This is a genomic window from Mesorhizobium sp. GW821-FHT04C10, from assembly GCF_059420305.1.
The window spans coordinates 850,632-907,236 of the sequence record NZ_JBWKTL010000001.1; the positions used below are offsets into that span (position 1 = coordinate 850,632).

At 58.3% G+C, this 56,605-nt stretch carries 52 protein-coding genes and 2 pseudogenes (2 of these 54 only partly in view); 27 read left to right on the top strand and 27 right to left on the bottom strand.

Going from position 1 to position 56,605, the window contains the following annotated elements:
- The 5 genes from AC07UC_RS03985 to AC07UC_RS04005 form a co-directional block, all read right to left on the bottom strand.
- Positions 1-865: the 5' portion of an SMP-30/gluconolactonase/LRE family protein gene (locus tag AC07UC_RS03985; protein WP_494904159.1), read on the bottom strand. Its footprint begins 17 nt before the window's first position; the window shows 865 of its 882 coding nt (coding positions 1-865); it begins with the start codon at positions 863-865; its stop codon lies beyond the left edge, outside the window.
- Positions 865-1,503 carry a 2-dehydro-3-deoxy-6-phosphogalactonate aldolase gene (locus AC07UC_RS03990; RefSeq protein WP_140770910.1) on the bottom strand — a complete coding sequence of 213 codons (639 nt, stop codon included), beginning with the start codon at positions 1,501-1,503 and terminating at the stop codon, positions 865-867. Before AC07UC_RS03990 ends, AC07UC_RS03985 begins: the two co-directional genes overlap by 1 nt.
- A complete protein-coding gene (locus AC07UC_RS03995) occupies positions 1,500-2,453 on the bottom strand; it encodes a 2-dehydro-3-deoxygalactonokinase (protein WP_494904161.1) in 954 nt (317 codons plus the stop codon). Before AC07UC_RS03995 ends, AC07UC_RS03990 begins: the two co-directional genes overlap by 4 nt.
- On the bottom strand, positions 2,450-3,217 hold the full coding sequence (locus tag AC07UC_RS04000) for an SDR family NAD(P)-dependent oxidoreductase (protein ID WP_494904163.1): 768 nt from the start codon (positions 3,215-3,217) through the stop codon (positions 2,450-2,452). Before AC07UC_RS04000 ends, AC07UC_RS03995 begins: the two co-directional genes overlap by 4 nt.
- A gap of 256 nt (positions 3,218-3,473) precedes the next feature.
- Complete coding sequence (locus AC07UC_RS04005; RefSeq protein ID WP_140770915.1) at positions 3,474-4,823, bottom strand: putative bifunctional diguanylate cyclase/phosphodiesterase; 1,350 nt, start codon at positions 4,821-4,823, stop codon at positions 3,474-3,476.
- Between the two features lie 2 nt (positions 4,824-4,825).
- On the opposite strand from AC07UC_RS04005, the gene AC07UC_RS04010 reads away from it, so the two are divergent.
- Complete coding sequence (locus AC07UC_RS04010; protein WP_140770917.1) at positions 4,826-5,050, top strand: hypothetical protein; 225 nt, start codon at positions 4,826-4,828, stop codon at positions 5,048-5,050.
- Here the strand turns inward: AC07UC_RS04010 and AC07UC_RS04015 are convergent.
- Complete coding sequence (locus AC07UC_RS04015) at positions 5,034-6,827, bottom strand: GtrA family protein (protein WP_494904166.1); 1,794 nt, start codon at positions 6,825-6,827, stop codon at positions 5,034-5,036. The genes AC07UC_RS04010 and AC07UC_RS04015 overlap by 17 nt on opposite strands.
- 164 nt (positions 6,828-6,991) lie before the next feature.
- On the opposite strand from AC07UC_RS04015, the gene AC07UC_RS04020 reads away from it, so the two are divergent.
- From AC07UC_RS04020 to gshB, 3 genes are all read left to right on the top strand, one after another.
- Entirely contained in the window at positions 6,992-7,996 is a 1,005-nt protein-coding gene (locus tag AC07UC_RS04020) for a glycosyltransferase (protein WP_494904168.1), read from the top strand.
- A 4-nt stretch (positions 7,997-8,000) separates the two neighbouring features.
- Entirely contained in the window at positions 8,001-8,375 is a 375-nt protein-coding gene (locus AC07UC_RS04025; RefSeq protein ID WP_494904170.1) for a GtrA family protein, read from the top strand.
- A 157-nt stretch (positions 8,376-8,532) separates the two neighbouring features.
- Positions 8,533-9,486: a glutathione synthase gene (gene gshB, locus AC07UC_RS04030; RefSeq protein ID WP_140770924.1), complete on the top strand. Its 954-nt coding sequence runs from the start codon at positions 8,533-8,535 to the stop codon at positions 9,484-9,486.
- Between the two features lie 90 nt (positions 9,487-9,576).
- Here the strand turns inward: gshB and AC07UC_RS04035 are convergent, their stop codons facing one another.
- Positions 9,577-10,650 carry a glycosyltransferase family 2 protein gene (locus tag AC07UC_RS04035; RefSeq protein ID WP_494904172.1) on the bottom strand — a complete coding sequence of 358 codons (1,074 nt, stop codon included), beginning with the start codon at positions 10,648-10,650 and terminating at the stop codon, positions 9,577-9,579.
- Between the two features lie 174 nt (positions 10,651-10,824).
- Between AC07UC_RS04035 and AC07UC_RS04040 the strand changes: the two genes are divergently transcribed.
- The 4 genes and pseudogenes from AC07UC_RS04040 (at position 10,825) to AC07UC_RS04055 (ending at position 15,034) form a co-directional block, all read left to right on the top strand.
- A complete protein-coding gene (locus AC07UC_RS04040) occupies positions 10,825-11,943 on the top strand; it encodes a glycosyltransferase (RefSeq protein WP_494904174.1) in 1,119 nt (372 codons plus the stop codon).
- A 195-nt stretch (positions 11,944-12,138) separates the two neighbouring features.
- Positions 12,139-12,240: pseudogene (locus AC07UC_RS04045) on the top strand (ATP-binding protein); the annotation flags it as partial.
- A gap of 87 nt (positions 12,241-12,327) precedes the next feature.
- Positions 12,328-14,133, top strand: coding sequence for a recombinase family protein (locus tag AC07UC_RS04050; RefSeq protein WP_494904176.1), 1,806 nt, complete (start codon positions 12,328-12,330; stop codon positions 14,131-14,133).
- A gap of 241 nt (positions 14,134-14,374) precedes the next feature.
- Complete coding sequence (locus AC07UC_RS04055; protein WP_494904178.1) at positions 14,375-15,034, top strand: hypothetical protein; 660 nt, start codon at positions 14,375-14,377, stop codon at positions 15,032-15,034.
- A 120-nt stretch (positions 15,035-15,154) separates the two neighbouring features.
- Here AC07UC_RS04055 and AC07UC_RS04060 read toward each other — a convergent pair whose 3' ends face one another.
- Together AC07UC_RS04060 and AC07UC_RS04065 are read right to left on the bottom strand one after the other, a co-directional pair.
- Positions 15,155-15,772, bottom strand: coding sequence for a hypothetical protein (locus AC07UC_RS04060; protein WP_494904180.1), 618 nt, complete (start codon positions 15,770-15,772; stop codon positions 15,155-15,157).
- Positions 15,773-16,244: 472 nt separating this feature from the next.
- The gene (locus AC07UC_RS04065; RefSeq protein ID WP_494904182.1) at positions 16,245-19,091 is read right to left on the bottom strand and encodes a plasmid replication protein, CyRepA1 family; all 2,847 of its coding nucleotides are present in this window, start codon (positions 19,089-19,091) and stop codon (positions 16,245-16,247) included.
- 372 nt (positions 19,092-19,463) lie between these two features.
- On the opposite strand from AC07UC_RS04065, the gene AC07UC_RS04070 reads away from it, so the two are divergent.
- Positions 19,464-19,835 carry a hypothetical protein gene (locus tag AC07UC_RS04070; RefSeq protein WP_494904184.1) on the top strand — a complete coding sequence of 124 codons (372 nt, stop codon included), beginning with the start codon at positions 19,464-19,466 and terminating at the stop codon, positions 19,833-19,835.
- Between the two features lie 60 nt (positions 19,836-19,895).
- Here AC07UC_RS04070 and AC07UC_RS04075 read toward each other — a convergent pair whose 3' ends face one another.
- Complete coding sequence (locus AC07UC_RS04075) at positions 19,896-20,225, bottom strand: helix-turn-helix domain-containing protein (RefSeq protein ID WP_494904186.1); 330 nt, start codon at positions 20,223-20,225, stop codon at positions 19,896-19,898.
- A 164-nt stretch (positions 20,226-20,389) separates the two neighbouring features.
- Between AC07UC_RS04075 and AC07UC_RS04080 the strand changes: the two genes are divergently transcribed.
- The 3 genes from AC07UC_RS04080 (at position 20,390) to AC07UC_RS04090 (ending at position 22,560) form a co-directional block, all read left to right on the top strand.
- Positions 20,390-20,716, top strand: coding sequence for a hypothetical protein (locus AC07UC_RS04080; protein ID WP_494904188.1), 327 nt, complete (start codon positions 20,390-20,392; stop codon positions 20,714-20,716).
- Between the two features lie 11 nt (positions 20,717-20,727).
- A complete protein-coding gene (locus AC07UC_RS04085; protein ID WP_494904190.1) occupies positions 20,728-21,270 on the top strand; it encodes a hypothetical protein in 543 nt (180 codons plus the stop codon).
- A gap of 123 nt (positions 21,271-21,393) precedes the next feature.
- A complete protein-coding gene (locus AC07UC_RS04090; protein ID WP_494904192.1) occupies positions 21,394-22,560 on the top strand; it encodes an SH3 domain-containing protein in 1,167 nt (388 codons plus the stop codon).
- Between the two features lie 31 nt (positions 22,561-22,591).
- Here AC07UC_RS04090 and AC07UC_RS04095 read toward each other — a convergent pair whose 3' ends face one another.
- On the bottom strand, positions 22,592-22,897 hold the full coding sequence (locus AC07UC_RS04095) for an ArsR/SmtB family transcription factor (RefSeq protein ID WP_494904194.1): 306 nt from the start codon (positions 22,895-22,897) through the stop codon (positions 22,592-22,594).
- Between the two features lie 411 nt (positions 22,898-23,308).
- Between AC07UC_RS04095 and AC07UC_RS04100 the strand changes: the two genes are divergently transcribed.
- Positions 23,309-25,378 (top strand): hypothetical protein, encoded by a 2,070-nt coding sequence (locus AC07UC_RS04100; protein WP_494904196.1) that lies wholly within the window; start codon positions 23,309-23,311, stop codon positions 25,376-25,378.
- 26 nt (positions 25,379-25,404) lie between these two features.
- On the opposite strand, the gene tsaD is transcribed toward AC07UC_RS04100, so the two are convergent.
- From tsaD to tsaE, 5 genes are read right to left on the bottom strand one after another with little or no spacing between them, the layout of a single operon-like run.
- A complete protein-coding gene (gene tsaD / locus AC07UC_RS04105) occupies positions 25,405-26,397 on the bottom strand; it encodes a tRNA (adenosine(37)-N6)-threonylcarbamoyltransferase complex transferase subunit TsaD (protein WP_494904198.1) in 993 nt (330 codons plus the stop codon).
- Positions 26,394-26,999, bottom strand: coding sequence for an L-threonylcarbamoyladenylate synthase (locus AC07UC_RS04110; protein ID WP_494904199.1), 606 nt, complete (start codon positions 26,997-26,999; stop codon positions 26,394-26,396). Before AC07UC_RS04110 ends, tsaD begins: the two co-directional genes overlap by 4 nt.
- A 19-nt stretch (positions 27,000-27,018) precedes the next feature.
- Positions 27,019-27,726, bottom strand: coding sequence for a Sua5/YciO/YrdC/YwlC family protein (locus tag AC07UC_RS04115; RefSeq protein WP_494904200.1), 708 nt, complete (start codon positions 27,724-27,726; stop codon positions 27,019-27,021).
- Positions 27,727-27,764: 38 nt separating this feature from the next.
- Complete coding sequence (gene tsaB / locus AC07UC_RS04120) at positions 27,765-28,409, bottom strand: tRNA (adenosine(37)-N6)-threonylcarbamoyltransferase complex dimerization subunit type 1 TsaB (protein WP_494904201.1); 645 nt, start codon at positions 28,407-28,409, stop codon at positions 27,765-27,767.
- A gap of 6 nt (positions 28,410-28,415) precedes the next feature.
- Positions 28,416-28,853, bottom strand: coding sequence for a tRNA (adenosine(37)-N6)-threonylcarbamoyltransferase complex ATPase subunit type 1 TsaE (tsaE, locus tag AC07UC_RS04125; RefSeq protein ID WP_494904203.1), 438 nt, complete (start codon positions 28,851-28,853; stop codon positions 28,416-28,418).
- A 300-nt stretch (positions 28,854-29,153) separates the two neighbouring features.
- Here tsaE and AC07UC_RS04130 point away from each other — a divergent pair, with 300 nt between their 5' ends.
- Positions 29,154-30,146 (top strand): hypothetical protein, encoded by a 993-nt coding sequence (locus AC07UC_RS04130; RefSeq protein WP_494904204.1) that lies wholly within the window; start codon positions 29,154-29,156, stop codon positions 30,144-30,146.
- A gap of 261 nt (positions 30,147-30,407) precedes the next feature.
- Positions 30,408-32,240, top strand: coding sequence for an MORN repeat-containing protein (locus AC07UC_RS04135; protein WP_494904205.1), 1,833 nt, complete (start codon positions 30,408-30,410; stop codon positions 32,238-32,240).
- 61 nt (positions 32,241-32,301) lie between these two features.
- Here AC07UC_RS04135 and AC07UC_RS04140 read toward each other — a convergent pair whose 3' ends face one another.
- Positions 32,302-32,937, bottom strand: coding sequence for a recombinase family protein (locus AC07UC_RS04140; protein WP_494904206.1), 636 nt, complete (start codon positions 32,935-32,937; stop codon positions 32,302-32,304).
- Positions 32,938-33,160: 223 nt separating this feature from the next.
- Between AC07UC_RS04140 and AC07UC_RS04145 the strand changes: the two genes are divergently transcribed.
- On the top strand, positions 33,161-33,640 hold the full coding sequence (locus AC07UC_RS04145; protein ID WP_494904207.1) for a hypothetical protein: 480 nt from the start codon (positions 33,161-33,163) through the stop codon (positions 33,638-33,640).
- A gap of 604 nt (positions 33,641-34,244) precedes the next feature.
- Here AC07UC_RS04145 and AC07UC_RS04150 read toward each other — a convergent pair.
- The 3 genes from AC07UC_RS04150 to AC07UC_RS04160 all read right to left on the bottom strand — a co-directional run bounded on the left by AC07UC_RS04150 (position 34,245) and on the right by AC07UC_RS04160 (position 35,857).
- Positions 34,245-34,817 (bottom strand): hypothetical protein, encoded by a 573-nt coding sequence (locus AC07UC_RS04150; RefSeq protein WP_494904209.1) that lies wholly within the window; start codon positions 34,815-34,817, stop codon positions 34,245-34,247.
- A complete protein-coding gene (locus AC07UC_RS04155; RefSeq protein ID WP_494904211.1) occupies positions 34,814-35,557 on the bottom strand; it encodes a hypothetical protein in 744 nt (247 codons plus the stop codon). Before AC07UC_RS04155 ends, AC07UC_RS04150 begins: the two co-directional genes overlap by 4 nt.
- 102 nt (positions 35,558-35,659) lie before the next feature.
- Positions 35,660-35,857, bottom strand: coding sequence for a hypothetical protein (locus tag AC07UC_RS04160; RefSeq protein ID WP_494904213.1), 198 nt, complete (start codon positions 35,855-35,857; stop codon positions 35,660-35,662).
- Between the two features lie 671 nt (positions 35,858-36,528).
- Between AC07UC_RS04160 and AC07UC_RS04165 the strand changes: the two genes are divergently transcribed.
- Positions 36,529-38,160, top strand: coding sequence for an AAA family ATPase (locus AC07UC_RS04165; protein WP_494904215.1), 1,632 nt, complete (start codon positions 36,529-36,531; stop codon positions 38,158-38,160).
- A gap of 166 nt (positions 38,161-38,326) precedes the next feature.
- On the opposite strand, the gene AC07UC_RS04170 is transcribed toward AC07UC_RS04165, so the two are convergent.
- Both AC07UC_RS04170 and AC07UC_RS04175 read right to left on the bottom strand, forming a co-directional pair.
- Positions 38,327-38,941, bottom strand: coding sequence for a class I SAM-dependent methyltransferase (locus AC07UC_RS04170; protein WP_494904217.1), 615 nt, complete (start codon positions 38,939-38,941; stop codon positions 38,327-38,329).
- A gap of 117 nt (positions 38,942-39,058) precedes the next feature.
- Positions 39,059-39,379, bottom strand: coding sequence for a YMGG-like glycine zipper-containing protein (locus AC07UC_RS04175; RefSeq protein ID WP_494904218.1), 321 nt, complete (start codon positions 39,377-39,379; stop codon positions 39,059-39,061).
- A 282-nt stretch (positions 39,380-39,661) separates the two neighbouring features.
- Here AC07UC_RS04175 and AC07UC_RS04180 point away from each other — a divergent pair, with 282 nt between their 5' ends.
- The 3 genes from AC07UC_RS04180 (at position 39,662) to AC07UC_RS04190 (ending at position 43,502) form a co-directional block, all read left to right on the top strand.
- Entirely contained in the window at positions 39,662-41,236 is a 1,575-nt protein-coding gene (locus AC07UC_RS04180) for a recombinase family protein (protein ID WP_494904219.1), read from the top strand.
- Positions 41,224-42,099, top strand: a complete 876-nt coding sequence (locus AC07UC_RS04185) for a plasmid partitioning protein RepB C-terminal domain-containing protein (protein ID WP_494904221.1) — start codon at positions 41,224-41,226, stop codon at positions 42,097-42,099. The genes AC07UC_RS04180 and AC07UC_RS04185 overlap by 13 nt, the downstream gene beginning before the upstream one ends.
- A 98-nt stretch (positions 42,100-42,197) precedes the next feature.
- A complete protein-coding gene (locus tag AC07UC_RS04190; RefSeq protein WP_494904223.1) occupies positions 42,198-43,502 on the top strand; it encodes a hypothetical protein in 1,305 nt (434 codons plus the stop codon).
- 368 nt (positions 43,503-43,870) lie between these two features.
- Here the strand turns inward: AC07UC_RS04190 and AC07UC_RS04195 are convergent, their stop codons facing one another.
- Both AC07UC_RS04195 and AC07UC_RS04200 read right to left on the bottom strand, forming a co-directional pair.
- A complete protein-coding gene (locus tag AC07UC_RS04195; RefSeq protein ID WP_494904225.1) occupies positions 43,871-44,230 on the bottom strand; it encodes a hypothetical protein in 360 nt (119 codons plus the stop codon).
- Complete coding sequence (locus AC07UC_RS04200; RefSeq protein WP_494904227.1) at positions 44,231-44,449, bottom strand: hypothetical protein; 219 nt, start codon at positions 44,447-44,449, stop codon at positions 44,231-44,233.
- A gap of 180 nt (positions 44,450-44,629) precedes the next feature.
- On the opposite strand from AC07UC_RS04200, the pseudogene AC07UC_RS04205 reads away from it, so the two are divergent.
- The 6 genes and pseudogenes from AC07UC_RS04205 to efeO (AC07UC_RS04230) all read left to right on the top strand — a co-directional run.
- Positions 44,630-46,072: pseudogene (locus tag AC07UC_RS04205) on the top strand (YifB family Mg chelatase-like AAA ATPase); the annotation flags it as partial.
- 338 nt (positions 46,073-46,410) lie between these two features.
- Positions 46,411-47,826, top strand: a complete 1,416-nt coding sequence (locus tag AC07UC_RS04210; protein WP_494904229.1) for an aldehyde dehydrogenase family protein — start codon at positions 46,411-46,413, stop codon at positions 47,824-47,826.
- 215 nt (positions 47,827-48,041) lie between these two features.
- A complete protein-coding gene (gene efeU / locus AC07UC_RS04215; RefSeq protein ID WP_494904231.1) occupies positions 48,042-48,887 on the top strand; it encodes an iron uptake transporter permease EfeU in 846 nt (281 codons plus the stop codon).
- Complete coding sequence (gene efeO / locus AC07UC_RS04220) at positions 48,884-50,059, top strand: iron uptake system protein EfeO (protein WP_494904233.1); 1,176 nt, start codon at positions 48,884-48,886, stop codon at positions 50,057-50,059. The genes efeU and efeO (AC07UC_RS04220) overlap by 4 nt, the downstream gene beginning before the upstream one ends.
- On the top strand, positions 50,056-51,354 hold the full coding sequence (gene efeB, locus AC07UC_RS04225; RefSeq protein ID WP_494904235.1) for an iron uptake transporter deferrochelatase/peroxidase subunit: 1,299 nt from the start codon (positions 50,056-50,058) through the stop codon (positions 51,352-51,354). Before efeO (AC07UC_RS04220) ends, efeB begins: the two co-directional genes overlap by 4 nt.
- 38 nt (positions 51,355-51,392) lie before the next feature.
- Entirely contained in the window at positions 51,393-52,208 is an 816-nt protein-coding gene (efeO, locus tag AC07UC_RS04230) for an iron uptake system protein EfeO (RefSeq protein WP_494904237.1), read from the top strand.
- Positions 52,209-52,298: 90 nt separating this feature from the next.
- Here the strand turns inward: efeO (AC07UC_RS04230) and AC07UC_RS04235 are convergent, their stop codons facing one another.
- Positions 52,299-52,952 carry an outer membrane protein gene (locus AC07UC_RS04235; protein WP_494904239.1) on the bottom strand — a complete coding sequence of 218 codons (654 nt, stop codon included), beginning with the start codon at positions 52,950-52,952 and terminating at the stop codon, positions 52,299-52,301.
- A gap of 185 nt (positions 52,953-53,137) precedes the next feature.
- Between AC07UC_RS04235 and AC07UC_RS04240 the strand changes: the two genes are divergently transcribed.
- Positions 53,138-53,653 carry a GNAT family N-acetyltransferase gene (locus AC07UC_RS04240; protein ID WP_494904240.1) on the top strand — a complete coding sequence of 172 codons (516 nt, stop codon included), beginning with the start codon at positions 53,138-53,140 and terminating at the stop codon, positions 53,651-53,653.
- 68 nt (positions 53,654-53,721) lie between these two features.
- Here AC07UC_RS04240 and AC07UC_RS04245 read toward each other — a convergent pair whose 3' ends face one another.
- Both AC07UC_RS04245 and AC07UC_RS04250 read right to left on the bottom strand, forming a co-directional pair.
- Positions 53,722-55,893 carry a malate synthase G gene (locus AC07UC_RS04245; RefSeq protein WP_494904241.1) on the bottom strand — a complete coding sequence of 724 codons (2,172 nt, stop codon included), beginning with the start codon at positions 55,891-55,893 and terminating at the stop codon, positions 53,722-53,724.
- A gap of 268 nt (positions 55,894-56,161) precedes the next feature.
- Positions 56,162-56,605 carry the final stretch of a hydantoinase/oxoprolinase family protein gene (locus AC07UC_RS04250; protein ID WP_140770944.1) on the bottom strand. It continues 1,599 nt past the right edge of the window, so 444 of the gene's 2,043 nt are visible here — the last part of the coding sequence; its start codon lies off the right edge, out of view — the gene reads right to left on this strand; its stop codon occupies positions 56,162-56,164.

Below are 56,605 nucleotides of genomic sequence, written 5' to 3' on the forward strand. Positions count from 1 at the left end.
GCGGCTCGAACCGGCCATTGACGGGAATGTCGAGCAGGAAAGTCATGCCGCCCTGCAGGTCGAGCAGGCGCTGCTTCTCACTCTTGCCCGACCAGGCCGACGTGACCGCCAGGCGATCGGCGTTCTTGCCGACGAAGGCCGGACAGGACGGCTGTGTCACCGGCATGGCGACCGTGCGGACGAGCTTTCCGTCGGGTCCATAGGCCTCGATGACACTCCCGGCCCATACGGCATTCCACAGGATGCCGTCGCGGTCGAGCACCGAACCGTCGATATAGCCCTTGGCGGAACGGTGATCGACGAAGATCTTCGGCTCGCCCACCGGCAGGCCGGTCGCCGGGTCGCAGGCGACACGCATCAGCAATCCGGTCGATGTGTCGGTATAATAGGCAAGCGCGCCGTCGGCGGAAAAGCAGATCGAATTGGAGACAGTGATATCCGAAAACAGGCGGCGCAGTTCGCCCTTGAAGAACCAGTAGATCGAGCCGGCGCCCTTTTCCTCGCCCTTGCCCATCGTGCCGGTCCACAGCGCGCCGCAGGGATGGACGCGCGAATCGTTGGAGCGGGTGACCGGATTGTCGGCTTCGATCGGCGTGTGCAGCGTCATCTTGCCGGTCGCGACATCGCGGACATGAAGCCCGGTCTCGGTGGCGATCAGCTGCCGCTTGTCGTCGATGATGGCGATGGCGCTCGCCATCTGGCCCAGCTCATGGACCTTGGTCTCGCCGCCGGACAGCTGCTTCTCCAGAAGCTGGCCGTTGACGATGTCGAACCAAAACAACGCATCGGTGGCAGGATCGTAGCTTGGTCCTTCGCCGAGTTGGCAGACATGGTCGGAAAAAACAGAAACGATCGCTTCAATCATCATGCGTCTCCGAACACCGCATCCCAGGCCGCGACGGCGGCGTGCGCACGCACTGCCACATCGTCGACGCTCATGCCGGGCTTGAACAGGCTGGAGCCGAGGCCGAAGACCGTGACCCCGACCGCCTTGTAGCCGGCAAAATCCTTCTCCGAAACGCCGCCGACCGCGCCGACCAGGGTCTGTGCCGGCAGCACCGCCCGGATCGCCGAAATGCCGCCCGCCCCGAGCACGCTCGCCGGAAAGAATTTCAGGGCCGAAGCGCCGAGCCGGATCGCCTGGAAAGCCTCGGTGGGCGTGAACACACCGGGCATCGTCACCATGCCGTGGTGCATGGCACGCGCCATCACCTCGGCATCGATGTTGGGGCTGACCAGGAGCCGCCCGCCGGCCTTGTGCAGGCCGTCGACATCGGCCGCCGTCAGAACCGTGCCGGCGCCGACCAGGGCCGACTTCGGCAGCACTTCGACAATCCTGGCGATCGACGAGAAAGGCTCGGGCGAGTTCAGCGGCACCTCGATTGCCTCGATGCCGGCATCGAACAGCGCCTGCCCCATGGCAATCGCCTCAGTGGGCTTCAGGCCGCGCAGGATGGCGACCAGCCCGCGCTTGAGTTTCGGAAAGGCTGCGGTCTCGGTCATGCCAAGGCTCCGGTTGTGGCGATCATGCCGTTCTCGCGCGCGGCCTCGATCAGGCCGGCGCGCACCGCTTCATCCGCATCGACCGTGCGGAAGGCAAGTCCTGCAAGGTCGAGTGCTGACGAATAGAGCGAAGCGAGCGCGCCGGACGCGATCAGCACGATCGGCGCATGGCCGGCGCCATAGCGGCGCTTCGCCGAGGCGATCTCGCCGCCGATCAGAAGCCCGGACAGGCAGGCCGCCGCATCCTGCGATTGCAGATCCTGCAGAAGCCCGGCGGCACGGATGGCAAACAGCTTCGAGGTGACGTCGCCGCCCTCGCCAAGCGCCCGTTCGCACCATTGCCGGAAGAATGGGTTGTCCACCGCCACCGGAGCCGGGTGCTCGCCCAGCGAATGCTTGAGGATGGAATGCGCCGCCAGCACCGAGAACAATTCGCCTGTCGGCCAGGTGCCGAAGCCGGCGACCGCGCCATCCTCGACCACGACCCATTTCGAGTGCGTGCCCGGCATGCAGGCGAGATGTCGCCCCTTTGCCGGCAAACCAGCGCCGGCAAGCTGTGTTTCCTCACCCCGCATGACATCCGGCGCGTCAGCCAGACGCTGGGCGAGGCCCGGCACGATGCGGATGTCGCGGCGCCCGTCCTCGATGCGGGCCGCACCGCGCAGGATGGAGCCGATCGGCGCCGGCACGGACACATAGGGCGCCTCGATCCAGCCCTGGCGGGAACCGGCCATGCCGCAGACGATGACGGGCAATTTTTCCGGCGCTCCCATGGCGCCAAGGTGACCCTCGAGGACGTTGGAGAACCCCTTTTCGCGCGCCGTGATCAGGCCGTCGTCGCCGCGACGTTCGGCGAGTACCTTGCCGCTGCCGTCGATCAGCCATGCCCGAAGCCGGGTGGTGCCCCAATCGAGCGCCGCGACCGCGGGAGCGTTGCTGGCTGGGCTCACAGGAAGCCTCCGTCGACGATCAGCATTTGCGCCGTCAGCATGCGCGACGCGTCCGAGGCCAGGAACAGCACCGTGCCGACCATGTCGTCCGGGCGCATGACGTCCTTGATGCACTGCTTGGCGACATGGGCGGCAAGCGCCCCTTCGGTCACCCAGCGTTCCTGCTGCCGTTCAGTGATCACCCAGCCGGGCGCGACGGCGTTGACGCGGATACGGTCCGGTCCGAGCTTGCCGGCCAGGCCCTTTGTCAAACCGAGGATGCCCGCTTTGGCGGCGGTGTAGGCCGGCATGTCGGGGTGGTTGATGAGGTAGGATGTCGAGGTGAAATTGATGATCGAGCCGCCGCCGGCCCGCTTCATGCCCGGCGCCACCGCCTGCGCGGTGAAGAAATGCGGCCTGAGGTTGATCGCCTGGTTGTTGTCCCAGAACTCCACCGTCACGTCCTCGACGGCGTGGCGCTCGTCCCACGCGGCATTGTTGATGAGCACCGTGACATCGCCATGCGCCTCGGCCGCCTTGGCCGCGGAGGCCCGCAACGCCTCGATGTCACGCAGGTCGGTCTTGAGGTAGAGCGGCCGCCGGCCGAACTCCTTCTCGATGCGGTCGGCAAGCAGCATGCTCGGGCCGTCGGCGATGTCGATGAAGGCGACGTTGGCGCCCTGGCGCACAAACCCCTCGGTCAGGGCCGCGCCGATCCCGGACCCGCCGCCGGTGATCAGCACCGAGGCCCCCCTGAGGTCGGCAAAATCCGCCGATGGCATCATGTCTTTTCTCTCCTCGCACATGACCCCGAAAATCGGATCGATTTTCGGAAAGGCTCATGTGCAAACCAAAACTGCTGCAGCGTCCTTTACGCGTGCTGAAGGACGCGTGGCGCTGCAGCCTGACCGGCGCGCATCCTAGCCACGCAAGTCGCGCGGGCAAGGGCGAAAAGCTGGATTTGGGGGCTTATGTCAGACAAAACGACAATGCGCCGCATTCGGCGCAATGTCGCGATGGTCGGCCGAACAGAGATCCCGGTCAGATCGCCTTGGCGCGCAAGGCACCACGGAAGGAATCGCGGAGATAGCCGAGCGTGGCGTCGGCATCGACCGGCCTGCCGAACAGATAGCCCTGCCCGCCGGCACAGCCGAACTGGACCAGGCGGTCGGCCTGCGCTTCTTCTTCGATGCCTTCGGCGACCACGTCCATTCCGAGGCCCTCGCACATGGCCAGAATGGCGCGGATGATGTGTTCGGACGGCCGGTCGTCGAGTATGGAGGAGACGAAAGCGCGGTCGATCTTGAGCTTGTCGAAATGGAATTCGCGCAGGCGGCCGAGCGAGGACTGGCCGGTGCCGAAATCGTCGAGCGAGACGCGGATGCCGACGCGGCGCAGATCCTCGACGATCTGCGCCGCCGAGGCCGGATCGTTCATCAGGCCGGTCTCGGTGATCTCGATCTCGAGGCGGCGCGGGTCGAAGCCGGTGCGGTCGAGGATCGCCAGTATGTGCAGGCCGGTGTTCTGGTCGACGAGCTGCGAGGGCGAAAGGTTGAAGGACAGGAACAGGTCATTCGGCCAACTCCTGGCCGCCTCGGTCGCCTTGCGCAGCACCAGTTGCGACAATGGGCCGATGATGCCGCGTTCCTCGGCGATGGGGATGAAGACCGTCGGCGGCACCGCGCCGAGGTCGCGATCGGTCCAGCGCGCCAGCGTCTCGAAGCCGATTGTGCGACGCGTGGTGAGATCGACGATCGGCTGGAAATGCGGCTCAACCTCGCCGGCCGAGACGGCACGGCGAAGCGCCTGCTCGATGCGGGTGACGCGCTTGGCCGCCTCTTCCATCTCACGCGTGTAGACCACGACCCGGCCTCGGCCAGAGCGCTTGGCGTGGTAGAGCGCCGTTTCGGCCTTGTTGATGAGGATCTCGGTGGTCTCGTCGCCGGAATAGAACAGCGAGCAGCCGACCGAGGCCGACAGCCTGGCGGTGCGTTCGCCGACATCGTAGGGCGCCGACAGGATCTCGATCAGCATGCGGGACTTCTCCGCCGCCGCCTCCTCCGAGAACACCAGCGGATAGAGGAAGGCGAATTCGTCGGCGCCGATGCGGCAGACCGTCGAGTGGCCGTCCATCGAGGCGCGCAGCCGCATGGCGACCTGGATCAGGATGTCGTCGCCGGCCTTGTGGCCGAACAGGTCGTTGATCGGCTTGAAGCCGTCAAGGTCGAGAATGCCGACGGTAAACGGCGCGGGATCGTCGGCGCGGTCGCTGATCAGGCGATCGACCTTGTCGAAGAAGCGGCGATGATTGCCAAGCCCGGTCAACGGATCGGTGAAGGCCAGATCCGTGCTCTCCCTATTTGCCTGACCGGTGCCAAACGGAGTTTGCATCGGTGTCCCTGTTTTTGACGTCGGAATTTATTTCCGAGACTGGCAGCAAACCCTTTAGGAAACGTATCCTGAAAACCAATTTTTCGCCGCCGGCGCATGATCCCGAAAAATGGATCCGGGTTTCACCGGCGATCTTGCCCAAACAGACAGCCGGCTGCCTTCGCGAGGCCATCCGCAGAAAGCATCAGGCCATTGTTTTCACGCGGATTTTCAGCCGCTTGATTTGACGCGGTAGAGTTCAAGTGGCGTGCCACGGGTTCCCGCCACCGGCTCCAGCCAGTCCGGCACGCTGCCACGCATCAGACCGGCCAGGAAGCCGTCCGGCGCCTTGGCCGCGAACAGCCGGCTTTCCGTGTTGCCGCGGCAGAGCGCGACAAGGCCGACATGGTGGCTTTCGACGATGGCTTTCGCGTCGGCGGCCGAGCCCAGCAAGGCATCGAACACGAGCAGGTTTCCGGCGACGTTGCGATGGTAGGGACCGGCGAAAACGCGATGACCGGTGAAGGCGAGGATCGGCGAGCCAAGATTGGAGATGGCAAGGACCGAGGTGGGCGTCATCGTGCCGAGTGCCGCGAACGACGCCTTGCTGTTGCAGGGCGCATCGATGCTGGCGTCGCCGGCGGGTGCGCCGGTCTCGAAGGCGCTCGATGCGGCTTGGGCGGCGCCCGACCAGATCGCATTGACCGAGATCAACCAGGCGGCGGCCATCCTGAGCATCGAGCCGCTGGACGGGCTGGCCTCGGCCTGCTGCCGCCATTTGGCGATCCAGGCCGAAAGCGGGATCACGGCGAAGGCAATGGAGAAGGTCGAGCCGCGTACCTCCCAGGCGCTGACCAGGACCGCGACGATCAGCAGCGCGCCGACGAGGCTGTCCTGCCGCCGCCAGCCGCCATGGCCGAGGCGGAGCGCCATCAGCACAATCGACACCAGCGGCGTGGCAAAACGCGCCACCACCCTGGCCGGGTCATCGGAGACAAGCTGGACGATCGACTGCGCCTCCTCGATATGGCCGAGCCACATCTGCTGCAGGCGCGGGTCGAGATGGGCATAGGGCGCCGCCAGGCATTGCGGGAACAGCAGCACCACGACCAGAGCGAGCGTGACGGCAAGCAGGCCAAGCGAGATCAGGCGCCGGGCAGCCGTCGCGTTGGCGATCCTCAAGGAGGCGATCGCTGCCAAACCGGCTCCGGCAAGCCCGGTGACCGCGAATTGCACGACCGAGAATGTGTCGCACTGGGCCTGGCCCCAGGATGAAACCGGGATGGTGGTGACGAAGACAAGGGCCGAGACGCCGGCGACGCCGAGGCCGAAATCCCTTGCGATCAGCCTTTCGCCGTCGCGATTGCCGAGAAACAGCAGTGCGACGACGGCGCCGAGGGCTCCGGCATAGGGAGCGCTTTCCATGCCGATGGCCAAGGTCAATGTCGCGCAGATGCCCGCGACAAAGGCCACCGATCGGCGCGTCGGCGCCTCCAGCAGCAGAGCGAGGCTCGCCAGGGTCAGCATCAGCTGGACATTGTGATGATCGAGCGCGCCGGGCGAAAAAATACCGATGTAGTACAGGGCCGCGCCACCGACCACGGCGGCGGGCAGCACGGCGTGCGCGCCGGCGAAAGCGCGCGCGGCGCGGATGATGAAGAACATCGCGAGAAAGAATTGCAGGGCAGGCCAGACTATTTGCACGATCTGTTCGGCCAGGGCGGTGCTGCCCGTCAGGGCCGAAACGGCGAGGATCGCAAGCGCCAGCGGCGCATCGAGCAGCCGCGACCAGTGCATGACGAAGCCGCCTTCCAGCCCCATCCTGTACTGGTGCAGGTCGAACCAGCCCTGGCCGGCCAGCAGATCGCGGACTTCGACCAGTTGCAGCAAGCTGTCATTGTCGCCCGCCGGATTGGCCAGTTGCGGAAACCCGGCACAGGCGTTGAGAGCCAGCAGCAGCAAGGCGGCGAGCAGCGCGAACGCGATATCGGACTTCCCTGCGGAAGTTCCCCTTGCTGTGCCCATCCCGATCGCCCTTGGCGGGAATGCCGGGCCTTTCCAGGCCAATCGACACTCATGAAGTCGGTCTTAAACCTAGCCTTAACGGCTTCAATAAATAGTAAAACCGCCTGGATGAGGCCGGTTTCCGGCGCGCGGCCGTGTGGTCGACAAGGCATTCGGAGACGAAAATGCCGCAAGACCACGAACCTGTCATCGCCGTGCTCCTGCCTTGCTACAATGAGGAGCTGACCATCGCCGAGGTGGTGCGGCGGTTCCGCGAAACGCTGCCGGCCGCCACCGTCTATGTCTATGACAACAATTCGAAGGACCTGACGGCGCTCCGCGCCCGAGCGGCAGGTGCCATCGTCGTGCGCGAGCCGCGCCAGGGCAAGGGCAATGTGGTGCGTCGCATGTTCGCCGACATCGATGCCGACATCTATCTGATGGCCGATGGCGACGGCACCTATGCGCCCGAGGACGCGCCACAGCTGATCAACACACTGCTGACCGAACGTTCCGACATGGTGGTGGGCACCAGGCGCGGCGTCTCCGACGATGCCGGACGGGCCGGCCATGCTTTCGGCAACCGTGTCTTCAACGGACTCTACAAATGGCTGTTCGGCAGCGATTTCACCGACATCTTCTCCGGCTACCGTGTCTTCACCCGGCGCTTCGTCAAGAGCTTTCCAGCCGTCTCCGGCGGCTTCGAGATCGAGACCGAAATGTCGGTACACGCCTCGCAGCTCAAATTGCCGGTCAGCGAAATCGCGCTCGACTACGGCCGCCGGCCGGCCGGATCGTCGTCGAAACTGTCGACCTTTGGCGACGGCGCCAGGATCCTGTGGATGTTCGCCATGCTGATGAAGGAGACGCAGCCGCTGCGCTTCTTCGGCGCCTTTTCGCTGTTCTTCCTGGCCTCGAGCCTGTTCCTGATGGTGCCGGTGCTGGTCGAGTTCGCTGAAACCGGCCTTGTCCCGCGTATACCGACCTGGGTGCTGTCGGTCGGTTTGCTGCTCTTGTCCATGCTTGCGGCGGTGACCGGGCTGATCCTTGATTCGGTGTCGCGCGGGCGGGCCGAACAGAAGCGCATCTTCTATCTCTCCATGCCTTCGGGCCGTGCCGAGCGTCGCACCGGCGCGATCGCGCCCGCCGCGGCAAAGGTCGCGCCGGGCAAGACACCCCGGGCGGCCTGAGGCGGTGAGCCGCCTCGTCCGCTTCGTCTTTGCCGGCGGAATCGGTTTCGTCGCCGATGCGGCGGCACTTTGGCTGCTGCTCACCTTCACGCCGCTGGGGCCCTTCGCCGCCCGCGTGCTGTCGATAGGCTTCGCGCTCTGCGTCACCTGGCAGATCAACCGGCACCTGACCTTCGCGCCCTCGCGCCGCGGCATGGCACGAGAAGGCGCCCGCTATGGCGGCGTCGGCATCGCCACCAGCATCGTCAACTACCTCGTCTATTCCGCGATCCTGCTCGCGCTGCCGGCAGCGCCGCCGCTTGCCGCCCTCGCCATCGCCTCGCTGGCCGCCATGGCGCTGTCCTTCCTCGGTTATTCCAGGCTAGTCTTCGATCGTTGATGCATGCCGCCCGAAAGCGGCTCCCGTTTGGGACAACGACATGCATGAAGCCAATGTCTAAAGCGCGTCGCAAGGATGCGCTTTAGATCGCTGGCCCGATTGGCAGAAGGCGCCGCGACCCTTATATCGCTCTCGTCGACTGCGCTGGGGACCTGCCATGAAGTTGAAAATCGCCGTCCAGATGGACCATATCTCCGCCGTGTCGATCGCCGGCGACACGTCTTTCGCACTGTCGCTGGAAGCGCAGCGGCGCGGCCACCAATTGTTCCACTATACGCCCGACCGGCTGTCGCTGCGCGACGGCAAGGTGTTTGCCCGCATCGAGGAGATGCAACTGCGCGATGAGAAGGGCAATCACTATTCGCTGGGCGAAAAGGTGCGCACCGATCTCTCCGAGATAGACGTCATCCTGCTGCGCCAGGATCCGCCCTTCGACATGAACTACATCACCACCACGCATATACTGGAGCGCATCCATCCGAAGACGCTGGTCGTCAACGACCCGGCCTGGGTGCGCAACAGCCCGGAAAAGATCTTCGTCACCGAATTTGCCGACCTGATGCCGGAAACGCTGATCACCAAGGATCCGCTGGAGGTGGCCGCCTTCCGCAAGGAGTTCGGCGACATCATCGTCAAGCCGCTCTACGGCAATGGCGGCGCCGGCATCTTCCATCTGCTGGAAGCCGACCGCAACCTCGCCTCGCTGCTCGAAATGTTCGGTCAGCTGTTCCGCGAGCCCTATATCGTGCAGCGCTACCTGAAGGACGTTCGCAAGGGCGACAAGCGCATCATCCTGATCGACGGCGAGCCGGTCGGCGCCATCAACCGGGTGCCGGCCGAGCACGATTCCCGCTCCAACATGCATGTCGGCGGACGCGCCGAGAAAACCGAGCTGACGGAGCGCGAGCGCGAGATATGCGCCCGCATCGGGCCATCGCTCAGGGAACGCGGCTTCATCCTGGTCGGCATCGACGTCATCGGCGACTACATGACCGAGATCAACGTGACGTCGCCGACCGGCGTGCGCGAAGTGCAGCGTTTCGGCGGCGCCGACATTGCCAGCCTGTTCTGGGATTGCGTGGAGGAGAAGCGGCGGAAGTCGGCCGTGTAAGGTGTGTTGTTACGGAGGACTTCGGTGAGCCCAGAGAAGCATCGAAAGATGCTCTTTATCGAATAAGACCGCTAAGCAGCGGCCATCACATCAAACTCTGTCCCGGAAGCGCCGAGGCCTCAGTTTCGGGGGAAGGAGACCGATAAGTTTGGTCTGCAATTTTCGCCGTGGTGTTGCCCAGTCTTTCAGCAGAAAACCCGCATCGGGGTTCTTTTCCAGCAATGTAAAAGCCGCAGACAGTCCGATCAAGTCGACCAAGGTCCTGCGCATTGAGTGGCGGGAGATCAAATGCTCCAGTCCCGGCGCCACCTCGCACCAACGATTGGCCAGTGCCCGCCGTATCGCTCTTTCGGTATCAGGCGACATCCTACCGAGGTCAACTCCGCCACCCAGGACGCGCCCGTCCGCCCAGCCATTGCCGCCGTGAAGTCGATAACTGCCAAGAACCCGCTCAATCCTCACGGTTCCCCCAATCATGTGGGCAGCACGAGCCATATAACCATCGGCACCTATCCTAATTTCGTCCGGATCAGATGGACGCATGATTTCAAGCGGAGCTCGACGAAACATCATCCCCGATGTGGTTGACCAAAACCAACCCACAGTACCTCGATCAATAAATAACAATGTTGGGTCAGCTTCCGTATCGACATGCAGGTAACCGCTCATTTTCGGCATCGATCGCGGGTCATTCAGGTGGAATACGGGATGACCGCCAGCAAGCAGCTTGCCGGCCGCATCTATCAACACTTCATCGGAGCTCGAGATCGCCGCGATACGGGTGTGACTGAGATGGGCTGTCGCATGGCATTCTATGAAGTCAGGATGCCAGGCATCGTCACCGTCAAGAAAGGAGATCAGAGGTCCGGCTGTCGCGTCAAGCCCAGTCATTATTGTTGCCAACTGCCCGCCATTTTGCGGTCGGGGCAGAAAGCGGAAACGGCTGTCGCCAAGCTGGGACAGACACTCTTCAATCCTTCGGCGGGAACCGTCGGTCGAAAAATCATCGACCACCACGCACTCGAACGCAGTGTACGTCTGCGCCGCTACGGATCGGATCGCAGTGTCGATGAATGCCTCTTGATTGAAACAGCCTACGCAAACGGATACGGTTGGTAGTGCGATGTGAGAACCAGCCCCGCTTGGGAGGATGCTTTCTTCCACGAGGCGCTCCTTCGCACACCAAATTTGATCGCTGAGATATTCAGTCGATCAGTTGGCGATGCTTTCTTTGCGAAATTTCTCTCTGCCGTCTTCCGTACTCATGATCGCAATTGCCGCATGTTGACTCTAAAGCACGGGTATCGCCCTCCTACCAGATTCGAGATTGTCAGAGCTATGCTGCGTCATGGCCGTAACCTCAGAAAAGGGCACCCTTCTGCGAAATCGCAACCTGCTCTTCAGGCAAGTTTGCTGTCGGACGATCCGTTCATATCCTATTCGGGAATGTCCGGTACGCCCCTCGGATTAGCAAGTCATATGCCTCTTCTTCCACGCGGCCACCGTGCCTGGTTTCTCATCTCGCCAACCTGGTCCATCGAAAACAGTTCTAGCGTCAAAACCATCCGCACCTATGCCGTTCTGCATAGACTTAGGAACCCCCGTCACTCGCTAATCTTCCTGTCCAACACGCAAGCCGAGGCTGATCTGTTGAATCAGTCCGGCGAGGCCGCCGTCCTGCACAACAAGACTTCAACAACCTCCGAATACATATTCAGGCCTCTCGATGACGTCCCTGTAGAGTTTGATGCAATCTACAATGCGCAACTGGCTCCGTGGAAGCGCCATGACTTGTCTCTTGGCATACCGCGTTGCGCATTTGTGTTTTATCGAGATAAAATCGAGTCCTCTACGAAGGAATCGGAGAGAGCACGAATAGATCGGCACAGAGAACTCGCGCCGCATCACGTCTTTATCAACGCGTTTGACGGCACCGGCAAGCCTGTCCGATTGACATCAGCTCACGTGAACACGCATCTAAATCGTGCAGCCGTTGGACTTTGTCTCTCTGAAGTGGAGGGACCAATGTTCGCCAGCACGGAATATCTTCTCGCGGGGCTTCCTGTGGTCACCACGCCGAACCTTGGCGGCCGAGACCTTTATCTGGATGACGAGTATTCGCTTACAGTTCCACCCGATCCTCGATCCATCGCGGAGGCTGTCTTGGCGCTGAAAGAGCGACGAATTCCCCGGGCTTATATTCGTTCGCAAACTTTGAAACGAGTTGAACGAGACCGCGAGCGGTTCATAGACCTTGTAAATGAGATTTTTCTGGAAAGCGGCTCCTTGCACCGGATCGCCATGCCTTGGCCTTTCCGATACCCTGTCATGGAGTGGCTTCCACCGCAGATCGCAATCGATCGATCCCTTTCCGGTGCGGTCGATGCCTTCGTCACCGCTCAGACGGCAACAGCCTCGGATTGCCAGAGGAACTGGTCGCCCTCTCAATGCGGTTGAGAGCAAGCGGAAGCAGCCCGTTTTCATTTCGTATTAACCATGTTCCGCTTTTGCAGCCGGATACAACCTGATTGCAACCAGTACGCTTCCGTGTTCCTGTAATGTTCTTGATTTGATCAAGGAAGTGTGGTTGTCTTCCCGAAGGGCCATTCTTAGCCAATCGGTTGGGTTGCGGCCGTATCTGGGGGCAGCAAAATGGTGGCGCGGGTTCGCACGGTCGCTTTCCAGGGCATCGAGGCCGTGCCGGTCGACGTGCAGGTGATGATCGCGCCCGGCAAGGTCGGCATGCAGATGGTAAGGCGGATTAATTTCTCCTAAATCAGCGGCCGGTTCCCGGTGCTAGAGCGCGTTGAGCTTGGATATCAGGCGGTCTACATAGATTCTATGTCTTCAGATGTCTCAGCCCCGCCGGCATACTCCTACATTCGGATGTCGACCGACATTCAATTGCGAGGTGACAGTCTCCGGAGGCAGGAACAGGCCTCGAAAAGGTATGCAGAGCAACATGGCCTGCATCTCGTTGAGGACTTCAAACTTGAGGATATTGGCGTCTCGGCATTCAAAGGCGCCAACGTTTCGTCAGGGGCACTTGGCCGATTCCTAGACCTTGTGAAGGCAGGGGAGATAATTAAGGGCTCCTATCTGCTGGTCGAGTCGTTAGATCGTATTAGCCGTCAGCAGATACTGGATTCAGTACCCATATTCTTCGACCTCGTGAAAAGCGGGATCAATGTCGTCACCCTTGCCGACAACCACGTCTATCGAGCGGGCGATACCAACGTTGCCGATGTCATCTACTCGGTTGTGGTCCTTGGTCGAGCGTATGAGGAATCCAAGACCAAGAGCATGCGCGTTGGTGCAGCTTGGGAGAACAAGCGGAAGAACGCCGGTAGCAGGAAGCTGACCAAAGTAGCCCCGGCCTGGTTGTTGTTGCAGGAGGATCGGAAGAGTTTCGACCCGATATCTGAACGTGTCGATGTTGTCCGCCAGATTTTTCAGATGGCTGACGCGGGCCACGGGTCTTTTACCATCGCACGCCGGCTCAATCAGTCAGGCGTACCAACATTCACCAAGTCACACGGCTGGCATGAGTCGTATGTGACTAAGATTCTCAACAATCGAGCCGCGCTTGGTGAGTTCCAGCCGCACCGCTACGATGACCATGGGGATCGTGTCCCGCATGGCGAACCGGTTATCGACTACTTTCCCAGGATCATAGAAGAAGACCAGTTCCATCGTGTTCAAGCCTCACGTCGAAGAAGGCTTGTCGAAGGGGCCGGACGAAAGGGACCCGAATACCGAAATCTCTTCACTAAGATAGCCAAATGCGAGTACTGCGGCGCACCGATGAGGTTCGTACACAAAGGGCGACCACCCAAGGGGTCGCAAGCGCTGAAATGTACAAACGCGGTTCGCGGTCTTGGCTGTGAGGGCATTAGCTGGCGGTATTCCGATTTCGAGACATCGTTCCTCTACTTCGTCAAGGAGATTGACCTCACCGCTACGTTGAAGGCTGCCGCAGAGAATTCCGAACGTGCATCACTCGAACAGCAAATCACGGCTATCGAGGAGAAGGTTCGCCAACTCAGGGTTAAGCGAGAGCGGATTTTCGACTTGTTGACCGAGCCGGGATCATCCACGGCCTTCATCAAAGGCAAACTCGACGAATGTGAAGTATCAATCGCTGCCGAAGAAGCGCTGATCGCGCAAATCCGTGAGCAAAGATCGATCGCGGACACGCTGCCGACCATCTCCGCCGGCGAGTTGCGTTCATTGATCGCATCGATTCAAGATATGTCCGCACCAGACATTTTTGAGCGGCGAGCGGCAGTGGCTAACCGGCTGAGCATACTGGTAACCTCGTTGCGGTTAGCAGCAGACGGTAGGCGGCCCAAAATGAAGGGGATCAAAACCTTCTTGGATCGCCAGGGGCTAAGTCCGGATGAACGGGATCAATTGCTCGAACACGTCGAAAGGTCCAACGAAGAGGGGCAACGGTACAATCGTAGCTTCAGGGTCATGCTGGCCGATGGCGTTTCTCGCTATGTAGTGGTGAAGAGTGACGAACCGACTGACATCATTGCAGAGGTTCTAGTCGACAAGGATGGTACGATCTCCGGTAGCGATCGTGGGATGCCGATTGGTAGGTTGTGGGAAACCGAATTCGACGAGCCTGTCGCAGCTCAGTAATCTGAGATTTTCCACCCAACCCACGGCCACTGCGATTCAACCACCATAAATAGTTGGCCGGTACATTCCCACGATCATTCTCAGAACCTTCAGAACCGTTTTTCCCTCGTTTTTCAGTTTCCAAACATCGGTTTTCTGAACCGTGCCGACGGCGATCCTCGCACGACTTCAATCACCTAAACGCAATTCCAACCCACGAGATTCGATGGGTCTATATCCCTATGAAAGAAGCCCAACTCACATGCTGCAAACCCACTCACACGTCTCTTCACCCTCCATCTCATCTCAATATGCATCTTGGTTCGATGACAGGATCGAGCAGTTCATCGAAGCTCACAAAGGCAGATTCGATCCACCCTCATTCTTCAAACGACGGAACGGGTTTTTCATCACGATCTCGTTCGATCACAGCCGTCGCAAGCAGCGGTTAGAAGGTTCCGCCCTGATCGACGGACCATGTGCCAAAACGGTGATGGATACGTTCACAGACCTATACAACTCAATCTGCCGCAATGTGATTGGACGGAACTATCATCGACCATCATTCCACGAGCTCAAACCTCTAGCTATCGGTTGTCTGGACATGAACGGATCGAGATACTGGAGATCGATGGGAGAGTTAGAAAACGCCCATATACACTCGATCTGGATTTTCACCGATCAAACCAGAGATGGATTTCAAAAGTTATTAGCCGACAAAGAACGGCTGCTATCCGTCAAGGAACGGTTTTCGATTCGAGAGCTAGATATCCAGCAGCTGGATCATGACCATCGAAATTCGACGGGTGAGAGCCGTGCATCATCGTACATGGCCAAATTCATGGTGCACAATAATCACGAGCTAAAAGTTGCTGACGATTTCAGGGTGCTGCCGATCGGCTCCACCAGATCAGTCCACTGACATCGGTTCAGGGCACGATGTCGAGTCGATGAGGGAAACGGGGTCACTTAGCGCAGTGGCGGGCAAGTTCACTCGCAAATTCGCCATGAAAGGGGTTTCGCACTGAGAAAAGGGGCTGGGCTAGTCGCGGTCCTTCACTTCGGTAGCAGCACCTTCGCCTGATGACAAACCGATAGGCAACAACTTCTCCGACATCTCCTGGGGAATGCTCCCCCTTCCTTCGAAGAGTTTCCTAGCTTTAGCCGCCGCCGTTCTTATCTCCCCGGCATTATCACGAGATCGCTCGATGACATCGTCAAATTGATCCGATCCCATATCAGGAACAATTGATCCGTCCTCTATACCTTTCATCAGATTCTGAGACCGAATTAACAAATTCGTTACTTTGTCAGACATATCTGCCGATTTCTCCAAAATAACGGCTACGTCTGAGACCATACCTTCAGCCTGTTTTAGCATAGACTTGGCGTCCACTAAGGAAGCCAATATCGAAGTTGCGCCAATTAAGATCACGCCGTTGGCAATATACCAGATGATCCTCCCCGCTAGCCAAACAGTGCTGGAGCCGGTTGCAGTGTCAGTTCCCCATCCAATGATCGGTGAAACAATATTCCATATGATGCCTAGGCACGTAGCGGCGGCCGCTGCACCGACGAGGCCGATAAGTATCTTTGTCGCGCGGCGACCGTAGTGTTGCTCGAATTTATCGAGCAATGGTCCAAAACCGAAGTCGACCATCGTCCGCCTACCCCTGCTAGAAGTCCGAACGCCACACTGCCTCGATTCCATAAACTTGGGGAGTCTCTAATCGACGCGGGACGTGGCGATGGCACGAATGGCGAAATTCATGGTGCACAATAATCACGAGCTAAAAGTCGCCGACGACTTCAGGGTGCTGCCGAATCAGGTCGACAAAACGATCAACTAAGACAGGGTTCAGGCAGGGTGCAGGTATGGTTGTGAACTGAATCTGAACTGAAAGGCACTTAGGATTTGGTTGTTCGGTCAACACCGGAAATTCGAATGGCCTCGCTGCCACCCTGCCTGGATTTCTGGATTTCAGGAGACGCCCGTGAACCGGGTGTGTGGCTTGGTGTGGCCTTGCAAGAATGAGAATGGGATTTGCGCAGCGACCTAAAAGAAGATGCCCCACCCCCTAACAGAGAGGGGCAGGGCATGTGTTGATATAGTAAATTGGCTGCCAGTCCTCTCAAGCTGCGTGTCGGAGGTTGTTCGAGTTGCGCTGTACGGTGATCTTCATCATCCGTTCCAAGCTGGCTTGGGTGATCTGATACGGGACGACCGTAGTTCCTCCTGCGTTAGTCTTAGGAAGCTTGGTCAATTCAAGACCAACCATGTCCAGGAATCGACGAAGCTGGGTGATTGGATTTTTGTCGAGACCCTTATGGATAGCGACATTGAATTGCTGCTGGATGGCGATCCGATTGGTTTTGAACCAATCGATGAATGGCAAAAGATCAAGTTTGCCAAAGCTGACATCTGGGTTGAAGACGAAGTCTCGATAGATCGGCGTCATGGAGAGCGTTTCCATCAACAAAATACGGCCATTCCGCACGTTCGGAATCAGCATGCCTGACTGTTTGCGCCTGTCTGGATGATGGATCCCATCACCGAGCGCGTCGCTGGTCTTGGGATCGAGCATCATCTCAAAGTTGGCCACACAAGTACGGAAACGCCCCCTATCATCGAGGGTGATCAGTTCGTTCGAGATCGACTGATTATAGAACCGCTCCATCGCCGACCGTTCATAGCCCGCACGCTCGCTATCGTCGGCAAACTCGTACCTCCGGATGCGACGATCGATTCGCTGGAAATCGGCTTCTGGCAACGGTTCCGCTTGCATCAGTCGATTGACGTGAAGTTTGACCCGGCGTTCTTTGCCTTGTGAAAGGATGCCCGATCCAAGGTACGCGATTTCGGCATGCGGACCGACGTGTTCGATTTCCCAACCCTGCTGCACTTTGTAATGTAAGAAGTTCCTCCAAAGGTGGTTTTTGGATGCTCTCTGGAGTGAGATGATCGCCGTGGCGACGTCCAGCAGCGGATCGGGGCGAATAACTCGTGTGGGGATGAAATCCATCGTCCATTCACGAGCAGAACTGCTGAACACGTGGGCGTCCAGTGCGTCGTTTTTCACTACGCTGAGGTCGGTTTCAAAGGAATATGTGGCCGGCGAAATGTAGACTTTGACCTGCTTGGGGTGACGAACTCGGCCCAGCTGTTGGTCGCACTCGAAATGGGTTAGCACTTGCGGGACGAACAGGCCGTATACGGTGTCGTAAAACTGCTCGTCATTTGGGAACGTAATGTCCACGCCAGTACCAATGGACGGCGATGACAAAACGGCGTGGTATTTCCGCGCCTCGACCGATGGGCTCTTGATAAATGACATCGCGGCAGGGTCCTTGGTTGCTGTCTCTTCAGACGTGACCACAAGGCAGGTGATCTCAGGGCATTGATCCGCGAGTTGCGTCGCAATGTCCTTTATCTTCTCCCTGGAATTCGACGTAAAATAGCAACGCTTGCCTTGCTGTATGGCGGTTATGAAGTCGCCAATCAGGTGGGTCTCCGAAGCAAAAACCGCGAGTTTGCCTTTGGGTGAGCGGTACTGGTTGATAACGATCTGGCTGTTCGATGGCCCGTCTTTGCGCTCGGCCCACTCCCTAATGAAGTTGAATGATGTCCACGAAAGGTCCGCATCCGAAGCGATGACTCGCTTTGCTCTGGCAAGTATGCAGATCACTGCATTTAAAACGTCGGAACGTTTGTCAGCGAGCGTTTGGGAAAGTAGGTGCGCAAGCACCTGCTCCGATTCGTCAATCACCACGACATCGTAAGGGGCCTCTTCAACCACTTTAAGGATGCTGTCTAGGCAAATGCCATAGCGCTGTCGGCGCTTCGCCAAAGGCTCGTCCACCTGATCATCATGGAGGTAGCACGCAAGGCCCATTCCCGAGCACATTGTGTCGATCAAGGCACGTCGATGCCCTATCAGAAGGACACGACCTTTCGTCGACCCAACAATCTGCGAAAGCAGCTTCGTTTTTCCCGTGCCCTTTGGGCTTTTTATGAACGTCGTACCGTCTTCGATACGGACGGCACTGATGAATTTCTCATCGCGAAACGAGATTTTGGCACCCTCCAAACTAGCGAGTGGCCCCTCATGAGTTGGGCTCGCTAAACCTTGTGACGAACGCGCGAAGTTCCGTGCCCACTTGTCGAAATCATTGAAATCTTGCGGTTCAGGTTGTCCTTGCCAATAAGTGACACCGCAAGCGCTGCAATGGACACCTTTGTTCCGCTTGTTGGCGTTTTCAACGACAAAGGCGCTTGGGTTCTTGTCGTCGTGAACAGGGCAATGCACTTCCGTCTTGGCCGGCGCGCTGGCGAGCAGAATCTCGATGCCTTTTGCAGTGCGAACAATCTGCTCCAGCGGCAATTGGATTGTGGAACGCCCTGTGCCAATCGCACCAATTGACCGATCGTTGTGGCCGGCAGTCGCCGTCTGCTCGATCAATGCATCGACCAAAGCCGGTGCAAGTGTCATTCTGATTTCAAAGATCTGGGCATCTGTGTTGCCGTAGAACATGCGAGCGGCATCGATTGCCTTCGGGTCGCCATGGAGCTTCAGTGCGAGAGAACGGGTAGCTGCTTTGACATCATCAGCGTCAAGCAGAGTCTCCTCGAGGGCGAACACCACGCGGAACCGATGTTGGTCAGGGGCGTGGCTGCACGTCGTATATATAAAAGACGCGTGTTCCTGGATGAAGGGATGTTTTAGTGCCTCTGAAAGGGTCATCCCGCCATCGATGTCCACGGACAAAATGTCCGTGGCAACGAAGTTGTCGGCCTTACGCCGACCGCTGAGTTCTGCACAGTAGGCGTAGCCGTTCTTGATGTTGGCGATCAACTCGCCGACGGAGACCTGGCAGGGTTCGAACCCATCCGCCCTTGCTAGAGTGTCGCCGAGTTCGTCTTTGTTGATGAGCCGCTTGTTTATGGACAAGCGGAGGGGTTTGGTTGTGAAACCATTCATTTTAAAGTCCTTTACTGTTGTTTGGTGGCCCAGCAGGATGCTGAATTTTTGAAAATATTAATTTTTAAAAATGTGAAGCCGCTTTATCACTAAGGCCTATGTAGCATTAATGGGCGAAAAACGCAATATAACGGAAATTTGGCAAATCTATACTTAAGTTAAACCAATGCCCATTGGTTTAACTTAATTCGCAGAATCCAGCGCGATATCAGTGGGTTGTGCGAGCCCTCGGCGTCAAAACCCACTTAGGCGTCAAACCCGCGCCATTCTGCTCGAAAAAAGTTTTGCTTCAATATGCCCGACTCGGGCCGCGTTGACCTTCTCAGTCGTTCGGCGGGATGCCGTTGTCGATCAACAAGGAAGGAGATCACAATGGCATTCGAAGGATTGAAGCTGGTCGCCACCCCGAAGCAAGATGCATCGGATCCGGCATCCAAACGTCGGCAAAGGCTGGTCATGCAGATCGATCATCAGCTGTATATGGCCGAACCGGAAAACGTCGCCCGGAAATTCCGTGGCCGCTGGTGGACGATCGGCATCGATGGCAAGCCGACGCTGGCGATCAAGTACGGCAAAATCCCCCTGGAGCTTGCCAAAGGCAAGCATGCGATAGCATGCGCTGATATCGCCGGCGTCACCGATGCACTTCAGAAGGCCCGGGTAGCTGCCATTGACGGAACGTTCGACAGTCAGCTGGCCAGCGTGTCTGAGCAGGTTAGGGCTCGTTTCAAGAAGGGCCGGTGATTTTACCTGTGTGTGAAAAGTAGCCCATCCCGATACTGTACTTGGGATGGGTCCAATGCCTCAGACCCGCCGTCTTGCAAGCGCACGAAGTTGCTCGACCGCCACGATCAGATCACTATCGGTCAAATCCCTAAGCAGCAATCGCGCCTCCGTCTCATTCCTTATTCGGTCGTCGGGACGCTTAGCCTGTTCAAAGAAGCTCTCGACCGGGACGTCAAGAGCGTCGCTCAATCGGATCAATGTCTCGAAACTCGGCCAATTGACGCCTCGCTCCCACTGCGAAACCGCGTCAAGCGATCTGCCTGTGCGGGACGCAAGATCGTCCTGCGTTAAGCCTCGAAGCTTCCTAAGCTCCTTCAGAATCAATCCAAAATTGTCGATTGCAGACATGTCGCAGATGTGCGCTGCCTGCCAATTTCGTTGAACCTAGAGAATTACGATATTTGATAAATTTATCGTAGAGAACTACCAGTTTTTGTTGATCCCCTGCGCGACCAAGAGTATCGCTATCCTGCATCAGGGGTCGCCTGAAAGCGGGTGAGAAGGGGTATCGAATGGAAGAAGCAGCAGCGCCTATCAGCACGATCGACTGCCCGTATTGCTCGGAGCCGATCAATCCCAAGTCCAAGAAGTGCAAGCACTGCGGGGAAATTCTCGATCCGCAAATGCGGGAAATTGAGCTTCTGAAGAGCCAGAGAAACAGCCCTCAGGTGTTTATGAATGCTGGCGGCGGAGCGGCAGCCGCGGCTGCATCAGGTGCCGGTACCCTTAGGCGATTTCCTCACTGGTTCCACATCCTGTTGACCATCGTTACCGGCGGGCTTTGGCTGCCGGGGTACATCCTGATGTACCTGTTTCGAAACAAGCGGTACTACTATTGAGGAGAGGGCAGATGAGCATTTTATCGGCTGCCTTTCCCCGCAGCAGCATTTCTCGAGGCGTTTTAGCGGCACTATCGATTGCTGTTGCCACTCCAACCCCGCTGTTTGCCGATAGCAGCTTTCGCGGTTTCACCGTGTCGGACAGCCCTGATCAGGTTGACAACACCGCAAAGAGCCAAGGATTCACCGTAAAATGGCGAGGTGACGACAGCGAGGGCAAGCGTGCCACGCTTTTCGACCGGGATAACGATTGCGGATCGATCGCGTTCAACGGTGATCGCAAGATCAAGAAAATGGTGTTTGCAGCGTGCTTTTTCGGTGCTGAGGGGCTCGGATTGCGACAAGTCACGCAGGAATTCGTCAACAAGTTTGGTGGCCCGGCCGAAATGGAGGTGATCTCCGGTGATGAGGTATGCAAGGGCGGCCAGCCTTTTGCGTTCAAGGGACGAACCTCGGAAGGCGAACTGTTTCGGATAGAGGAGGATTGCTTCAGCATGGCGCTAGATGCCGTGGTAGAAATCACGCCTGGATCGGGCAAGGGTTTGAAGTTCTAGTTGGCCCCAATCGTCCTGGTCCAACGGCTCAGGGCTTCGGGACTGAAATTCATCAAGTTCACAACAATGAGTCGACAGTCTCATCAGCCTCGCACTAAACTGTGTCGGGGTTGTTCTGGGGCCATGTTTCGCGTCTTTTCCATCTGCGTCGCACTGTTTATCGCAATGGCTTTGCTGGATACGCCAGCGGCTCGCGCTGGCTTGCAATTCGAGGCTGGTCAGACCGATGGTGGACTTCATTACGTAGTTGTCTCAGGCGATTTCGCCTATCAGGACGATCTGTTGGCTTTTGAGAATCTGGTGCGATCCAGTGCCGCGACTGCCGTTACGTTTAGGTCGCCTGGTGGCAACATCCAGAAGGCCATGGAGTTGGGCAGGCTCATCCGTAGAATGGGCATCAACACGGTGCAGTTCAGGGTCGCGGAGTGCGCGTCAGCTTGCTCGCTTTCGTTTCTCGGCGGGGTTGTGCGCTATGCAGAACCGGGTTCCATCGGTGTTCACAAGTCTTCGTTTCAAGGCGACGTCCCTCTGAGCACTGACGAGGCGGTTTCCGCCGTCCAGCAAATTACCGCCGACATAATCACCTACATGATCGAAATGGGTGCGGACCCTGCCCTACTTCAGCTTTCGCTGCAGTACGACAGCAACGATATTCGCTATCTGTCGACGAGCGAGATGGCGAAATATAAGGTTGTGACGTTATCACCTGGTGCTGATCAGCCGAACGTAGCGAGCCAGGTGCCGCCACATACGCAACCGCCCCCGTCAGCCCCGCCGGTACTTGCCTCCCAACCACCAGCAACGAGGCCGTCGCTCTTCATTCCAGATGCCCATTCGGGACGGATCGGTCACCCCAGGGGCGCTGCACCGCTCAAGGCGTTGCCGGAGGCTAAGTCAGAGAATGTTGCCGTAATACGGAACGGAGTTGCGGTTGCGATCCTCGGCAATACGGGCCGATGGTATAAGGTCCAGATAGAAAACAGGGTTGGCTATATGCATGACACTTGGGTTCACGTCGACCAGTATGACAGTGGCCCCTTCGGTAAACGCCATATCCAGGTGAAGAGCTTCGGCGACTACGCTGCGGCTGAGGCGTATGTGCGGTCATCATCCATCCCGCTTTCTGCCTATCTCGCCACCAATGGTTGGTTCGCGATCACCCTCGACAACACGTTCGACGAGCGTATGGCCAAAAACCTGGTCAATGAGATGAAGGCTAAGGGTGCGATCCCTGTGGATGCCTACCCCACTTTCGGCAACAATTACGTCCGCAAAGTGTGCTGCCAATAGTTCTGGTGGAACGCCGGACTGCCTTTCTTTGTCAGCGTTGTCTTTGTAGAAGGCCACACATAGCGGTGATCGCCTCGTCAATTCCCTGTTCATTTCGTTTGTAGAAGACCTGTGTTCCGACCTTCGTCGCGGAAACCAACCCAGCTTCTGTCAGCCAGCGCATGTGCAGGCTAACTGACTCCTGCGTGATGCCGAGTCTGCCGCAGATCAGCTTGTTCGTCAGACCGGTTTGTCGCGCGTCGGGAATGTCTGGGAAATACAGCTCCGGCCAACTGAGAAAATCCAGGATCTTAAGCCTGCTCTCGCAGGCCAGTGCCTTGACAATGCGCGCGTCCATCGCCGTTCTCCATCAGTTTGGTCCGATGGATGGTGCTGTCCCCGAAGGTTCGACTATCGACAACGGGCATTGAGGCGGATTTTATGGGCTCTGGCCGTCTAGCTGCCGGTCTCGCCCCAATTCGATCCTCACAGTCATTCCCGATGTTTGCCCTCAAAAGGAAGCCAGAAAATCCTGCGACTAACTGTGATTCAGGCGCCAAGCTAGTCCGCAGCCCTGCCGCGATCTCGTTGATAGATGTAACGGAACCACCATGCGATGCGATCCTCGCCGGACTTAGATCAAGCCAAAGGAGCGCCGTGCTGGTATTCCGCTCGATCAACAATTGCTAGATTATTGGACCCTCTACCAGCCGGCCATCGGCGTAGTTGAATCTTCCGGCTCCGGCCGCCGGGCGCTCTCGGAGATACAATGACTAAACCAAAACGAGCACATGGTCGGTCTCTTAGCGACTTCCTACCGCTATCGACTGCCGAACAGAAATTGTTGGAAGCCTGCCGGATGGGCCGAGAATGCCGTCTCATAAATTCCAAACCACTGGTAGATGAGTTCAAAGGACTTGAAGGTGACCCGAGCTTCTTTGCAAAGGCATACGCTGTGGCCAGGCGCCCCGCTCAATCTGCTGCAGAAGACGCAATCAGCGATACAGCAACCATCTTTCTTACGGAATTCGCGACATTTGCTCGCAATTTCTCATACGAGCCGGTGGATCAGCTGGGTGAGGTAGAAGCCCGCGCCCTATTTCGAGCGCAGTCTTCCAAATTCGCGGCCGAACTAGCCGGATGGCGCGGAGTACCAGCAAACGAGACCACCTCTGTGCGGGCCGAATTTCTTCGTTTTCTCGTCTTGGGCGGCGATGATCAAAACCCTGTACATGAATATGGCGTTCAATTGGTGGGCGGATGGATTATCCCGGATGCGGTTGAGAACGGGCTCAACCTTTCTGGAATTAATATACCGTTTAACGTGCGGCTTGAGGGTTGTTTGATTTCCGGACCGATATCATTCGAAGGATCAACGACGCGCACATTGATCTTCCGATCATCCCGCATCGACGATATAAACTTCAAAGCTGCATCGGTCAGAGGCGATATTGACTTAAGCAGTGGGTTACTTTGCTCTGGAACCCTTCACATATCTGGCGCCACAATTGGCGGATCAATAAACTGCGCAGGAGCAACGCTTTCCAACCCACGCGGGCAGACCATCGTCGCCGATTTCGCCGAGATCCGTGGCAGTCTCCAACTCGGCGCAAACTTTGTATCCCTTGGTCAAGTTCGCCTGGCAGGCGGACGCGTTGATGGTCATCTCCAGATGTCGGGTGGTTACCTGAGAACGTTTCAGTCCATACCCGACAATCGAGTGCACTCGCGCCCGCGTCTCTCATTCGTGCTAGATCTTCAGAACTTGGCGGTGGGGAGCTTCTTCCTAAGCCCTATATTGCCCGCGCACCCTGATCCCGTCCGACTCATAGGTTCTCTAAATCTTGTTGCCACCAAAGCTGGAAATCTCGTTTTCGACCCGAAATCAGCCCCCCCCAAATACGTAGTTGGAGACCGGGGTGAAAGACTCGACTGTACCGTTACGCTAGATGGCTTCCAATATAATCATGTCGGTGTACTTGCTGGAAACGATATCTTGTCAGCAATGCTTTCACTAATAAAAAGACAACCCTCGCGTCATTTGGGCGTGGAATTTCGCCCCCAACCTCACGAACAACTATCCAAGACCCTTCTTGCTATGGGGCGTGAGAGAGACGCTAAGAAGGTTCTCCAGGACAAGGCTACTGCGCTGCGGCATCAAGAGTGGTTATTGTTGAGGCGGGCATTCTTACGCCGAGTTAGCAGTCCTTCTTTGCCAAGCTTCAGACAATCCTCATGGTGGCGGTCGTTTGGTGACGCGCGGTCCTTCATTCTTTTCCTTGCGTGGCCACTGACCACCTTCTTGGCTTTGCTGCAGTTCGCGATTGGGAGCCTTTTGCTCTTACTTCGATGGTTCACCTTGAACCTATTCTTAGGGGCAGGGCATCGCCAGTCACCGACCTACCTTGCATTTGCTTTGCTCTTGGTTGGGAGTGGTTGGTTTTATCAAGAAGCCGCTAAAGTGCCCGGTTCATTCGTCCCAGTTGACAAAGCGTTTGCTCGAGATTTGCACAACCGGCAAGCGTGTGGTCAGGGAATCGCCAACCAACCTGTGAACTGGACAGCTTGCACGAGTCAGCAGATACCCGAACTCGTTGAATTCCAACCCTATATTTATTCGCTTGATTTAATGCTTCAGGTCGGCCCGCTCGGTCAGAAAAGAGCATGGGAACCAGCGACTGACGGTAGTCAGCCCATATTAATTGAGATGCCCCTAATAAAGTCGTATTCACTTAGCCAAGACGCGTTACATACTTGGACCGTCGTGCAATCTATCTTAGCAATAGTGCTGTACGTGCTGATTGTTAGGATGTTAACTATGCAAATTCGAGACAAATAGACTCTGAGCGGCAACTGGATTGGGCGTCAAAACTGGTTCATAGGCAAATTCGGGCTGACAATTGGCCTCGGGTGTTTGTTCAATCGTAAATAGTCCCACCCTGCCAATGCAATCATCGCCGCATTGTCCGTTGCCCACTTTATGGGGGGTAGACATAGAGTGACCCCCATTTCCCGGCAAAGGATTGACGCTCGTTCACGGAGTTGTGGGCTCGCAGCAACGCCCCCCACAACAGCAAAGCACTTTGATGGGCGATCTGTAAGCGCCAGACGGCTCTTTTTCAGCAAAACATCCATGCAAGCATCAACGAATGATGCGGCGAGGTCTTCACGAACTGCGCCCTGTTGTATCGCCCTGCTTGCAGCTGACTTGAGCCCAGAAAATGAAAAATCGAGGCCCTCATTGATCAGTGGTCGGGGAAGGGTAACCGTTGTTTTCCCAATTTTAGCCAGTTGATCCATCTTAGCGCCTGCAGGGTATCCCAGCCCCATCTGACGCCCTACCTTGTCGTAAGCTTCGCCGACAGAATCGTCCCTCGTGCTGCCCAATATTTCTACCTCTGCGCCACCTTTCATGTGTGCAAGGAACGTATGACCGCCAGAGACTAAAAGGATGGTGGCCGGGAATGAAAGCCGTGCTTCCTCGAGGTCGGCGCTTCTGAGGTGACCTCGCAGGTGGTTGACGCCTATCACAGGGACGTTCCAACCCATACCAAGGCCAGATGCTGCATTGAGGCCTACCAAGAGAGGACCAATCAGACCCGGGCCGCGAGTAACTGCTATTGCCTCAAGTTCAGCCCCCCGAACAGCTGCTTCGTCGAGTACATGCTCGATAACGTCGAAAATTGCGGCTACGTGTGCTCGGCTGGCAACCTCCGGGAAAACACCTCCATAAGGTTTATGAACCTCCAATTGCCCGACCGTCATACTCGAAACAACGCTACCCGCTGCATCCACAACTGCAGCAGCCGTATCATCACAAGATGATTCGATCCCCAATATGTATTCTTTTTTGCTCACGAAATTATTTCTCTAATTGTGTCTGAGGAAACCTCTCCCTCACGCTCAATTTTTGGAGGGTCGCAATTACAATTTACCAGCGATGACGGGCGTTCAGTCCTCGATACTCCTTGAACGACCAGATCTGGCTGACCACTTAACTGCAACAAGGCCTGGTCGGTGGTTGAGGGTGGGAGGGATCCATGCGCATTCGCGCTTGTCACAAAAAGGGGTCCAGTAAGTTGCAAAACCGCAAGCAAGAACTCGTCCGCAGGAATTCGTACAGCGATTTCATCTCGTCCAGCGAGCCACTTCGGCTTCAAGTCGCCAAGTCCCAGCGCAATAGTAAGTGGCCCCGGGACGAAACTGGAATTCAGGAGACGGTTCGCAGCCGGCGTTACAATTACTCCCAAGGGATCGAGTTGGCCAGGCGAGGCGACCATGATGGGGAGCCTGCGCTCAAGTGGCCGCATCTTCAACCGATAGAGTTTTTCAACAGCTGCCTCCCTCGAAGGGATCGCCGCAAGGCCAAGCACCGTATCCGTGGGCAGCAAGACCACCCCTCCATCCTGTAGACATCTTGCGACCTCCCCTACCGTCGGTTGAGCCTGAAACTCGTTCATCTGCCTCTCCAGAGCTTGCTTAGCCCCAATCCTCGAAGGTCGCACTTGGGAGGTCGCTAACCGCAGCCTCAATCGCCGAGAACGCTATGCCTCCATCCTGCAGCAAGATAGGGCTACCCTGCCGAACGTCGACGATGGTTCTCTTTTGGTCGGCATTTTCACTATGCGCACCTTCGACAGCAATCCAACCTGCCGCGCCAAATCGGGTCGCAGCTTTTTCTACTACCGCCAGAGCGTGCCCGAAGTCAGTTATTGGTGCAGAGGGATATGTCTCGCCGAATAGCTGTCGGGTGGCCAGCGGATACAAAGTAGCACCAGCAATCTGACCCTCTGGGAGACTGTCGGGAACCCTTACAGCTACCGCCTCTTTATCGAAGCTAGAGCGAAACCCTTGGGGCGCTTTAGTTGTACCATTGCAAAGTACTGTCAGGGGACCTGGCGTAAAGCGCTCGAGAACACTGATTGTCGGTAGCGAAAGCGCAAACCAAGCTTCTCCGGGTTTGTCGCTGTTGGTTGATCGCTCCGAAAGAGCGAAGAAGCTTTGGAAGCTGAGTTCGCATGGTCCGGCGTTATCTCCGGATAGCTTGGTCAAAAACTCAGCGGCCGCGTCATCTGCGGCGAGTGCACCCAAAACGTATCCGCAGTCACCTGGAATCAAAACCACCCCTCGCTTCAACATAATCGAGCGAATTGCCTGCAAAGAAGATGTTCGGAGAGCGCCGGCCATCGTCCTCTCCGAAGCCAAAACCGTAGAGATCGGTCGTGTCACAATATTAATGCCTCCGGATAGATAATTTCGACGGGTGGTTGGTGAGAACGAGGCGCTAGCCGACTGCTAACAAGAGATAGAAGTGCAGATGCCGTCGGGTGTTCTACTTCGCTGTCAAAGAATTCTGATTTGTCCAGCGCGCTTATAAGCTGCTGCCGAAATCGGCCGGCTACAGCGTGCGGACCTTTCAAATTGCGAGCGTAATTCACGAGAGCTGGAAGAGTGCCCTTATAGAATCCTTCAAGCTCTCCATTGCTATAGATCGCCATAAGGGCGCTGTCAGAGTTAGCGCCGCGTACGCAAACAACAGGTAAACCCATCCTCTCGCTCGCCGCATAGGCCATAATTTCAAGCGAGTTCGCAGGAAAGATTGGAATTCCCAACGCAATCGCGAGGCCGTTGGCGAATGTTACGCCGGCCCGCACCGCATTTAGTCCTCCCGGACCGACATCGACTGCAATGCCCCGGATCGTGTTTTGGTCTATTCCAGTGACGGTAAGTGCCGACGTAACCATGGCTGAAAGATCGAAGCCATCCGACGCCACCGGTTCATTTTCGGAGTCGTAAATTACGCGATCCATTTTCCGGATCGCAACACTCGAGCGCCTTGTGGATGTCTCTATCGCTAGAATAATGCTCATCGGTGGCTAGATCGTAAGGTTTGCGAGGTTTGCCAACAGGTGCTCCCAACGTGAAGCCCCCGATGTCACAGAAATGACCCTCTGGTTCGGCTCGTCCTCCACAAAATCGAAGTCGATTACCAAGGCGGATGGGTAAATCGTTCTTACTTTACTTCCCCACTCGATTATAGTGATCGCGTCTTCGGTATAATCATTTAGTCCAAGATCTTCAAATTCAGACAGTGAATCAACTCTGTACGCATCCACATGAACTACCTGACCTGCTGCCGTGTCATATATCTGAACCAACGCATATGTAGGGCTAGTTACCAAACTCGGCGATCGAAGCGATGCCAACATCGCTTTCACGAAATACGTTTTCCCTGCGGCTAGGTCGCCATCCAAGAGGATGACATCTCCTTTGCACAAGGACGGAGCCACGATTTCCGCAATCTTGGTCGTCATAAGTGGGCTTGTGCTCATCAGTTGGACATGCTTTGGCGTTTGAATTCCCGAACTTTGCGTCATATTGGATATCAGAGTTACCAGTGCTTTGGGCTCGGCTGGACCGTGCATTGTGTTTGACGCCGATCGTCAGCGCGGGCCACCGTATACACGGTCTTCTTCGCTTGGCCAATTCGATTGCCGCTTGCGTTCCCGCTCCCCGGAACGGCAAGCTGGGTAACGGATCGGCATTCGGTGCAGTGGCAAAGCCGTTGTCCGGAACGCGCTTTCCGATGACACGGCTATATGGAGATAGCCGCCATGCATCACAATCTAAACAGCCGATCACTCGATCCCAACGGGTCGGAGAAGTCGATCATCGCCCTACTAGCGCGGCAAGACAGTGCTCAAGTCCTGTCGATATGGCCGAATGATCTAATCTGTGAGTACCTTCTTGCATCTGATAGCCGCCGGCACACTTGGCATGCATGGCTAGCTGTGCATGGCACGGGCGTTTCCGACGCCGCCGAAACGTACCGGTTTTTTACCTTCGCCAAATCCCGGCAGATTCTCACTGATGCGTTCGACGCCTGCCCTGCCGGCATGGTCTCGACACTCGGTAAGTTGGGACCATACGCCAGGTCAAAACACGTTTATGTGGCGCTCCATCAAGTGCTCGCGGCCGCTGGACCGTTGGCAAACCATGTCTATCAGGCAACGGAATTCCGGGACGACGACATTCTTTCACTGGCATCAGCCTCGACGATGCCAGTGGCGAACCGAGTTTTCCGCTCGCTGCTGAAGTGTAAAATACCCGCCCCGGAGCTGGTTGAACTGCTGTGGGTGATCACACGGCTGTCCCCCATGCACGATGAGCTGCGACTCGTTCGCGCCATTATTCACGGTCGCCAACCGCCTGCAATTCTGGCAAACCTATTCAGTCTCGTGCCATTCCCTGACCCTCCGTTTGAGCAGGTTGGCGATCTCGCTCCGATCACCACAGCGGAACAGCTCCGAGAAGCAGGACACGAATTCAATAACTGCCTGAAGGGTGGAGAAGAGCTTGCTTACGCGCTCGCATCCGTCCAGTCGGGACAGCGATACTTCTATCGCTGGAATGGCGATCCCCCGACGCTCCTCGCATTTTGTCGATGTGGTTCAACGGGGTGGATTTTGGCTGAGCGTTCTGGTCCAGCTAATGCCCGCGTTTCGCAAGTTACGGTCAATCAAATTGGTGAGGTGTTGGCGGGCATTCCCAACGTGCTCGTCGGAAAACGAGGCGCAGGAATGTTAGAGTGGATTTGTGCGAGATGATCTCGAAGGCCGGCCCGCCGTTGATTAGCCTGCCGCCAAAAGCTAGGAAGGCTAATGCTTCAAAGGAGAAAGCCCTTGGCCAAAGTGAGGCGCTTACCCTTGGCGCCCTTCAAGGCGATGAGTGAACGAACGTTGTTCTCAACGCCCACGTTGATGCGCGGGTAGCCTAGGGGGGCGACACTCAAAAATTTCAAATGTGGATCGACCCGGTTTGTAACTGGGTTGCCGTTCGAGCTAAGACTTGGGGAAGGGGCACCTGATATGAGAATACTTCTTTATGCTGGAGTCTTGTGCGCGACTATCGTCGTGAGCGCGGCTGTGGCGTGGGCTGTAGATCCCTTTGGGGCCTGGTCACAGAGAGTGCAGGTTTTTTATCAAAGCGACACCCATTCAGTCGTTCGAAGGAGTGTTCGCGTTTGGGATTTCCATCCAGAGCGGCAACTCGAGTTTCTGTGGGAGCCAAACGACCACGGGTCCTCAGACGGTGCCGTTTCGGAAGATGGTACAGTGAATGGTGAGGGGAAGCTGGTTTGGCGGGTACGTGGATCAGCCAGCTATGACCCACAAACTATATTTAGCAGCTACGTGGGAGGTATGAAAAATGGGAGGGCGGAAGGACACGGACGCTTGGAGATGCGTACAGGCGAAGTTTGGGAGGGTAATTGGACCGGCGGCGAACTCAATGGCCTTGGAATGCATATCGGCCTCGATGGCAGCCGATATGAGGGTCAATTTGCGGCGGGAATGCCCAATGGCAAGGGAGCGCTCTACTCGCCGACAGGAGAGATCTTTGATGGGCTTTTTGTAAATGGCCTGAAGGATGGCCCGGGACATACAACGCTATCGGGCGGCACTAGCTATGTGTCCACTTGGACGCTGGGTGCGGAGTCAGGGGGAGCCCGACCAAGCGCGTTTACCGACGCGACATTGGGAGGCCTAATAAAGGCTGGGGAAAACAGCAGTGTTGCTAGCAAGGCCGAGATCGCTGTTTCAGTAAATCAAAGGCTCAACCTGGAGGCCGGCATGCAGTATCAGGCCACTGTAGGACCAGATGCGATCGAGATCTTTCCCGAGCGCCAGGACGTTGTCAGCGCATGGAACGGGACGTACAAGTTGGATGCCTTTCCGGTCGGCCCATTCAGGATAGAGTGGGAGAAAGTACGCACTTTTCTCGACATTGAGACAAGGAGTAGCGACAAATCTAAGCTTCGACTCAAAAGCACCAAGCTCAAGGTCATCTCAAGCGAAGTGTTCCGTAAGCCAATGTTGCGGGTAAAGAGCGGCTATGGTTGTGTTGGGTACCGACCGTACTTTGCAATAATAAACGATGGCTGGGGAAACGTGAAGGACGCTTCACTTTCGTTCAACTTCATTCGCGAAGGCTATGATAGCGACTGGCAGCTGACAAAACAGGGAGAGCCAAGTTCAACCTTTACCGAGCCGGTCGGAGATTTTTCTAATGGGATAGACGTAACGCTTGAGAAGCTGTTCCAAAAAATGGGTGTTAATGCCAACAGGTTGACGACAGAGCGTTTCACTTGCTCCTCAAATAAAGAGATAGGTATTTGTGGTGACAGGCTGAAAGCCCAGGGGCTTTTCGGTGATCTAAACGACTACGTGTGGGCGAGTGGTCCCGGTATGTCAATGAATGCCACTTTGCAAGGTGACCTCCGATATACCTGGGTCGATGACAACAACGCTACTCACGAAGAAAACGAGCCCTTCGAGACAACTGTAATGGTCGCAGCGATCGAAACCGACCCCCTTTTTGAGTGCGGAGATGGCTACGAGGCAATGCCGGAGGCGATGCGGTTCCAAGATGTTAGACTGGTTCCCAGCAAGAAGGGCTACTCGGTAGATCTGCCGCTACGGGGTAACAAAAACATGCCGAGATTCATTAACCGGCTGAAACTCTGGTCCGACACCTCCTCAATTACGCATTTCAGGATTGTCTCAACGTTTTCGGACGGTAGCGAGCGTCTCAGTAAGCCAGTCACTTTCAACTATTTTAGACCGAACTATTCAAACTTCTCTCCACGTCAGCCGAAGCCGTCATCGTGCTATCTTTCGTCCCAGTATGCCCCGTGCGAATGAAGCGGTGGTTCGGCATCTTCAGCCGTAGGCTGGTCACGCATCTGCTCTCTCGCCGTAGCTATCACAGGGTCTGTTGAACTGCTCTGGTCAGGTTCTTAGCAGTTTGCGGATAGAACCGATTGCCATTGATTGTGACAATACCCGCCTGATTTAATCGGCGGGCCAGCTCAGAGTAGGTCATTGTCTTCCATGTTTCGGGCAGCCTGTCACGAATCTGGTTCGCGTACTTTAGCGCCCTAGACTTGTTTCTCTCACCTAAGGCCCTTCCGTTCTTTCCCAGTGCAGTGCCTCTTAGTCTAGCTTGAACCAGCGCCGCTTTGGTTCGCACGGAAATCAGCCTGCGTTCTTCCTGGGCCAGCGCAGCAAAGATATGGAGCTGAAAGTCAGTTGCATGGGGCATTTCAGCGACGACAAGCTGAACGCCCTTTTCCATCATCGACGCTATGAAGCTGACCCGCCGGGAAAAGCGATCGAGCCGGGCGATCAATAGCGATGCTCCTGCCTTTTTCGACGCAATCATCGCCTTTGCCAGTTCAGATCTTTGATCGTTCCTGCCAGACTCCACCTCGACGAACTCAGCGACAAGCGACCCGTGGACCTGAGCAAATTGCCGGACCATCTGCTGCTGAGCCTCTAAGCCGAGCCCGGACCTCGACTGCTTCTTCGTTGAAACCCGGTAATAGCCGACATATTTCATGGAGCCTCGTCAAACATAAACGCTGGTTTATGTTTTAAGGGCATCATAAATTTGGTTGTTGATGACAACGCCCCCTAACAGCAGAAGTCACAGGCCTTACCACTCATATCCGTTTCCATGTGCCCCAACCTCTTGAATGTCAGATCGAACAGAGAAAGAGCCGTTGGTCGAAGGTTCCGTTCTCAGATGTGCTGCATTTGAATCGGCAAGGAGCCAACTTCGTATGGAAGAGGAAATTTCCCGGTTTATCCTCGCGGCGGCCAAGTTTGAGTTTTTCTTGGTCAACCGTAACATCCGGTTTGCCCACGTGGCGGATGTTCGTGGCCTCAAAGTCGTTGTAGGTGTCAACTGGACCGTGATCGCCAACCAAATAGAAGGCAGCTTCCCTTTCGCCAGCTTCGATTTTTCGCGGCGAGACATCCTCATCTTTAAGGAAACCACTCCGCAATATCTTGTAGCCACGCAAGACGGGGCGCTGAAATGGGATAGCGACAACATTAAGATCGATTCATGGGATCGCCTGTTGTCTAGGAGCTTCGCCCAATTGAGGAACAACGTCGCGCATGGGAACAAGCATCAGATGCCAGCCCCGTTTACCTGCGGTCGAACAGTTGATTTTCTGCGGGCAGGGCACGCGATAATGGATTTCGTTGCTACGGATGTCTTAGGCGAAGCCGATTGGGATACACCAATTTTTAGCTAGCTCAGCTGGAAGTTCCAGCGGTCAAGCGAGGCGAGCGATCCTGTCTTCCTGTCTTTCTGCAACTGACTGTCCTTCGAAGACTTGCAGCCGGCCGCTCACGAAAAGCGTTCTCAGTGCCATAGCACGATGGTCAGACAATTCCCCAACGGAGCCTTAGCTGGGCTGCCATTGCGTTCGCAGGGCCGTTGATCACATTGGGCTCTTCGCCACCTATTTCCGCAGTGCCCAAATGCTCCCAGCCAGCAACATCGATAAAGTAATCTATGCATTGCCTAGATGTTTGGTGGGGACCTGTCCGCCTCAACGCTACCATGACGTATTCGATAGCGTTTCCTGCGGTCTCGGCCTGAACCTTTTTAACGAATGCTTCTGCTGTCTGTCGCAACTCCTGCAACGCGCACATCTCAACAAACACACATTGGGGCGTCGAATTTTCGTACAGCTGGACTTGCCAAGCTGGGGATCGAACTCGTACACCTGTAAGCGCCCTAATCGTCGAAGATTTTCGTGTATTAGCGTCACCCACAATTGCCCAAAACTTCATCCGGTTCCCCACTCATCTCCTAGCTTTCGGGCAACGCCAGCTGGCCGCAAAGTCGTATATTTACCGAACCGGAAATTTCAAGGCACCGTCACGACGGCTTTGTTCCTCGACTTCTTTGCGCCTTGTCCGGAAAGCATTTTCTATTGCCGTAGCAAGGCGCGGCTCCGATGCGGCTACCTCTCTTCGCAGTAAATCCAATGTCTCGGAGACACGGCTCTCAAAACTATCGACAGTAGCTTGAACCCTGTCATCATCCGGAAGGGTTATTACGATTGAATCCGACCTGATGGTCGCCCGGAGCCCGAGCGGCGAATGTGACGGATGGAGCCGAAAACCGTCGGGATCACCGGAGAAAGGTATAGTGATGTCCATCATGGGGAATGACCGGTTCACTCTCTCTCCCCAGCCATCATCAGTCACTCGCCGTTCCTCGCGGCGATTTCCAGATTTCTGATCGACAAGAAGGGTGGGAACATCAAATCGAAGCGACCTGGCAAGCTCGTTCAAAGCTCCGGCGGAGGCAGGATTCGAAACCTGATCCCTTGGCATTCTTGCAACCGTCTCGACCGCCCTGCTCACTCTGGCTTCAAATTCCTGGTGCCAGCTTGGTCCCCGAAAAAGATGTTCGCTCATGCTGCTCTCTCGCCAACAGAATTTGGCTCTGTGAATTCGTGATATTCAATTTTCGCGGTGATCTCGTTCATCGCGTAGTGGACAAACTGCTTGCCGAGATCTGTCAGCTCGTACGGGTCGATGTCGTCGAAGGCAGACTTTGCCGTGGTCGGAGCCTGGCCAGGAGCAGACCGCTTCGACGGCGTCTTCCTGAGGAAGTTGCCTGCGTAGTCCGTCGGGCGATGCTGGCGAATTACGCTCCCGAGCGTCAAATCCCGAATGAGCATTTTGAACAGATCGGCCTCAGCAGAATCCTCTCGCACCTGCGGTTTGCCGAGATTGTTCCACATTTCGCCGCGGGTGATCGCTGGATTTCGGTAAATCTCTCCGATCACCTCAAAGTGGAAATCGGAGTAGAGATTGACCCAATCGATAAAGAGCCGAACGACGTCGTCAGATGCGGTTTCCGCTGCAGCGGCGTTTGTCAGGATGTTACGAAGTCGTTGTCGCTTGTACTCCGTGTCTATCGACGACCAATTTCGAAACGACTTCTTCAACAGCGACTGGTATTGGGGAGACTCGATCCGCTCGGTGACCTTTTCGTCCTTCATGTCCAACCGAGCGACAATTTCGGCGATCGTCTTGCCTTTCTCCCTAAGCTCGTCCTCGAGCATTTGTAGCCACTGTCGGATCACATTGGTCGCGTGTTCTTGCTCCTCTTCCGACCAATGCCCAGCAGCGGCGGAAAGGAAGCTTCCCACAAACGGGATGCCCCCCCGCTGCGTTCATTGCGGTCCTTGACCATTTCTTGACCGAAGACGCGTCGAGCGCTCCCTTGTCGATCTCATCTCCGGATTTTTCCATTAGGCTGCAGTCCTTTTTTCGGCTGCGATCTTTTCGCTTCCAAGATGTTTCCGGCCCTTGAGCACGTCGTTGATACGACCGGGGTTCACCCGGTAGTCAGCGGCAATATGGTGCTGGTAGTCTCCGTTCGAATGCCGCAGCCAAATCTCGACGGCGTCTTCGAACGTCAATTTATATGGGGGATCATTCTCGTTCATTGGTCCAAAGCCTTCTATCAGCCTGGACGGCTTGACAGCGAGTCGAATGAGGGTATGTATCCCTTGTCACCAAACGACTAGCCGCAAGCCATCCAAGACTTTGCGGTTACCGATACGGAGCCGGGGTCGCGAGCCCCGGCTTTGTCGTTTCGGGCAGCAGGAATCTTTTCCGCCACGCGGATGATATGAGTGATCTGCTTTGCTGGAGTCAAGGCGACGAAAAGGAGCGCAACACGCCATTTCGCGATGTGCTAAAATACGCAAACAAATCAAAGGCTTGGCTGGCCTCTTCCCAACGGCTTGTCTGAGACTCGTATGAAGATTGTGCCGGAGCACGTCGGATTCTGGCCCGACTCGTCCAGATTGTGCGCTGCACAACTCACAACCGATTCGATCAGAGTGCGCAAGCCATCTTCACCGCTCCGTAGAGAGTCGGCTCCGGCGCTGTTGCCTCACCTCGGGGCCCGTGTGAATGCCGTCATCCGGGACCAATCCGTCGGCCGAAAGCTCTTGCTAAGCTTGCAGGTCAAGGTAAACCCAGGCTCCGAAACCGAATTTCTATGGCGGATATGAGGGGTTCTTGAGATCCGCAAATGTCAAGACGGCTGCTGGGGCGCCGTCTTTTCTGCAATGTGACCAAGAATATCGTGGTCGAGATATAGGGTTTTATGATGCTAAGTTCGGAGGCCTCTCAATCCAATTTCAGCACAGCGCTGCAACTGTTGGACGGGGCGTCGATAACGTTGCCTGTTTCGCCTGGGGCCCCATTGTTTATCGTCGGTCCGAATGGTGCAGGCAAATCCGGGCTGATGTTGTTCCTCTACCGCGCGAACCATGTAAAGGCAGTTCGAATTGCTGCTCATAGGCAGACTTGGATGGAAAGTAATTTCGTTCCGTTCTCGCCACAAGATAAAATTAGTACCGAGAGTACTATAAAAGGTCAAGATAGCCAGCCAACCGCACGATGGAAGGAATGGAATTCATCTGTGCGCAGCGGTATTGTGATTGCTGACTTGATAGACGCTGACAATGCACTTTCTCGTAAAATACGAGACGAGATCGTTGGTGGAAATACCACGATGGCGGAAAAACTCGCTTCTTCTCTGGCGCCGCTGGACATAATCAACAACCTATTTGGTGAATCTGGTATCCCTATCAAAATTAGGATTGCGGAGAATAGTTCGATAGTTGCCAGCAAAAACGGCGGCCAGAGCTATAGCGTTGCTTCGCTATCTGACGGTGAGCGGGCGGCGTTGCTGATTGCTGGCACGGTGCTAACCGCCGGGAAGGGCTCGTTGATCCTCGTCGATGAGCCAGAGCGGCACTTGCATGCCTCAATCGTGACGCCATTGTTATTGCAGCTTTTTAGCAAACGCCCCGATTGCACGTTCGTGGTATCGACGCACGAGCTAAGCCTCCCGGTGAGCTGTCCTAACGCTAGAACGGTACTGATTCGAGATTCAATGACGATTAATGATGATGTCAACAGGTGGGATCTTGACGTTCTCGAACCGGGCATTGAGATCGACGACGCCACGAAACAAGCGATCATTGGCTCTCGGCGCAAAATGCTCTTTATCGAGGGCACGCAAAACAGCCTGGATAAACCACTCTACGAAATATTGTTTCCCGGAGTTTCGATCTTTCCTCGTTCATCATGTCGTGATGTCGAGCATGCTGTCGCTAGTGTCCGCGACACCAGCGCTGTGGCATGGGTGCAAGCTTTTGGCATCGTGGACCAAGACCAATTAACATCTGAAAAGAAAGCCGCCCTTGAAACACAGGGAGTGTTTCCGCTCTCGGTTTATTCGGTCGAAGCGCTTTACTACAATCCCGCTATAGTCGAGGCGGTGGCGAAGCGACAGTGTGTGGTTATTGACGGAGATGCACAGCAAATGATCGCCCAAGCCTGGGCAAATTTACTCACGGCAGTGTCGTCGCAAGCGGACAGGCTAGCCGCACGCATGACGGAACAGGCGGTTAAGGATCGGATCAGCCTAGGAATGCCTGATTGGAGGAGGATTCAAGCAGGGCACGACGTGGCTATCTCAGTCGATGCGCAGGCCCTCTATCAATCGGAACGCGACCAATTGAAGGCTTGGCTCGATTCGAAAGACGTGAGCAAGATCATTGCGCGGTACCCGATTAGGGAGACAATGGCGCTGGAAGGCATCGTGGGCGCCCTTCAATTCAAGAACAGAAATCAGTACGAATCGGCCGTTCGCAAGCTGGTGATGGACGATGCTGCGATGAAGGCGATGCTGATCGGGTTTTTCGGCGGCCTACCACCAGCATTGGCTTGATATTGGCGTGCCACTGCTCGTCCGTTTCCGAGGCAGCCTAGCGGCCATTCAAATGTCAAAAGGTCGTCGATTCCAGCTAATCGGGACAGTTTGATGGGCTGTAAAATCTATTGCCGAAATGTGCAAAATTAATGTGGCATAATATCAGCATAAACGACCCGCCGGTCTATGCAGCTTTTTTGGCAAAGGCCCAAACCATCAAGGGATATTCCTCATCATTGCTGAGGTCCCTCCATAGTCCGTATGCCCGCACCGGGCCCCCGATATGCGCCTTGGCACAGGCCTTGTTGCCCCAGCCAAACGCCTGTACGTCGTCGTCGCTGAAGCCGCCTTCGATCATCAGTTGTCTGAGGCCGGCAGGCGTCCAGCGGTTATAGTCATGGGGCCTGGCATGCACGCGAAAAAGGAACGGCGTCGCCACCATCGCCCAGCCACCGGGCTTGGTCATGGCGTGGATGTTGGCGGCGGCCGCCTGCGGGCGTTGTACATGCTCCAGCACCTGGTCTGCGATGACGATGGAATATTGCTGCCCCGTGCGATCCTTGCAGATGTCGAAGTCTGGAAAATCGACCGAGCGATAGTCGGGGCAGAGTGCGCGCCAATAGCGGTTCCAGCCCGGCGAGATTTCGATCACGTCGCGCGACTTGCGGTTGGCCGCTTCGAGGAATGTCGTGAAGGCTTCTATCTGGCGGATGCGTAGCCAGTTACGACTGTCATAGCGAAGCAACCGCTTTACGACATGCTTGCTACGATTTGTCAGGGCGCCGGCAAGGCTTGTCATTCTCGACCTCCTCCTGCCCGCCGCAAAAATATTCTTATCCCGCAAACCGCACGAAAGAATGACAACGCGGAGGAGCCGGCGCTTTCAGCGCCGGTCTCCCATCCGGTCAGACCTCAATCAATAATTGCCGTTGTAATACCGGTCGTCGCAGGGCGCGGTGTAGATGCGGCCGTAGCGGTCCTGGTAGCGGCACATCTGTTCGCCACGGGGCTGCTGCGGGGTGGTGGCGGAGCCGACGACGGCACCGAGCAGCGCGCCACTGGCCGCGCCGATCACGGTGCTCTTGGTGTTGCCGCCGATCGCCTGGCCGACTAGGGCGCCGCCGGCGCCACCGAGCAACGCACCCGTGGTGGCCCGCTGCTGGCCTTCGGTCTGCGTCTCGCAGCCGGCGAGTGCTGCGGTCATGAGCACGGCCAGGATAGCCTTCTTAATGATCATCACTAGAACTCCTCTGAAGCCCCAGGAAATGACAACAGGTTGAAAACAGGGGCGATTTCGCCCAATTGCGGGTGCATTGCGGCGGAACGGCGGCGGAACTCGCTCACGAAGTGAATCACGGTTTCCCGGCAGTTGATCGCCATGGTTGCCAAACTGGAAAGGTATCACTCGCTACTGTAAACACCGCCTCGCTCCGCTCACCAACGACCAGACAAAGATGGCGGCTCTTGCCGTAAGGCCATAGATCCCTAGCTTAGGGAGTCGGCATGACGGCGCAAGACGATGGACAAGACTACATCAACCCGCACCACTCCTGAAGGGAGGCGGTGGGTTCGCGCTGCGCAATATCTGCGCATGTCGAAAGAGCACCAGACCTACTCGATCGACAACCAGAAAGATGCTATCCGCAACTATGCCGACATAATGGGCTACGATATCGTCGCCACATACGAGGACGCGGGTCGCAGTGGCCTTAAGTTAGGCGGACGGCCTGGCCTTCAGCGTTTGCTCGCCGATGTGGAGAGCGGCCGCGCCGATTTCGAAACCATCGTTGTCTATGATGTCAGCCGCTGGGGACGCTTTCAGAACATCGATGAAAGCGCCTCCTACGAATACCGTTGCCATATGGCCGGCGTTCGGATCGAATTCTGCGCCGAGCAGTTTTTGAACGACGGCAGTATCGGCTCGAACGTGCTTAAGGCCATCAAACGCAGCATGGCGGCCGAGCAAAGCCGCATGCTCTCGCAAAAGACGTTCATAGGGCAGGCAAGGCTGATCCGGTTGGGATTCCGCCAGGGTGGTAAGCCAGGGCTCGGCTTAAGACGCCAGATTATGGACCATTCGGGACGTCCAAAACTTATTCTCTCCGAGCACGAGCAAAAGAGCGTGCACACCGACAGAACGATCCTGGTGCCCGGGCCGCCCGAAGAGGTCGCAACGGTTCGGTGGATCTTCCGTCAGTTCGTCAAAACGCACATGACGGAGCTTGAGATGGCAAGGCTCCTGAACAAGCGCGGCGTGCTGACGGACCTTGGGCGACCATGGAAGCGGGAAACTGTGCGCGGCGTCCTAACTAATGAAAAATACGTCGGCACCAATATCTGGAACAGGCGCTCTCGCAAGCTGAAAGCAAAGGCAGTGAGCAATCCTCCTGAACAGTGGGTGCGCGCGGAAGGCGCATTCGAGCCGATTGTAGACCACAAGCTGTTCGATCGGGCTCAAGCCATCCACAGAAAGCTCTATTCGCATCTGCTCGTGAGCAATGATGAGATTCTGGCTGCACTGAAGAAGGTCCTGGCGCGTCACGGCGCCCTGTCCAGCTCGATCGTCGACGCCGCGCCTGATTGCCCCAAGGCCAGCTTGTATCATCATCGCTTCGGGAGCCTTCTGAAGGCCTACGAATTGATTGGGTATCAGCCGCCCAAAAACTGGCAGTTTATCACATCGCGAGAGCGACTGGCGTCGCTGCGCACACAGGCGATCGGGGACCTACTGGCCGCGATCGGATGCGTTGGCGGAAAGGCGACCTACGACAGAGAGGCCGACCTCTTGCGGATCAACGACGAGTTCACGGTTGCGGTCGAAATCGCACGCTGCCGCGCTTCCGACCACGGCTATCCTTTCTGGTCCATGGACACCCAACGCCAGTCGGTGGCCGACATTTTCACCCTGATCAGGATGCGCCCGGGTGATCTGCTCATTCGGGACTACCTCATTGCCCCCGCTTCTGAAATCGTCGGCAAATCGCAATTGGCCCCGACCAATGGAGCGCAGCTGGACACCTACCTCTTTTCCACGCTCGACCCTCTCGTCAAGCTGTCAGCGCGAGCCAGTGCGGAGACCCTATGGTGCGGTTGAAGCGTCGTTTGACCCGCGAAGCTGCCTACAAGGCTTTGCACGGCAGCGCCCAGAGACACGCCCGCGAAATTGCTGTCGATCAACCTGGGTCGAAGGAGAAGCTGTTCGCGCCCAAGCTGTTGCCGGCCTACAAGGCGGCGTGCGGCCGCAAGCGCGATTTCATACGAGAAACCGAGGAAGCGGAACGCTGCCTGATCCGTGTGGCCGAAGCGATTCGCGTGATCATGAATGACAAAGAGTTTCTCTCGTTGCTCATGTCAGAGGGGTTTGCCACCATCCCAAACTGCCTGGTGCAGAGGTTACACGACGACGCTACGTTTGAGAGGGCAACAGCAAAGCATGCCGGCATGTCGCCCGCAGGCAGCAGCGCGGGCCGGCAACCTGTCAGCGGGATTTGCCCGGACGTCCTCGCTTTCCTCCAAGACTGCCCTGTGAAGGTGAAAATCTTCGGCTTGCTACGGCATGTGCTCCCCCCCAGGCAATTGGAGATTGCCCGACTGATGGTTGCCATGGAGCGGGTCACGTTTACTTACGCAAAGATCCTTGTCGCTTTTACGCCGCGCGCGCTACTGGCCGAAGGGTTCGATCCGGCGACGATTGCGAACGTGTCGGAAGATCAACTGAGCGCGATGACGCCAGAACTTGGCAGGCTAAGCAGTGAATTTCTGAGCGCCGTGCAGCGACGTGGCTCTGTGAGCCTGGAACTGCTGGCAACTGGCCGCTATTTTGACCGGCTGATGGATAATTCAAAGGTGGTGCGCTACCTCGCACACAACTTCCCAGCCCAATTTGAAGAGTTTCACAGCTTGTCGCTGCGCCCCCCAAATGAGTGGATTGCTATACCCATTAAACGTCCTGCCTAGCGCACGGCCCATAAAGGCTGGACTGCGAACCGACAGCGGCTTTGCTTCGACGTCGGAGGTGGCGCGACTTTCAAATCCATCGATGGCAGATAATTGCAATGCCAACTCCCAAGCGGTCAGCCCGCTTCCCGGCCCTCAGATCTACCCTGGATAGCGGATCATACGAAGTCGGCTATAGTGCTGGCATGGGACACATTTCAGCATCGTTTGAGCAAGTCAGGCGCCGTATCACCCTGCTGCGAAACACGGTTAGCTTCCGCTACAAAAAGGTGCTTGGCCGCGCCTATGTTCGTCTGTCGATTTTTCAGGCGGAAATGTATCTGCGAAAGAATGGCCCGATAAAGGTTCTTATTGACAATTCGGCGCTTGGGCATGGCATCACCCATGAGACGGCGTGGATGAATACCGGAATATCATTGTGGGGCGGGCAGATTCCGGTCAACACAGGGTACTCAACACGAATTCCCGTCCATGCGCCGGGTAGCTCGGATCGCATCTATCGTGAGGTGACATATCTCGTCGGCATTGCTGAGCTGGCCAAGCGGGGTCACATAGAACTCGTGACATCGGCGGAGCTGCAGGCCGAAAGCCAGAGACAACCAATCGGTCGTTTCCTCGGATATGGCACTCAGGATCTCAACGTGTTCGAGGGTATCCATATGTCCTCAGTTGATGGGCATCATTTTGATGCAGTTGACGCAAGGGCGGCCCAGCAAGCACGTCTCGAGAAATCCAAAGCCGAGCCTTTCGTAACTCTGGCGCGGCTGCTACCGAAGAAAAGCAACCTTGATGCGTGGCACATCCATACGGCCCACAAACATGATCTGTATTGCTTTCTGGCCATTGATTTTCCTCTGGCGAACAACTTCAGGCGCGTTTCGCAACACAAAGAATTCCCACAGCTCAATACCAAATTGATGCTGCCTTCCGAACTTGCGGCCGCTATTCAGCTGCGCCCTATCGCAACCTTCGCCATAAGCTACCAGGACGCCAGTTGGTTTGTTCATCCCGAGCTAAGTTCGCCGGACAATAAGAGAACGCCGCCGAGACAAGGCACCGTACATTTTAGCCCACCAGAGCAGCCAGAGATGTCCATGCCGGAGTCAGAAAATGCCAGCTCACACATCAACATCGTGCCCGCTGTTGGAGAAATGATGGGGGCAAGCATTAACTACGGGCACGATGCGGTGGGCATCCAGTACAAGGATAGATCGGGCCAGTGGCATCAGTTGGACATGGTGCTTGGGGATGCAATGTATCTACTTTCAATATTGAAAGGGATGCAGCTGAATCTCGACATACCGTTTCCAGATGATCCACGCGACCCAAACGCCACTCCCATCCGCCCGAGTGAAGCTGGTAAAATGTCAACTCCGACTGGTCGGTCAGCAGGTAAGAATTGATACCTCAATCGGCACTTGTTGATCCGATGGAATGTCTGCCTCAGTCACCGATGTCCGGCTTGAAGTCGAGTCCGGTCGTTCGGGTTCAGTGGCCCGTAAATCCACGTCCAATTAATATGGCACAATATCAGTATGGATCCTCCACCCGCTAACCCGAAGCCGACGTGTGCCTTCCACAGCGCGATTGCAGCTTTGGGTTTCACCTTGGACGTTCCTTTATCGTCTGAAGGCAGAAAAGACTGCACACGGTGCAGGCTGCTTTTGACGTAATCTACAAAGCTGGTGCAGAACCTCAGCGGGTTTGTCATCGACTCGCTTGAGGACTTGCTCGAAAAGGCGCTCTCCGGGCAGGGGCAGCAACCATATGATCACGTGTAGCGCTTGGCTGCCTGCCGTTCGCGGTGGCATCGGTCGTGAACCAGTTCCGTGTTCTCGACCGTATAGCCATCTGCGGCGTTAAAGCGGTCCAATTCGGAGTAGGCGACCGGCATTGCCTCGTTGCAGTGAGCGCATCGCCCGTCCTGCTGCGCCCATTTCTTCTGCTTTAAGGCCCGACGCTGCATCGGTTTGCCGCGTTCGTCGTAGATCAGTTCCTTAAACACCTTCCGACGATAGGCGAATAACAGGTCTCGGTCGTCGCCCGCAAGTTCCATAAGCTTGGCGCGGATAACGGCCAGGACTTCATTTGCCTTAAGAAGCTCATCGGCAGCGAGCCTGCGATTAGCCATTCAGCTTTTCCGATGCACGCGCCGCACGGCTTCCTCCATCATGGGCCACAACTCAGGTGGACAGGGCTTAACCTTGGAGGCGGTACTGATACGGTTAGGTGCCATCTGTCGGGTCAGGCCCAAAGCAGCCTTCACGTCAGCGGTATGGCATGTTTCGACCTTCTTGCCATACTTGTAGAGAACATAAGCTCTCTCGCGCTTATATCCGGCTTCGTCCATGCGATCTCCTCCTGATGCTTCCCAGAATAGCAGACCTGACCCATGATTCCAGCGTGGGTCGACACCAATGCGGAGTGGCACGGAAACTCAGCGTCGGAACCGACCCCATCCCATACCGACATCCCATCTTCGAAGTTCCATGCAGACTCTAGGACCAGAGCCAAATTAATCCGCTTCACAATGCAGATCGTCGGCCTGCCCGACAAGGCGGTGGCCGAAAGCCGCGAGCGCGTGCAGGCGGCACTTCATGCGTCGGGCCTGTCGATGCCGTCGAAGAAGGTGACGGTCAATCTGGCGCCGGCCGACCTGCCCAAGGAAGGCAGCCACTATGATCTGCCGATCGCGCTTGGCCTGATGGCAGCTCTTGGCGCCATTCCGGGCGACATGCTGGCCGGCTATGTCGTGCTTGGCGAGCTCTCGCTCGACGGCACGATTGCCGCCGTCGCCGGTGCCTTGCCGGCGGCGATCGGCGCCAATGCCGAAGGCAAGGGGCTGATCTGTCCGTTCGCCTGCGGGCCGGAAGCAGCCTGGGCCGGCAAGGACTTCGACATTTTGGCGCCGCGCAGCCTGATCGCCATTGCCAACCATTTCCGTGGCACGCAGGTGCTGTCGCGCCCCGAGGCCGGTATCCACGCCTCGGCCCGCGACCTGCCCGACCTCGCCGACATCAAGGGCCAGGAGACGGCCAAGCGGGCGCTGGAAGTGGCGGCCGCCGGTGGCCACAATCTCTTGATGGTCGGGCCGCCGGGCTCGGGCAAATCGATGCTGGCGCAGCGGCTGCCGTCGATCCTGCCGCCGCTGGCGCCGAAGGAATTGCTGGAAGTCTCGATGATCGCCTCGGTGGCGGGCGAGCTCGGCGAAGGCAAGCTGACCGACCGGCGGCCGTTCCGCGCCCCGCACCATTCGGCCTCGATGGCGGCGATGGTCGGCGGCGGGTTGCGCGCACGGCCGGGCGAGGTGTCGCTGGCGCATCACGGCGTGCTGTTCCTCGACGAATTCCCGGAATTCACGCCGCAGACGCTCGACGCGCTGCGCCAGCCGCTGGAGACCGGCGACTGCATGATCGCGCGCGCCAACCACCGCGTCACCTATCCGGCGCGCATCCAGCTGGTGGCGGCGATGAACCCATGCCGTTGCGGCATGGCCGGCGAGCCGGGCTATCGCTGCCTGCGCGGCGAGCGCTGCCGTACCGACTACCAGGCACGCATTTCCGGTCCGCTGCTCGATCGCATCGATCTCAGGATCGAAGTGCCGGCCGTTTCGGCCAGCGACCTGATAAGGCCCGACCGGGCGGAGAAGAGCGCTTCCGTGGCGCTGCGCGTCGCCCGTGCGCGCACCATCCAGCGCGAGCGTTTCGAGCGGCTCGGCGTGACCCGCGCCACCACCAACGCGCATTGCGCGCCGGCTGTCATCGAAGACATCGCCGTGCCCGACGCCGCCGGCCTGTCGCTGCTCAAGGACGCCAGCGAGAAACTCGCCTTTTCGGCGCGCGCCTACCACCGGGTGCTGAAAGTGGCGCGCACGCTGGCCGATCTCGACGCCAGCGAGACCGTCGGCCGCATCCATCTGGCCGAGGCGATCTCCTATCGCATGAGCTCGGAGCGGGTGGCGCAGGCAGCGTAGTCGGCGTAGTACCGTTCCTCTTGAAGCCGGTGACTACCAGCATGGTTGTCGGAATGCGACGCTTCCCCAAGCGAGAGCATCCCGTTCCCGCCAGGCGGCCAACGGCCGCATGCGCGGTCGAGAGCCTTGGCGAGGTCGCACCCGTTCCGCCGGCCCGATCTCACGAAACAATCCGGAAACAAGATTCAATAGTGCAGAAAAACTAGCGAAAAGAATGGGTAGCATCGTTCGTCCATGGCGGTGAGGCCGCTGTGGATGCCTCGTCTGGGGCACCAAAGCCATGACGAAGACGGCCAGCCGGTGCTCGCCTCTTCGACAGTGGGCGCCGGGGGGAAGATATGACGATCCATACCAATGCCAACACGCTGCTCTACATCAACGGTCGCTGGCGGTCAGGGCACTCGCCGAGCCTTCCTGTCGTAGATCCGGCCACCGAGGCTCGCATCGGCACCTTCGCCACGGCCGGCGTGGGAGACCTCGATGATGCTGTCGCCAGCGCGGAGCACGGGTTGTCCATATGGCAACGGACGAGCGCTCTCGAACGGTACCAGACGCTGACACGGACAGCCGAGCTGTTGCGCCGACGCATCGAGCCCATCGCACGGTCGATGACAATGGAGCAGGGAAAGCCGCTCGCCGAGGCACGCGCCGAGGCCGCCGCGGCCGCCGCCCTGATCGACTGGTTCGCAAATGAGAGCCGCAACGGCGCGGCGACGGCGACGCGCCCGAGAACGGAGACCTTCGCGCAGGCCGAACCGATCGGACCCTTGGCGGCGTTCGTGGCTTGGAGCTTTCCCCTCGGGCAGGCCGCGCGCAAGGTGTCGGCCGCCCTAGCCTGCGGCCGCTCGGTGGTCCTGGCGGGGCCGGACGCGGCCCCGGCCAGTTGCGCCGCCCTGGTCACTGCTTTCGCTGACGCCGGTCTGCCTGCCGGCGTGCTGAACCTGGTTTACGGCCCGCAAGCGGAAGTCGCACCATACCTGGTCGCACATCCCGCCATCGAGGGGGGCTCATTTAGCGGCCCTGCCTGGCTCGGTGCGCGATTGGCGGATTTGGCAGGCACCCACGGGAAGCGACTGGTATTGGAGCTTAGCGGACAGGCGCCAGCGATCGTCTTCGACGATGCCGATATCGGTCTCGCGGTGAATTTGCTTTGCAAGGCGAAGTTCCGGAATGCGGGGCAATCGCGTTTCGCCCCCACGCATATCCTGGTGCAGGACTCCGTCCACGGACGTTTCCTCGACGATTTCATCGAGGCTATGAAACGTATCCCGGTCGGAAACGGATTTCAGGACGGTATCGAGATGGGGCCCCTGACGGGCGAACATCGCATCAGGACCATGGAGGCCGCGATCTCCAATGCTCAGGCACGGTCGGCCGTCGTGGTGGCCGGAGGGCATCGGATGGGCAATTTCGGATATTTCTTCTGGCCTACCGCCTTGACGCAAGGAACACCGGAAGCGGGCTCGATGGATGCCGAGCCCTTCGGGCCGATCGTAGTGATAAGCCGTTTCGATCGATATGAGACCGCAATTGAAGGGGTGAGCCGTCTTCGCCCCATGGCACTGCATGCCCATACTACGTCGAAGACCACGACCGGCAACATCAGACGCGATGTCGCCAGCGACTTCCTGTTTTTCAATCAGCGTGACAATCGGGCCCTCTCGACGCCGCTCGGCGATATCATTGGCGGTGCCGGGCATGACGACACGTTGGAAGGCTACGCGCAGGCGAGGTTGATAAACCAGTCGGCCTGACCACGCCCCTGCGGGCGCAATCAAGATCCCTCCCTTTCGGTCGCCGCGATCACGCCGACATCTCATTGATGTGATCGCGCCTCCCTTGTGCCGCCGCGGCGGTCGAGAATAAAAGCTGACCGCTCCGCACAAGTTTTCGGTTCCCTCATGGAAAGCGTCAACTTCGGCGGATGCAGCCTCCCAAGGGCCTCCTCGTCGGCGTGGCTGGACAGACAATGCTGGTACCGTTCCTGATCATGTTCCGCGAGGGCGTCGAGGCGGCGCTCATCGTCGGCATCATCGCCAGCTACCTCAAGCGCACCGGCCGTGGCGCCTGGATGCCGGTGGTGTGGATCGGTATTTTTCTCGCGCTCGCCTTCTCGCTCGGGGTCGGCGCCATCCTGCAATTCGCCAGCGTAGAGTTTCCGCAGAAGGCGCAGGAACTGTTCGAGGCCGTCATCGGGCTGGTCGCCGTCTGCGTGCTGACCTCGATGGTGTTCTGGATGCGCAAGGCGGCCCGTTCGATCAAGGCGGAGCTGCACAATTCCATCGACGCGGCCTTCGAGACGCCATCGCGCAAAGGCTTCGGCCTGATCGCCATGGTCTTCCTGGCCGTGGCGCGTGAAGGTGTCGAGTCGGTGTTCTTCCTGCTCGCCGCCTTCCAGCAGGAAAACAGTCTTGCGCCGCTGGCGGCACTTGCCGGCGTGCTGGTGGCGGCGGCTGTCGGCTACGGCATCTATGCCGGCAGCGTGCGGCTCAACCTCAGGCGCTTCTTCCGCTGGACCGGCGCCTTCATCCTGATCGTCGCCGCCGGCCTGCTCGCCAATTCGGTCAACGCGCTGCATGAGGCCGGCCTGTGGAACCATGGGCAGACGATCGTCTTCGACGCCAGCGGCGTGCTGCCTATGGACAGCCCGCTGGGCTCGGTGCTTTCAGGCATTTTCGGCTATATCGACGCGCCAACGGTCAGCGAGATCGCCATCTATCTCGGCTTCCTCTTGCCGTCGCTGTGGGTCTTCCTGGCCGACCGGCCGGGCCTGCAATCGGCAACGGCCTCCAAGCAAGGGCGGCCGGCGACATGACCGCGACGCCGCAATCCCCTGTATTGCCGCGCACGGCGGTCCGCATCGGCCTGGCGCTTTCCCTCATGCTGCTGGTCGCGGCTGCCGCCGCCTTCACCTATGCGACACGGGTCGCGCAGAAAGGACGCCATCTCGCGGCATCGGCGACCTCGGTGGCGATCACCGGAAAATCCTGCGAGCCCAACGAGCTGAGCGTCACCGCTGGTCGTCATGTGTTCCAGATCGAAAACCGCTCCGACCGCGCCGTTGAGTGGGAAATCCTCGACGGCGTGATGGTGCTGGAAGAGCGCGAGAACATCGCGCCGGGCTTCACCCAGACCTTGGCGACGCGGCTCGAGCCCGGTGACTACGCCATCACCTGCGGCCTGCTCTCAAACCCGCGCGGCAGGCTGCACGTTCTACCGGCCGCCAATGCCGGCGCCGCACGGAAACCTGATCTTGCCGCCTATATCGGCGCGCTCGCCGAATACAAGGTGTTCCTGGCGACCGAGACCGATGCCTTCGTCCAGGCGGCCGGCACCTTTGCAGACGCGGTCAAATCGGGCGACCTGGCGGCGGCAAGGACGCTCTATCCGCCGGCAGAGATCGCCTATGCGCATCTCGCGCCGGTGTCGCCGCTGTTTTCGGACCTCGACGCGGCCATCGACGCGCGCGCCGATACTTTCGGCCAGCGTGAGGTCGATCCGGATTTCGGCGGCCTGCATCGCCTCGAATACGGGCTGTTCAGCCAGGGCGGCACGGACGGCCTCGCTCCGGTCGCCGACAAGCTGGCGGGCGACGCGGCGCTGCTGAAGACGCGCATCCACGATCTGCGCATCATGCCCGAAAGCATGGTCAGCGGCTCGGTTGCGATCCTCGAGCGGCTTGCCGCTCCAGGTCCCGACTTCGGCGACAGCCCCTACGCCCATGGCGACCTCACCTCCTTCGAGGCGGCGGTGACGGGTGTGCGCAAGGTATTCGACCTTCTGCGTCCGATCGCGGCCAAGAGCGCGCCCGAGATCGTGACGTCGCTCGACAAGGATTTCACCGTGCTGGGGGACATGATCGCGGTGCGCCGCGCCGGAGCCTCCGACGCGCTGTCCGATCCCGCCAAGGCCGAACTCGGCAAGGCGGCAACCGTGCTCGCCGGCGACCTCGCACGATTGCGCGAAACCATGGACCTGAGCCAATGACAGCCGGGGGAAAACCAGACAAACCGAACGCGGCCTTCTCGCCCTCGCGCCGGTCCGTGCTGATCGGCGCGGTCGCCGGGGCGCTCGCCCCGCAGGCCGCCGTGGCGGCCAGCGCCGGCAGCGTGACCAATGCGCCGGAGAGCGACACGATCGACCAGCGGCAGCCCTTCCATGGCGAGCACCAGCCGGGCATCGTGACGCCGCGGCCCGCGGCCGGCCTCGTTGCCTCGTTCGACGTGCTTGCCCAGAACCGCGCCGGACTGCAGCGGCTGCTGCGCACGCTGACCGAGCGCACGGCCTTCCTGATGGCGGGCGGAACGCCGCCCGTGCTCGACCCGAAGTTTCCCGCCGCCGATTCCGGCATCCTCGGTCCCGTGGTGACGCCGGACAATCTGACGATCACAACCTCGCTCGGCGCGTCGATCTTCGACGATCGTTTCGGCCTGCAGGCGCTGAAGCCGAGGCATCTCGTCCAGATGACCTCCTTCTCCAACGACGCCCTGCAGGAAGAGTTCTGCCACGGCGACCTGTTGCTGCAGTTCTCGTCGAACACGCCGGACACCAACATCCATGCGCTGCGCGATATCGTGAAGAATACGCCTGATACACTGCTCCTGCGCTGGAAGCAGGAAGGTTCGGTGCCGGTGCGGCCGGCGAACCCTGGAAAGCCCAAGCAAAGCGCGCGCAATTTCCTCGGTTTCCGCGATGGTTCGGCCAATCCGGATTCCACCGACGACGAGCTGATGAAGCGGATCGTCTGGGTGCAGTCCGGCAGCGCCGAGCCGGCCTGGACGTCAGGCGGTTCCTACCAGGTGGTGCGCCTCATCAGAAATTTCGTCGAGCGCTGGGACCGCACACCGCTGCGGGAGCAGCAGACGATCATCGGCCGCCAGAAGGCCAGCGGCGCGCCGCTGGAAGGCGGCACGAGCGAGGCCGATGTTCCTCACTTCGCCAGCGACCCCCAGGGCAAGACCACACCGCTCGACGCGCATATCCGGCTTGCCAATCCGCGCGACGCCGAAGCGCAGAAGCACCTGATCCTGCGCCGGCCTTTCAACTATTCGAACGGCGTCAGCAAATCCAACCAGATGGATATGGGCCTGCTGTTCATCTGCTACCAGGCAGACCTCGAACAGGGTTTTGTCGCCGTGCAGACCCGCCTCAACGGCGAGGCACTCGAGGAATACATCAAACCCTTTGGTGGCGGCTATTTCTTCGTCCTGCCGGGCGTGCAGGACGATCAGGATTATCTCGGCCGGTCACTGCTCGAAATGGCCGCTTCGACGCATGCCTGAACCCCGAACCCGCTTCGCACCATGAGAGGATATATCCGATGAGAACCCTGCTTGCCGCCTCCGCAATCGCGCTGCTGACCGGCCTCGCGCCGGCGCACGCCGCCGTCTCGCCGCTCGATCTCGTCCAGCCGATCGCCGACTACAAGCTCTACGTCCAGGGCAAGATCGAGACGCTGGTGACCAGCACCAAGGCGTTTACCGACGCGGTCAAGGCAGGCGACCTCGCCCAGGCCAAGGCGCTTTATGCGCCGGCCCGCGTCAACTACGAGACCATCGAGCCCATTGCCGAATTGTTCTCCGACCTCGATGGCGCCATCGATTCGCGCGCCGACGACCATGAGCAGAAGGAAAAGTCGGCGGACTTCTACGGCTTCCACCGCATCGAATACGGCCTGTTCAGCCAGAACACCACGGATGGCCTCGGTCCGCTGGCCGAAAAACTCGACGCCGATGTGCTGGACCTGCAGAAGCGCGTCGCCGGCCTCACCGTGCCGCCGGAAAAGGCCATCGACGGGGCGGCCGGGCTGCTCGAGGAGGTGGCGTCCAGCAAGATTTCAGGCGAGGAAGACCGTTACAGCCACACCGATCTGTGGGATTTCCAGGCCAATATCGACGGCGCCCAGAAGATCGTTGCCCTGGTACATCCGCTGGTCGAGAAGGAAAACCCCACCTTGATCAAGACCGTCGACGACAATTTCGCCACCGTCGACGCCATCCTTGCCAAGTACAAGACATCAGATGGTTTCGAGACCTACGACAAGCTGTCGGACGCCGATCGCAAGGCGCTGGCCGGCCCGGTGACGGCGCTGGCCGAGGATTTGTCCAAGCTGCGGGGGACGCTGGGATTGAACTGAGGGCTCGCGCGGGGCCGCGGATCGAAATCGATCGCAGCCCAGACCGTCCGGTCGTGCGGACATCAAGCGCCGGCTTCGCGTGGCCGGGAGTCAGAATTTATAGGCAACGGCAGCGCGAACGACGCTGAAACTCGTCTTCACCTCATAGGACGCGAACGGGTCAAACCCGAAATCCTTCTTGCCAAGGTCGACGTAAAGATATTCCGCACGGACGGTCCAATTGTTGTTGAAGGCATATTCAGCACCGCCGCCGACCGCATATCCGGTCTGGAACTTGGTCTCGGCCGCCGCGAAGACATGCTCATCAATTTTCACATTGCCCATCGCAACGCCGGCTGTGACATAAGGAAGCCAGCGATCAAAGGCGTAGCCGACGCGGCCTCGGATCGTTCCGAAGGCATCCACTCTCGCTTCAGCGCCGAGGCCGCCACCATCGACGCCCGGCGAAAATTCTTTCTTGAATCCCAGGTAGTTGATGTCGCCTTCAACACCGAGAACCCACTGACCGTACTGATAGTTGACGCCGACCAAACCGCCACCGGTGAAATTCCCGATGTCAGCCGAGCCGAGAATGCCGGTGTAATCTCCGTCGACTTTGCCGAAGGCGCCGCCGGCGTTTGCACCGACATAGAAGCCCGTCCATGAATATGGGATATCCATGGCAGCCACCGGTTGAACAATGTCTGCCGCTTTGGCCCCAGTGATGGTCATCCCTGCAAGCAGGAAACCTAAAACAAGTCGCATGGATCGCCCCCAAGCCGAGTTGTCGTCACCACTATCATGGTAAATATACGCTAAAATTCCCGGAAAGCTGTATCAAATATGGCCACTCTTCTGACTAAATTAGTGATTGCCAATACGCTGCACTCGTGAGGCCAGCGCCTGACGGGTCGCGTAGTCTCACGATGATGCACTCACCGGGGGTTGGGATGATTTCGATTTTGCCGGCGCGCGGTACCGAGGACTTCGAGACAATGGCCGGGCTTTGCCGCAAGCTTGCGCTATGGGATGCCGAAGCGGTGCAGCCTTACGGTGTCTCGGCAGAAGACGTGATGACGATTTTCCATCCCGAAACGAGCGGCGGCGGATTGGCGGCGAAGTTCGGCGCGCCGGATGCCATGGCGTTCATCGCGCGATCGGAGAACCAGCCGGCGGGTTGCCTCGCCTTCGACCGGTTCGACGACGAGACGGCGGAGGTTCATAGGTTCTTTGTCGATGAATCGTTTCGCGGAAAGGGGATTGGCCGTGCCCTGATGGGGGCCGCGCTGGCGGAGATCAGGAAGGGCAGGAGCCGGACAGTGCTGATCCACACGACGTTCTACATGACGAGTGCGGTCGCCGTGTACGAGTCGTTCGGCTTCAGGTCTTGCCCGCCCTTTCGCGAAACACCCGAGCATGTCAGGCATACCGACGTCTTCATGTCGCTCGCGATCCGATCCTTATAAAGGGGATGAGGAACGCTGGCGCTTCCGCCCGTGCTCGGCCAGTGCGTAATCTCTTCTGGACCTTTTGTTCAGGCCCGCTCTTTCGCCTTCAGCTCCAGCCGCCGCGCGTGCAGCACCGGCTCGGTGTAGCCATTCGGCTGGGTCGTTCCCTTGAACACCAGGTCGCAGGCGGCCTGGAAGGCGATCGAGGTGTCGAAATCCGGCGCCATCGGCCGGTAGAGCGGATCGCCGACGTTCTGGCGGTCGACGATGGCCGCCATGCGCTGCAGGGAATCGCGCACCTGGATTTCCGAACACACCTTGTGGCGCAGCCAGTTGGCGATGTGCTGCGAGGAGATGCGCAGCGTGGCGCGGTCTTCCATCAGGCCGACATCGTTGATGTCGGGCACTTTCGAGCAGCCGACGCCCTGGTCGATCCAGCGCACGACATAGCCCAGAATGCCTTGCGCGTTGTTGTCGAGTTCGCGCTGGATCTCGTCGGGGGTCCAGTTCGGCCGCACCGCCACCGGCACGGAAAGGATGTCGTCGAGCTTCGCCTTCGGGCGGCTCTTCAGCGCCGCCTGTACGGCATGCACGTCGACCTTGTGGTAGTGGGTCGCATGCAGCGTCGCCGCCGTCGGCGACGGAACCCAGGCGGTGTTGGCGCCGGCCCTGGGATGGGCGATCTTCTGTTCCAGCATGGCCGCCATCAGGTCCGGCATCGCCCACATGCCCTTGCCGATCTGGGCATGGCCGGCCAGCCCGCATTCGAGCCCGGTGTCGACATTCCAGGCCTCATAGGCGGAAATCCAGGCGGCCTGCTTCATGTCGCCCTTGCGGATCATCGGCCCGGCTTCCATCGAGGTGTGGATCTCGTCGCCGGTGCGGTCGAGGAAGCCGGTGTTGATGAACACGACGCGCTCCTTCGCGGCGCGGATCGCTTCCTTGAGGTTGACGGTGGTGCGCCGCTCCTCGTCCATGATGCCCATCTTGATGGTGTTTTTCGCCATGCCGAGCAGCGCTTCGACGCGGTCGAAGATCTCGACGGCGAAGGCGACCTCTTCCGGCCCGTGCATCTTGGGCTTGACGACGTACATCGAGCCGGCGCGGGAGTTGGCGCGGCGGCCGTTCGGTCCGACATCGTGCAGCGCGATCAGCGCCGTCAGCGCCGCGTCCATGATGCCTTCCGGCACCTCGTTGCCGTCGCGGTCCAGGATCGCCGGATTGGTCATCAGGTGGCCGACATTCCTGACCAGCATCAGCGAGCGGCCGGGCACGGTGAGCTGGCCGCCGGCGGGCGCGGTGTAGGCGCGGTCGGGATTGAGCTTGCGGACAAAACTCTTGCCGCCCTTGGTGATCTCCTCGGCGAGATCGCCCTTCATCAGGCCAAGCCAGTTGCGGTAGACGACGACCTTGTCCTCGGCATCCACCGCCGCGACCGAATCCTCGCAGTCCTGGATGGTGGTCAGCGCCGATTCCAGGATGACGTCGGCGATGCCCGCCGGATCGGTGCGGCCGATCTGGTTGGCGCGGTCGATCACGATCTCGATGTGCAGCCCGTTTTTCACCAGCAGCACGGCATCGGGATTGGCGGCATCGCCGCGATAGCCGACGAATTGCTTGGGATCGGCCAGTGTGGTGCCGCCGGCGCCGGCGCCGAGCTTCAGCGCGCCATTGGCCACCGACAGCCCGTTGACGCCTGCCCATTTGCCCGAGGTGAGCGGCACCGACTGGTCGAGAAAATCCTTGGCCCAGGCAATGACCCTGGCGCCACGTGCCGGATTGAAGCCCTTGCCTTTTTCCGCGCCGCCCGTCTCGGGAATGGCATCGGTGCCGTAGAGCGCGTCGTAGAGCGAGCCCCAGCGCGCATTGGCGGCATTGAGCGCATAGCGCGCATTCATCACCGGCACGACCAGCTGCGGCCCGGCGACATCAGCGATTTCCGGGTCGACATTCTCCGTCGACACGCTGAAGGCCGGCCCCTCGGGGAGGAGATAGCCTATGTCCTTCAAGAAGGTCCTGTAGACGTCCATGTCGACGGGCGCGCCATTGTCGCGGTACCAGCCGTCGAGCTTTTCCTGCATGGCGTCGCGTTTTGCCAGAAGCGACCGGTTCTTCGGAGCGAGATCGTGGACGATGGCCGAAAGGCCGTTCCAGAACGCATCGGCGGCGATGCCGGTGCCGGGCAAGGCCTCGCCAGCCACAAAATCATGCAGCTCGCGGGCAATCCGCAATCCGGCGATCTCGACGCGATCGGTCATCAGGCTACTCCAGATGAAAGGCTTTGCGGGGCGTTTGGCATGTTGAGTTTGCCGGGTCAATTCAGCTTAGGGTGAAGGTGCCGTATTTAGGTAAGGTTGGCGAAGCGCCGATCTCCCCCCTCGAGGGGGAGATGGCCGGCAGGCCAGAGGGGGTCGCCCGACATAAGGCGCTAGCCTCTTCTGTTCAAAGCAGAAGGTCGCGTCCCGTCGAACCGACCCCCTCTGTCGCCTTCGGCGACATCTCCCCCTCAAGGGGGGAGATCAGCCGCTACACCGCGATCCTTGGCCTTCCCGAGGCCACCGCCACCACATGCGCCTCGATGAACATGCGCTGGGCTTCGACCGTCGAAACACGGAACTCGGTCGCCACGTCGATCTCGGCGTTGTCGGTACCGGCGTCCCGGGCGCGCTCGGCGACAATCGCCCGCACATCGGCCTCGGCCGCCGCGATCGCCGCCGCCTCGTCGAGGAAATCGCGCACCGTCTCACCCGAGGCAAGCCTGAACAGCCCTTCCTTTGGCTGGCTGACCCGCGCTTCGGCCGAGACCCTGACCTGGCCGACGACGGCGCCGAGCGCGTTGGCGACATCGGTGTCTTCCGGCACCACGCAGTCATTGCCGACCAGCGGCGCCAGGCCGGCATAGTGCAGCGGCGCCGAGGCGCCGAGGCCGATGACGGGGCGGTCGAGCGCGACGCTCAGCCGGGCGATACC

What these genes read in the sequence shown, in the direction of transcription:
- AC07UC_RS03990 (WP_140770910.1), bottom strand. Translation starts at nt 1,503, where the DNA reads ATGACCGAGACCGCAGCCTTTCCGAAACTCAAGCGCGGGCTGGTCGCC.
- AC07UC_RS04000 (WP_494904163.1), bottom strand. Translation starts at nt 3,217, where the DNA reads ATGATGCCATCGGCGGATTTTGCCGACCTCAGGGGGGCCTCGGTGCTG.
- AC07UC_RS04005 (WP_140770915.1), bottom strand. Translation starts at nt 4,823, where the DNA reads ATGCAAACTCCGTTTGGCACCGGTCAGGCAAATAGGGAGAGCACGGAT.
- AC07UC_RS04015 (WP_494904166.1), bottom strand. Translation starts at nt 6,827, where the DNA reads ATGGGCACAGCAAGGGGAACTTCCGCAGGGAAGTCCGATATCGCGTTC.
- AC07UC_RS04020 (WP_494904168.1), top strand. Translation starts at nt 6,992, where the DNA reads ATGCCGCAAGACCACGAACCTGTCATCGCCGTGCTCCTGCCTTGCTAC.
- gshB (WP_140770924.1), top strand. Translation starts at nt 8,533, where the DNA reads ATGAAGTTGAAAATCGCCGTCCAGATGGACCATATCTCCGCCGTGTCG.
- AC07UC_RS04040 (WP_494904174.1), top strand. Translation starts at nt 10,825, where the DNA reads ATGCTGCGTCATGGCCGTAACCTCAGAAAAGGGCACCCTTCTGCGAAA.
- AC07UC_RS04050 (WP_494904176.1), top strand. Translation starts at nt 12,328, where the DNA reads ATGTCTTCAGATGTCTCAGCCCCGCCGGCATACTCCTACATTCGGATG.
- AC07UC_RS04055 (WP_494904178.1), top strand. Translation starts at nt 14,375, where the DNA reads ATGCTGCAAACCCACTCACACGTCTCTTCACCCTCCATCTCATCTCAA.
- AC07UC_RS04060 (WP_494904180.1), bottom strand. Translation starts at nt 15,772, where the DNA reads ATGGTCGACTTCGGTTTTGGACCATTGCTCGATAAATTCGAGCAACAC.
- AC07UC_RS04065 (WP_494904182.1), bottom strand. Translation starts at nt 19,091, where the DNA reads ATGAATGGTTTCACAACCAAACCCCTCCGCTTGTCCATAAACAAGCGG.
- AC07UC_RS04070 (WP_494904184.1), top strand. Translation starts at nt 19,464, where the DNA reads ATGGCATTCGAAGGATTGAAGCTGGTCGCCACCCCGAAGCAAGATGCA.
- AC07UC_RS04075 (WP_494904186.1), bottom strand. Translation starts at nt 20,225, where the DNA reads ATGTCTGCAATCGACAATTTTGGATTGATTCTGAAGGAGCTTAGGAAG.
- AC07UC_RS04080 (WP_494904188.1), top strand. Translation starts at nt 20,390, where the DNA reads ATGGAAGAAGCAGCAGCGCCTATCAGCACGATCGACTGCCCGTATTGC.
- AC07UC_RS04085 (WP_494904190.1), top strand. Translation starts at nt 20,728, where the DNA reads ATGAGCATTTTATCGGCTGCCTTTCCCCGCAGCAGCATTTCTCGAGGC.
- AC07UC_RS04090 (WP_494904192.1), top strand. Translation starts at nt 21,394, where the DNA reads ATGTTTCGCGTCTTTTCCATCTGCGTCGCACTGTTTATCGCAATGGCT.
- AC07UC_RS04095 (WP_494904194.1), bottom strand. Translation starts at nt 22,897, where the DNA reads ATGGACGCGCGCATTGTCAAGGCACTGGCCTGCGAGAGCAGGCTTAAG.
- AC07UC_RS04100 (WP_494904196.1), top strand. Translation starts at nt 23,309, where the DNA reads ATGACTAAACCAAAACGAGCACATGGTCGGTCTCTTAGCGACTTCCTA.
- AC07UC_RS04110 (WP_494904199.1), bottom strand. Translation starts at nt 26,999, where the DNA reads ATGAACGAGTTTCAGGCTCAACCGACGGTAGGGGAGGTCGCAAGATGT.
- AC07UC_RS04115 (WP_494904200.1), bottom strand. Translation starts at nt 27,726, where the DNA reads ATGGCCGGCGCTCTCCGAACATCTTCTTTGCAGGCAATTCGCTCGATT.
- tsaB (WP_494904201.1), bottom strand. Translation starts at nt 28,409, where the DNA reads ATGAGCATTATTCTAGCGATAGAGACATCCACAAGGCGCTCGAGTGTT.
- tsaE (WP_494904203.1), bottom strand. Translation starts at nt 28,853, where the DNA reads ATGACGACCAAGATTGCGGAAATCGTGGCTCCGTCCTTGTGCAAAGGA.
- AC07UC_RS04130 (WP_494904204.1), top strand. Translation starts at nt 29,154, where the DNA reads ATGCATCACAATCTAAACAGCCGATCACTCGATCCCAACGGGTCGGAG.
- AC07UC_RS04135 (WP_494904205.1), top strand. Translation starts at nt 30,408, where the DNA reads ATGAGAATACTTCTTTATGCTGGAGTCTTGTGCGCGACTATCGTCGTG.
- AC07UC_RS04140 (WP_494904206.1), bottom strand. Translation starts at nt 32,937, where the DNA reads ATGAAATATGTCGGCTATTACCGGGTTTCAACGAAGAAGCAGTCGAGG.
- AC07UC_RS04145 (WP_494904207.1), top strand. Translation starts at nt 33,161, where the DNA reads ATGGAAGAGGAAATTTCCCGGTTTATCCTCGCGGCGGCCAAGTTTGAG.
- AC07UC_RS04150 (WP_494904209.1), bottom strand. Translation starts at nt 34,817, where the DNA reads ATGAGCGAACATCTTTTTCGGGGACCAAGCTGGCACCAGGAATTTGAA.
- AC07UC_RS04160 (WP_494904213.1), bottom strand. Translation starts at nt 35,857, where the DNA reads ATGAACGAGAATGATCCCCCATATAAATTGACGTTCGAAGACGCCGTC.
- AC07UC_RS04165 (WP_494904215.1), top strand. Translation starts at nt 36,529, where the DNA reads ATGCTAAGTTCGGAGGCCTCTCAATCCAATTTCAGCACAGCGCTGCAA.
- AC07UC_RS04170 (WP_494904217.1), bottom strand. Translation starts at nt 38,941, where the DNA reads ATGACAAGCCTTGCCGGCGCCCTGACAAATCGTAGCAAGCATGTCGTA.
- AC07UC_RS04175 (WP_494904218.1), bottom strand. Translation starts at nt 39,379, where the DNA reads ATGATCATTAAGAAGGCTATCCTGGCCGTGCTCATGACCGCAGCACTC.
- AC07UC_RS04180 (WP_494904219.1), top strand. Translation starts at nt 39,662, where the DNA reads ATGGACAAGACTACATCAACCCGCACCACTCCTGAAGGGAGGCGGTGG.
- AC07UC_RS04185 (WP_494904221.1), top strand. Translation starts at nt 41,224, where the DNA reads ATGGTGCGGTTGAAGCGTCGTTTGACCCGCGAAGCTGCCTACAAGGCT.
- AC07UC_RS04190 (WP_494904223.1), top strand. Translation starts at nt 42,198, where the DNA reads ATGCCAACTCCCAAGCGGTCAGCCCGCTTCCCGGCCCTCAGATCTACC.
- AC07UC_RS04195 (WP_494904225.1), bottom strand. Translation starts at nt 44,230, where the DNA reads ATGGCTAATCGCAGGCTCGCTGCCGATGAGCTTCTTAAGGCAAATGAA.
- AC07UC_RS04200 (WP_494904227.1), bottom strand. Translation starts at nt 44,449, where the DNA reads ATGGACGAAGCCGGATATAAGCGCGAGAGAGCTTATGTTCTCTACAAG.
- AC07UC_RS04210 (WP_494904229.1), top strand. Translation starts at nt 46,411, where the DNA reads ATGACGATCCATACCAATGCCAACACGCTGCTCTACATCAACGGTCGC.
- efeU (WP_494904231.1), top strand. Translation starts at nt 48,042, where the DNA reads ATGCTGGTACCGTTCCTGATCATGTTCCGCGAGGGCGTCGAGGCGGCG.
- efeO (WP_494904233.1), top strand. Translation starts at nt 48,884, where the DNA reads ATGACCGCGACGCCGCAATCCCCTGTATTGCCGCGCACGGCGGTCCGC.
- efeB (WP_494904235.1), top strand. Translation starts at nt 50,056, where the DNA reads ATGACAGCCGGGGGAAAACCAGACAAACCGAACGCGGCCTTCTCGCCC.
- efeO (WP_494904237.1), top strand. Translation starts at nt 51,393, where the DNA reads ATGAGAACCCTGCTTGCCGCCTCCGCAATCGCGCTGCTGACCGGCCTC.
- AC07UC_RS04235 (WP_494904239.1), bottom strand. Translation starts at nt 52,952, where the DNA reads ATGCGACTTGTTTTAGGTTTCCTGCTTGCAGGGATGACCATCACTGGG.
- AC07UC_RS04240 (WP_494904240.1), top strand. Translation starts at nt 53,138, where the DNA reads ATGATTTCGATTTTGCCGGCGCGCGGTACCGAGGACTTCGAGACAATG.
- AC07UC_RS04245 (WP_494904241.1), bottom strand. Translation starts at nt 55,893, where the DNA reads ATGACCGATCGCGTCGAGATCGCCGGATTGCGGATTGCCCGCGAGCTG.